This window comes from Actinophytocola sp. (assembly GCF_035762905.1).
Classification (GTDB): Bacteria; Actinomycetota; Actinomycetes; order Mycobacteriales; family Pseudonocardiaceae; genus DASYTH01.
The window spans coordinates 1-43530 of the sequence record NZ_DASUCC010000023.1; the positions used below are offsets into that span (position 1 = coordinate 1).

The 43530-nt window shown below is 70.4% G+C and carries 33 protein-coding genes and 1 pseudogene; 21 read left to right on the plus strand and 13 right to left on the minus strand.

The window, feature by feature from the left end:
• From VFV67_RS02675 to VFV67_RS02735, 13 genes and pseudogenes are all read left to right on the plus strand, one after another.
• A pseudogene (locus tag VFV67_RS02675) lies at window positions 1–270 on the plus strand (XRE family transcriptional regulator); the annotation flags it as partial.
• 2 nt (window positions 271–272) lie between these two features.
• On the plus strand, window positions 273–833 hold the full coding sequence (locus VFV67_RS02680; RefSeq protein ID WP_326466920.1) for a class IV adenylate cyclase: 561 nt from the start codon (window positions 273–275) through the stop codon (window positions 831–833).
• 262 nt (window positions 834–1095) lie between these two features.
• Entirely contained in the window at window positions 1096–1998 is a 903-nt protein-coding gene (locus VFV67_RS02685) for an ABC transporter ATP-binding protein (protein WP_326466921.1), read from the plus strand.
• Window positions 1995–2834, plus strand: coding sequence for an ABC transporter permease (locus tag VFV67_RS02690; protein WP_326466922.1), 840 nt, complete (start codon window positions 1995–1997; stop codon window positions 2832–2834). Before VFV67_RS02685 ends, VFV67_RS02690 begins: the two co-directional genes overlap by 4 nt.
• The gene (locus VFV67_RS02695; RefSeq protein ID WP_326466923.1) at window positions 2831–3070 is read left to right on the plus strand and encodes a helix-turn-helix transcriptional regulator; all 240 of its coding nucleotides are present in this window, start codon (window positions 2831–2833) and stop codon (window positions 3068–3070) included. Before VFV67_RS02690 ends, VFV67_RS02695 begins: the two co-directional genes overlap by 4 nt.
• A gap of 103 nt (window positions 3071–3173) precedes the next feature.
• Window positions 3174–4097 (plus strand): sugar ABC transporter permease, encoded by a 924-nt coding sequence (locus tag VFV67_RS02700; RefSeq protein WP_326466924.1) that lies wholly within the window; start codon window positions 3174–3176, stop codon window positions 4095–4097.
• Entirely contained in the window at window positions 4094–4981 is an 888-nt protein-coding gene (locus tag VFV67_RS02705; protein ID WP_326466925.1) for a carbohydrate ABC transporter permease, read from the plus strand. The genes VFV67_RS02700 and VFV67_RS02705 overlap by 4 nt, the downstream gene beginning before the upstream one ends.
• The gene (locus VFV67_RS02710) at window positions 4978–6951 is read left to right on the plus strand and encodes a DUF6807 family protein (RefSeq protein WP_326466926.1); all 1974 of its coding nucleotides are present in this window, start codon (window positions 4978–4980) and stop codon (window positions 6949–6951) included. The genes VFV67_RS02705 and VFV67_RS02710 overlap by 4 nt, the downstream gene beginning before the upstream one ends.
• Window positions 6945–8267 (plus strand): sugar ABC transporter substrate-binding protein, encoded by a 1323-nt coding sequence (locus tag VFV67_RS02715; protein ID WP_326466927.1) that lies wholly within the window; start codon window positions 6945–6947, stop codon window positions 8265–8267. Before VFV67_RS02710 ends, VFV67_RS02715 begins: the two co-directional genes overlap by 7 nt.
• A gap of 19 nt (window positions 8268–8286) precedes the next feature.
• The gene (locus tag VFV67_RS02720) at window positions 8287–9579 is read left to right on the plus strand and encodes a pectate lyase (protein ID WP_326466928.1); all 1293 of its coding nucleotides are present in this window, start codon (window positions 8287–8289) and stop codon (window positions 9577–9579) included.
• Between the two features lie 99 nt (window positions 9580–9678).
• A complete protein-coding gene (locus tag VFV67_RS02725) occupies window positions 9679–11493 on the plus strand; it encodes a rhamnogalacturonan lyase (RefSeq protein WP_326466929.1) in 1815 nt (604 codons plus the stop codon).
• Window positions 11494–11603: 110 nt separating this feature from the next.
• A complete protein-coding gene (locus VFV67_RS02730; protein WP_326466930.1) occupies window positions 11604–12560 on the plus strand; it encodes a right-handed parallel beta-helix repeat-containing protein in 957 nt (318 codons plus the stop codon).
• A gap of 121 nt (window positions 12561–12681) precedes the next feature.
• Window positions 12682–15870 carry a substrate-binding domain-containing protein gene (locus VFV67_RS02735; protein ID WP_326466931.1) on the plus strand — a complete coding sequence of 1063 codons (3189 nt, stop codon included), beginning with the start codon at window positions 12682–12684 and terminating at the stop codon, window positions 15868–15870.
• Between the two features lie 124 nt (window positions 15871–15994).
• Here the strand turns inward: VFV67_RS02735 and VFV67_RS02740 are convergent, their stop codons facing one another.
• Window positions 15995–16909, minus strand: a complete 915-nt coding sequence (locus VFV67_RS02740) for an alpha/beta hydrolase family protein (RefSeq protein WP_414636157.1) — start codon at window positions 16907–16909, stop codon at window positions 15995–15997.
• A 360-nt stretch (window positions 16910–17269) separates the two neighbouring features.
• Here VFV67_RS02740 and VFV67_RS02745 point away from each other — a divergent pair, with 360 nt between their 5' ends.
• Window positions 17270–17602, plus strand: coding sequence for a hypothetical protein (locus tag VFV67_RS02745; protein ID WP_326466932.1), 333 nt, complete (start codon window positions 17270–17272; stop codon window positions 17600–17602).
• A gap of 75 nt (window positions 17603–17677) precedes the next feature.
• Window positions 17678–18829, plus strand: coding sequence for a GDSL-type esterase/lipase family protein (locus VFV67_RS02750; protein WP_326466933.1), 1152 nt, complete (start codon window positions 17678–17680; stop codon window positions 18827–18829).
• Between the two features lie 2 nt (window positions 18830–18831).
• Here VFV67_RS02750 and VFV67_RS02755 read toward each other — a convergent pair whose 3' ends face one another.
• Together VFV67_RS02755 and VFV67_RS02760 are read right to left on the minus strand one after the other, a co-directional pair.
• Window positions 18832–19968: an NAD(P)/FAD-dependent oxidoreductase gene (locus VFV67_RS02755; RefSeq protein WP_326466934.1), complete on the minus strand. Its 1137-nt coding sequence runs from the start codon at window positions 19966–19968 to the stop codon at window positions 18832–18834.
• Complete coding sequence (locus tag VFV67_RS02760; RefSeq protein WP_326466935.1) at window positions 19868–22456, minus strand: AMP-binding protein; 2589 nt, start codon at window positions 22454–22456, stop codon at window positions 19868–19870. The genes VFV67_RS02755 and VFV67_RS02760 overlap by 101 nt, the downstream gene beginning before the upstream one ends.
• 115 nt (window positions 22457–22571) lie before the next feature.
• Here VFV67_RS02760 and VFV67_RS02765 point away from each other — a divergent pair, with 115 nt between their 5' ends.
• From VFV67_RS02765 to VFV67_RS02785, 5 genes are all read left to right on the plus strand, one after another.
• Window positions 22572–23588 (plus strand): iron ABC transporter substrate-binding protein, encoded by a 1017-nt coding sequence (locus tag VFV67_RS02765; protein ID WP_326466936.1) that lies wholly within the window; start codon window positions 22572–22574, stop codon window positions 23586–23588.
• A gap of 62 nt (window positions 23589–23650) precedes the next feature.
• On the plus strand, window positions 23651–25162 hold the full coding sequence (locus VFV67_RS02770; RefSeq protein ID WP_326466937.1) for an iron ABC transporter permease: 1512 nt from the start codon (window positions 23651–23653) through the stop codon (window positions 25160–25162).
• Window positions 25159–26193, plus strand: a complete 1035-nt coding sequence (locus tag VFV67_RS02775; RefSeq protein WP_326466938.1) for an ABC transporter ATP-binding protein — start codon at window positions 25159–25161, stop codon at window positions 26191–26193. The genes VFV67_RS02770 and VFV67_RS02775 overlap by 4 nt, the downstream gene beginning before the upstream one ends.
• 80 nt (window positions 26194–26273) lie before the next feature.
• The gene (locus VFV67_RS02780; protein WP_326466939.1) at window positions 26274–27665 is read left to right on the plus strand and encodes a hypothetical protein; all 1392 of its coding nucleotides are present in this window, start codon (window positions 26274–26276) and stop codon (window positions 27663–27665) included.
• A gap of 4 nt (window positions 27666–27669) precedes the next feature.
• Complete coding sequence (locus tag VFV67_RS02785; protein ID WP_326466940.1) at window positions 27670–28014, plus strand: hypothetical protein; 345 nt, start codon at window positions 27670–27672, stop codon at window positions 28012–28014.
• 79 nt (window positions 28015–28093) lie between these two features.
• On the opposite strand, the gene VFV67_RS02790 is transcribed toward VFV67_RS02785, so the two are convergent.
• A complete protein-coding gene (locus VFV67_RS02790; RefSeq protein WP_326466941.1) occupies window positions 28094–31204 on the minus strand; it encodes an endo-1,4-beta-xylanase in 3111 nt (1036 codons plus the stop codon).
• Between the two features lie 524 nt (window positions 31205–31728).
• On the opposite strand from VFV67_RS02790, the gene VFV67_RS02795 reads away from it, so the two are divergent.
• A complete protein-coding gene (locus tag VFV67_RS02795) occupies window positions 31729–32481 on the plus strand; it encodes a hypothetical protein (RefSeq protein ID WP_326466942.1) in 753 nt (250 codons plus the stop codon).
• A gap of 13 nt (window positions 32482–32494) precedes the next feature.
• Here the strand turns inward: VFV67_RS02795 and VFV67_RS02800 are convergent, their stop codons facing one another.
• The 9 genes from VFV67_RS02800 to VFV67_RS02840 all read right to left on the minus strand — a co-directional run.
• On the minus strand, window positions 32495–33439 hold the full coding sequence (locus VFV67_RS02800) for an SCO2521 family protein (protein WP_326466943.1): 945 nt from the start codon (window positions 33437–33439) through the stop codon (window positions 32495–32497).
• Window positions 33423–34457, minus strand: a complete 1035-nt coding sequence (locus VFV67_RS02805) for an SCO2522 family protein (protein ID WP_326466944.1) — start codon at window positions 34455–34457, stop codon at window positions 33423–33425. The genes VFV67_RS02800 and VFV67_RS02805 overlap by 17 nt, the downstream gene beginning before the upstream one ends.
• Window positions 34454–35362, minus strand: coding sequence for an SCO2523 family variant P-loop protein (locus VFV67_RS02810; RefSeq protein ID WP_326466946.1), 909 nt, complete (start codon window positions 35360–35362; stop codon window positions 34454–34456). Before VFV67_RS02810 ends, VFV67_RS02805 begins: the two co-directional genes overlap by 4 nt.
• Window positions 35363–35365: 3 nt before the next feature.
• A complete protein-coding gene (locus tag VFV67_RS02815; RefSeq protein WP_326466947.1) occupies window positions 35366–37258 on the minus strand; it encodes an SCO2524 family protein in 1893 nt (630 codons plus the stop codon).
• A gap of 88 nt (window positions 37259–37346) precedes the next feature.
• Window positions 37347–38153, minus strand: coding sequence for an SCO2525 family SAM-dependent methyltransferase (locus tag VFV67_RS02820; RefSeq protein WP_326466948.1), 807 nt, complete (start codon window positions 38151–38153; stop codon window positions 37347–37349).
• A gap of 84 nt (window positions 38154–38237) precedes the next feature.
• Window positions 38238–39389 (minus strand): FAD-binding oxidoreductase, encoded by a 1152-nt coding sequence (locus VFV67_RS02825; protein ID WP_326466949.1) that lies wholly within the window; start codon window positions 39387–39389, stop codon window positions 38238–38240.
• 3 nt (window positions 39390–39392) lie between these two features.
• Window positions 39393–39602 (minus strand): MbtH family protein, encoded by a 210-nt coding sequence (locus VFV67_RS02830; protein ID WP_326466951.1) that lies wholly within the window; start codon window positions 39600–39602, stop codon window positions 39393–39395.
• Window positions 39599–40846, minus strand: a complete 1248-nt coding sequence (locus VFV67_RS02835; RefSeq protein WP_326466952.1) for an MFS transporter — start codon at window positions 40844–40846, stop codon at window positions 39599–39601. The genes VFV67_RS02830 and VFV67_RS02835 overlap by 4 nt, the downstream gene beginning before the upstream one ends.
• 124 nt (window positions 40847–40970) lie before the next feature.
• A partial coding sequence (locus VFV67_RS02840; protein ID WP_326466954.1) for a condensation domain-containing protein occupies window positions 40971–43530 on the minus strand: 2560 nt, incomplete at its 5' end.

Consider the following 43530-nt stretch of genomic DNA (forward strand, 5'->3'; position numbering starts at 1 on the left):
AGCTTCAGTACCGGAATCCGGCTCTCCCTGGAACGGCTGGCCGAGTTGGCCACGCAGGGCGCCAAGGTGGAAGTCCATGTCTACGACATGCTGCCGACCTGGCGGGTGATCGGGCTGGACACCACGTTGTTCGTGTCCGCGTTCGGCGAACGACACGAGGGCCACAACTCACCGATGTACCAGATCACGGGCTCCCCCCACGGCGCGCTGCACCGGGGCTTTCACCGCTTCCTCGGCGAACTGCGGCGGACCTCTCGGCAGGTGATCTGACGATGCCGGTCGAAGCCGAACTCACCGCAGTCCTGCGCAACCCCGCACAAGTGCGCGCCGCCCTGGCCGGGCGCGCGGATCCCGAGATCACGGCCTATGCCGACACCTATTACGACCGCCCCGACCACAGCCTCGACGCCGCAGGCTACGAGTTGCGGGTGCGCACCATCACCATGGGCAAAACCGCCCACACGGTTCTGACTTACAAGCAACCGTCGGTCACCGACTGGGGCGCGAAACCCGAGCACGAGACCACCATCGCCGACGCCGAGGTCCTGCGCACGATCTTCACCGGCCTCGGCCTGGTCGAGCTGATCGCTTTCCGCAAGGATTGCGAGAACTACCGGTTCACCGCGCATGGCCTGTCCCTGGTCGCCACCGTCGTGCAGATTCCTGAACTGGACGGCCAGACCTTTCTCGAACTGGAAACGATGGCCGAGCCCGACGACCTGCCAGCAGCGCACCGGGTTCTGCAGACGGTGCTGGACGAACTGGGCGTCGGCGCACAGGACCTCACCACCGAGTCCTACACCGACCGGGTAGCCGCAAGCCGTCGAGCCTGACCGCCCAGCCAACCGGCGATCTCCGTCCCGCGAGTTCCCGATTCCGGTTCGGCGAGTTCCCGGCTCCGGTTCGGCGAGTTGCCAGTGCAGTTCGCGAATTCTTGATTTCAGTGATGACCGGGCGCAGCCCGGCCCCGCCGGGCACAGCCCGGCCCCGCCGGGCGCGATCGTCGCGGTCAGCTACCCGTGGGCATGTCGCAAGGATCTGGACGAATGTAGTAGATCTGCTATAAGTTGCCCGATGACAGGTACGGGAGGCCAGATGAATGCGGTCATCGAGGTGCGCGGGTTACGCATGCGGTACGGGGACGTGGACGTGCTGAAGGGGGTGGAGTTCACGGCCCGGCGGGGCGAGGTGGTGACGCTGCTCGGGCCGAACGGCGCGGGGAAGACCACGACGATCGAGATTCTGGAGGGGTTCCGGCTGCGCTCGGCGGGCGAGGTCACCGTGCTCGGGGTGGACCCGGCAAGGGGCGACGAGGCGTGGCGGGCGCGGGTGGGGGTGGTGCTGCAGTCGTGGCGGGATCACGGTAAGTGGCGGGTGCGGGACCTGCTGCGCGAGTTGGGGCGGTACTACGTGCCGTACCGCAAGCCGTTCGGGGCGGACGAGTTGGTGGCGGCGGTGGGCCTTGCGGACAGCGCGGACAAGAAGATCATGCAGCTGTCCGGCGGGCAGCGGCGTCGGCTGGATGTGGCGATCGGGATCGTGGGACGGCCGGACGTGCTGTTCCTGGACGAGCCGACGGCCGGGTTCGACCCGCAGGCGCGGCGGGAGTTCCACGACTTCGTGCACCGGCTGACCGACCTGGAGGAGACCACGATCCTGCTGACCACGCACGACCTGGACGAGGCGGAGAAGCTGGCCGACCGGATCCTGATCCTGGCCGGCGGCCGGATCATCGCCGACGGCAGCGCGGACGCGCTGGCCCGGCTGGTGGCGGGGCAGGCCGAAGTGCGGTGGCGGCAACACGGTGAGCTGTTCGTGCACGCCACCGACGACGGCACCGAGTTCGTGCGCAAGCTGCTCGCCCAGCACGGCGAGGAGGTGGGCGACCTGGAGGTGCACCGGGCCTCGCTGGAGGACACGTACATGACCATGGTGCGGCGCTACGAGTCGGGCGAGACCGACGCGGCGGTCACCGAGTTCGAGGGAGCGGGCCGGTGAACGCGATCCACAACGGGCTGCGCCGCGGCTGGATCGAGTACACCGCGGCGATCCGCACGCTGACCGAGTCGGCCAACTACGTCATCGTGGCGGGCTTCTTCATGGTCGTGCTCTACCTCAACCGGAACCGGACCGTGGACGGCACGTCACTGCACTTCCCGGCGCTGGCGCTGCCCGGTCTGCTCGGCATGCTCGCGGTGTACACCGGCATCGTTGGCGCGGCCTACGCGCTGGCCTCCGAGCGCGAGGACGGCACCCTGCTGCGCGCCAAGGCGGTGCCGAACGGGATGACCGGCTACGTGACCGGGCACATCCTGCGCGGCGCACTGGAGATTCTGACCATGTTGGTGGTCATGCTGGTGCCCGCGCTGATCCTGATCGACGGGCTGTTCGCCACCGGCCTGGCCGGCGGGCTGCACCTGCTGTGGCTGTTCCCGCTCGGCCTGCTCGCCACGCTGCCGTTCGGGATGGTGATCGGCTCGCTGGCGACCAGCCCGCGGGCGATCGCCGGCTGGGGCCTGATGGTGGTCGGCGCGCTGACCTTCATCTCCGGCGTGTTCTCCCCGGTGACCGGCCAGGCGGCCTGGGTGCAGGGGATCGCCCAGGTGTTCCCGATCTACTGGCTGGGCCTGGGAATGCGCTCGGCCCTGCTGCCCGACGAGGTCGTGCTGGTGGAGATCGGCCAATCCTGGCGCACCCTGGAGACCATCGGCGTGCTCGGCATTTGGGCGGTCGCCGGCCTGCTGCTCGCCCCGGTCGTGTTGCGCCGGATGGCCCGCCGGGAGTCCGGCGCCGTCCTCGACGAGCGCCGCCGGAAGGTGTTGCAGCGCCTATGACCGAGGTGATTCACAACCGGATCGCGATGCTGCGCGTCGAGCGCGGCATCTCCCGCCGCCAACTGGCCGACGCGCTGGGTGTGCATTACCAGACCGTGGGTTATCTTGAAAGGGGTGAGTACAGCCCCAGCCTCTATCTCGCTCTGCGCATAGCGGAGTACTTTGAGGTACCGGTGGAGGTCGTCTTCTCCACCAAGCCCTTCCCGCGGATCGGGGGCGGCGAGCGGTCCGCGTGATCAACTGCGGCGCGACGCCATAGTCCACACGCTGTGCGCGATTGTCCACGCGTTCCTCCATATCCTCTGTGGACGATCCGCGACAGAACGGAGTTCGTCGGCTATGGCAGTCGCCGAGGTTGTTCCGCGGCGACCCACACACCGCCGCAGCCGTGGCCGGGGGTTCTGGGCGCCGTACCTCCTCATCTCGCCTGCCGTGCTGGCCATGCTGGCGTTCCTGGTCTACCCCATGGCCAGCGTCTTCTACTACAGCCTGCAGCACCATTTCGTCAGCAAGCCGTGGGAGAACGGGTTCGCCGGACTTGACAACTTCCGGCAGATGCTCTTCCACGACGCGCTGTTCTGGCAGAGTCTGGGGTTCACCGCCAAATGGGTGGTGGTCGAGGTCGTGCTGCAACTGCTGCTCGGCCTGGCGCTGGCGCTGATCGTCAACGAGACGTTCATCGGCCGCGCGCTCTCCAGGGCCATGGTGTTCTCCCCGTGGGCCGTCTCCGGCGTACTCACCACCGGCATCTTCGTGCTGCTCTACAACCCGACCACCGGCGTGTCCCGGTACCTGGCCGACCTCGGCCTGATGAACTACGGCGCCGCGCCGCTGGCCAACCCCGACACCGTGTTCGCCGCGGCGGTGCTTGCCGAGCTGTGGCGCGGGGTGCCGTTCTTCGCCATCCTGCTGCTCGCCGACCTGCAGACCATCCCCCGCGACCTGTACGAGGCGGCGTCGGTGGACGGGGCCAGCCGGGTGCGCCGCTTCTACCACGTCACGCTGCCGCACCTCAAGGACGCGATCATCCTGTCCACGCTGCTGCGCGCGGTGTGGGAGTTCAACAACGTGGACCTGCTCTACACGCTGACCGGCGGCGGGCCCGCGCATCAAACCACCACCCTGCCGCTGTACGTGGCGCAGACCGCGGCCCAGTCGCACAACTTCGGCTACGGGGCCGCGCTGACCACCGCCGGTTTCCTGATCCTGACCTTCTTCTCCGTGCTCTACCTCCGGTTGAGCAAGTTCGGGGCTCGCTCATGACCCTCACCGCCACCCGTCCGGCCGAGCCCCGGACGCCCAAACCGCCGCCACCGGGGCGCCGCACCGGCGGCGACGCCAACCGGGTCAGCCGCTGGCAGATCTACGTGCCGCTCACCCTCTACCTGCTGTTCACGCTGGTGCCGTTCTACTGGATGGTGGTCTTCGCGGTCCGCCCGCGCGGCTCGTCCTCGCTGCTGCCCTGGCCGATCACGTTCGAGAACTTCGTGACGGTGTGGGACGGGCTCGGCTTCGGCGTGTTCTTCGAGAACAGCCTGAAGGTCGGGGTCGCGTCGCTGGTCGCCACCACGCTGATCGCGCTGGCCGGCGGGTACGCGCTCGCGCGCTACAACTTCCGCGGCAAGACCGTGTTCCTGGTGGCGATGCTGTGCACCCAGTTCATACCCGGCGCGATGATGCTGATCCCGCTGTTCCAGACGTTCCGTAGCCTCGAGCTGGTCAACTCGCTGTGGAGCCTGGTCATCGCGGAGACCGTGTTCCAGCTGCCGCTGTCACTGATCCTGCTTTCCGGATTCATCCGCAACGTTCCGGTGGAGCTTGAGGAGGCCGCGTGGGTGGACGGCTGCTCGCGGATGCGCGGTTTCCTGGTCGTGGTGCTGCCACTGCTTCGCCCGGCGCTGGTCGCGGTCGGCTCGTTCGCGTTCATCCACAGCTGGAACAACTTCCTGTTCGCGCTGATGTTCGTCAGTTCGCAGGACAAGTACACGATCCCGGTCGGGCTGGCCTTCACCCTCGGTGAGTTCAGTGTGGACTTCGGCGCGCTTGCGGCGGGCGGCGTGGTGGCCGCGGTGCCGGTCGTGCTGGTGTTCGCGGTGATTCAGCGCTACCTGGTCCAGGGACTCTCGGCCGGGGCGGTGAAGGGATGAACGGTCCACTTGAGCCGGTGCGGGTCGTGCTCGCCGGAGCGCATGGGCATGGCCGCTGGCATCTGGACAACCTCAGACGGCTGCGCGCCGCCGGGTTGGTCGAGCTGGCCGGCGTGTGCGACGTCCGGCCGGTGCCGGCCGAACAGCTCGACGGCCTCGGTGCGCCGGACCAGTCCCCCGACCTCGGGCGGTTGATCCGGCGCACCGGCGCGGAGATCACCATTCTGGTCACCCCGATCCACACGCACGCCGAGCTGGCCGACACGGCGCTGGCGGCCGGGTCGCACCTGCTGCTGGAGAAGCCGCCGGCCGGCTCGCTTGCCGAGTTCGACCGGATCTCCGATGCGGTCCGGGCCTCCGGCCTGGCCTGCCAGGTGGGCTTCCAGAGCCTGGGCTCGGACGCGATCCCGTTCCTGCGCAAGGTGATCGCCGACGGACGGATCGGCAGGGTGCGGGGCATCGGAGTGGCAGGCGCCTGGCCGCGCCCGGTCGAGTACTTCGCCCGTGCGGAATGGGCCGGGCGGCGCCGGATGGACGGCATGGCCGTGACCGACGGCGCGCTGACCAACCCGTTCGGGCACGCCGTCGCCACGGCGCTGGCCGTGGCCGAGGCCGAGCAGATCGGCGCGGTGGTCGAGATCGACGTCGAGCTGTACCGGGCCAACCAGATCGAGGCGGACGACACCTCGTGCGTGCGGCTGCGGCTGGCCACCGGCACCGAGATCACCGTCGCGGTCTCGCTCTGCGCGCCCGAGCGCACCGAGCCGTACCTGTTGGTGCACGGGCAGACCGGGACGGCCCGGTTCACCTACACCACCGACGAGATCCACATCGGACAGACGGTGACCAAGCATGCCCGGACCGACCTGCTGGAGAACCTGATCGCGCACGTGCGCACCGGCGCCCAACTGCTCGTACCGCTGAGCCGGGCCGGCGCGTTCATGCAGGTGGTCGAGGCGATCCGGCTGGCCCCGGAGCCGACCCCGATTCCGTTGTCCCGGCTGCAGGTCGACCCGGACACCGCCCGCCGGGTGCTGCCCGGGATCGTCAACCTGACCGCACGCAGCGCCCGCCGGCTCGCGCTCTTCTCCGAGCTGGACGTGGCCTGGGCCCCGCCCGAGCAGGTGATCCGGCTGGGCGAGCGGGAGGTGGCCCGGTACCGCTGGCGCCCGGACCTGCCGGTGACCGTGTCGCCCCGGCCATACCTGCACCCGGTGTGCACCCAGGCCGGGTTGTCGGTCACCGAGGAGGCGCCGGCCGACCATCTGCACCACCTCGGGGTGGGCGTGGCGATCGCCGACGTCGGCGCGGTCAACTTCTGGGGCGGCCGAACCTACCAGCCCGGGCACGGCCCGGCCTGGCTCGGCGACCACGGCAGCCAGCGGCACCTGCGGTTCGCCCGGCGCTGCGAGCACGGCTTCACCGAGCACCTGGAATGGCTGGACCAGGCCGGGATGCCGGTGCTGCGCGAGGAGCGCACGGTGCTCGCGAGCCACGCCGAGCGGCCGGACTGCTGGATCTTGGACTTCGCGTTCACGCTCACCAACCTCACCGCCGGCCCGCTGGCGATCCGCAGTTCGGCCACCAAGGGCCGGACCGGCGCCGGCTACGGCGGGTTCTTCTGGCGAGCGCCCGGATCAGCGAAGTGCCGCACGGTGTTCACAGTGGACGCCGACGGCGAAGGGGGCATCAACGGCAACCCCGCGCCCTGGGTCGCGATGTCCGGCACGGCTCCGGACGGACGGGACTGGACGCTCGTGTTCGCCCAACGCGGGTCGAACGACCCGTGGTTCGTCCGGGTCGAGGAGTACCCGGGCGTCGGCTCCTCCCTTGCCTGGCACGAGCCGCTTGTGCTCACCGACTCGCTGACCCGGCAGGTGGTCACGGTCGTCGCCGACGGGAGGCTGAGTCGTGCGGAAGCGGCTGCACTGACCGGCAGTGGCAACGGAAAGGTAGGCGGAACATGGTGAACTCACGTTGGTCGCGGACTGCCGCGGCGCTCGTGACGGTAGCCTGCCTGGCATTGGCCGGGTGTGGCGACGACGGCTCCGATTCGGGCGCGAGCGGCGGCACGACGAATATCACGTTCTGGGACGACAACGGCGGCCCGGCCCGAACTCCGGTGTGGCAGCACATCATCGAGGAGTTCCACAAGGCGAACCCGAACATCAAGGTGGAGTACGTCGGGGTCCCGATCGCCCAGGTCCAGCAGAAGTACGACACGGCGATCGCCGGTGGCGGGCTGCCCGACGTCGGCGGAGTGAGCACCGCGATGCTCGCCAACCTGGTCCCCCAGCAGGCGCTGGACGCGGTGGACGACCGGATCAACAACAGCTCGCTGAACGGCAAGCTGAACAACCAGGTGGTCGACACGGTCAAGTCGGCGATCCCGGACGGCAAGCTGTACATGGTTCCGATATCCACCAACACGGGCATGTACTGGTACCGGACCGACTGGTTCAGCGCGGCCGGGCTCAAGGCCCCGGAGACCTGGAACGACTTCTTCGGCGCGGTGGACAAGCTCACCGACAAGAGCAAGAACCAGTACGGCTTCACCATCCGCGGCGGGGCCGGCTCGATCGCCCAGATGCTCGAGGTGATCTACGGTCAGACCGGGATCACCACGATATTCGACGGCTCCGGCAAATCGACGGTGAACGACTCGCGCAACGTCGCGGCGCTGGAGAAGCTGGTCGCGCTGTACAAGAACAAGACCCCCGAGGCGGACGTCACCAACGACTTCCCCAAGATGGTGGCGCAGTTCGACGGCGGCAGCATCGCGATCATGCAGCACAACCTGGGTTCCTACAACGACCACATCAAGGCGCTCGGCGCGGAGAAGGTGGCCGCGTTCCCGGTGCCCAAGTCGGACAACGGATCCCGGACCGTGGTGTCCAACCCGGTGACCGGCATCGGCGTGTTCGCCAGCGGTAAGAACAAGGACGCGGCGTTCAAGTTCGCCGAGTTCGCCGCCAGCAAGGCGATGAACAGCTACTGGGCCGAGAAGACCGGCGTGCTGCCGGCCAACGTCGAGGTCCGGGACGAGCCGTGGCTTGGCAAACTGCAGCACATCGCCGAGGCCACCAAGGTGCTGACCGACTCCAGCACCAAGGTCGTGCAGCTGCCCTACTACCTGCCCGAGTTCAACTCGATCACCAAGACCGAGACCGAGCCGATGTTCCAGAAGGTCCTGCTCGGCGAGATGTCCGCCAAGGACTTCCTGGACCAGTTCGCGGCGAAGTTCACCGACGCGCAGGCCAAGCACAAGCAGCGCACCGGCGGCTGACGGAGAGGGTGCCCCCACCATGAAACGCACTGCCCTGCTCACCGTCGCGGCGGCGGTGGCGGCCCTCGCGGTCGCTCCGCCGGCGGCGGCGACCCATCCCGCGCTCGGCCGGCAGGTGCTGCCGGCCGGCGACGGGTGGGCGGCCGAGGGCGCCGGCACCACCGGCGGCTCCGCGGCCCCCGCCGAGAACGTGCACGTCGTGACCACCCGGGCCGAGCTGGTCGCCGCGTTCGCGGCGCCGGCTCCGCGGATCATCCACGTGCGCGGCTCGATCGACGGCAACGAGGCCGCCGACGGCAGCCTGCTGGACTGCGCGGACTACGCCACCGGCGGCTACACCCTGGAGGCCTACCTGGCCGCATACGACCCGGCCGTCTGGGGCCGGGACCGGGAGCCGGAGGGCCCGCTCGAGGACGCCCGGGTGGCCTCGGCCGCGGCCCAGACCAGGCAGATCAAGATCAAGGTGCCGGGCGGGACGACGCTGGTCGGGCTCGGCGACCGGGCCGTCGTCAAGGGACTGAACCTGCACGTCGACCGGGTGGACAACGTGATCATCCGCAACATCACGTTCGTCGACGCGGCCGACTGCTTCCCGCAGTGGGATCCGACGGACGGTGCGCTCGGCGCGTGGAACTCGTTGTATGACAACGTGTCCCTCACCGGCGCCACGCACGTGTGGATGGACCACAACACGTTCACCGACGGCGACAACCCGGATTCGGCCCAGCCGAGGTACTTCGGCCAGCCGTTCCAGGTGCACGACGGACAGCTGGACATCACCAACGCGTCGAACTTCGTCACCGTGTCCTGGAACCGGTTCACCGACCACGACAAGACCATGCTGATCGGGTCGTCGAACACCTCGACCACCGACCCGGGCAAGCTCAACGTGACGGTGCACCACAACCTGTTCAACAACAACCTGCAGCGCCTGCCCCGGGTCCGGTTCGGGCAGGTACACGTCTACAACAACTTCTACGTGGTGCCCGAGCCCGGCACGTTCGTCTACGCCCTCGGCGTCGGCGTCCAGTCGAAGATCTTCGCCGAGAGCAACGCGTTCGCGCTCGGGCCGGACGTGGATCCCGGTCTGCTGCTGTTCGACTGGGGCGGCACCACGCTGACCGCCCGTGACAACGTCCAGCTGGCGCGCTTCCGGCTGGAGCCGATCGACCTGATCGCGGTGTACAACGCCACCCACGATCCGGACTTCGGCACCGACGCGGGGTGGACCCCCACCCTGCACACCCGGATCGACAACCCCCGGATCGTGCCCCTGCTGGTGTCCCTGAAGGCCGGAGCCGGCCGAGCATAGGGGCGCCGCCCAGGATCGTCTACACCCTGTGCGTGATTGTCCACCCTCCGCGTCCTAACTTCGAAGTGGGGACATCTCGCACAGGGAACGGGGCACTTCATGGGCGCAATGACGGCCAGGCGCGCTCTGGCGCTGGCTGCGGCAGCTGTCACGTTGGTCGGGCTCGTGTCCGGCCCGGCCACGGCGGGTGCCGCGCCGGCGCCGGCGCGGTTCGAACAGCTCGACCGCGGTCTGGTCAGCCTCCAGACCGCCGACGGTGCGTTTCTGAGCTGGCGGCTGCTCGCCGGCGACGCGCCGGGGACCACCTTCAACGTCTACCGGGACGGCGTGCGGATCAACCCGGCGCCGCTGACCGTGACCAACTTCCAGGACAAGGGCGCACCGGCCGGTGCCGGCTACACGGTGCGCCCGGTCTCCGGCGGGGTCGAGGCGGCCGCGGCCGACGAGCCGGTCGGCATCGCCGCCACCACCAGGGATGTGCCGATCCAGCTCCCGGCCGGCGGCACCACGCCGGACGGGGTGAGCTACACCTACAGCGCCAACGACGCCAGCGTCGGCGACCTGGACGGCGACGGGCAGTTCGAGATCGTGCTGAAGTGGGATCCCAGCAACGCCAAGGACAACTCCCAGTCCGGCTACACCGGCAACGTGTTCGTCGACGCCTACCGGCTGGACGGCACCCGGCTGTGGCGCATCGATCTGGGCCGCAACATCCGGGCCGGCGCGCACTACACCCAGTTCCAGGTGTTCGACTACGACGGCGACGGACGCGCCGAGGTGGCCATGAAGACCGCCGACGGCAGCCGGTCCGGCACCGGCCAGGTGATCGGCCACGCGAACGCCGACCACCGCAACTCCTCCGGGTACATCCTGGCCGGACCGGAGTTCCTCAGCGTCTTCCGTGGCACCGACGGCGCGGTCCTGGCCACCCAGGACTTCGTGCCGTCGCGCGGAACCGTGTCGAGCTGGGGCGACAACTACGGCAACCGGGTGGACCGGTTCCTGGCCGGCACCGCCTACGTGGACGGCTCCCGGCCGAGCATCATCATGGCCCGCGGCTACTACACCCGCAGCGTGATCTCGGCCTGGGACTTCCGAAACGGCGCGCTGACCCGGCGCTGGACGTTCGACTCGAACTCGTCCACCAACGGCTCGGCCTGGACCGGCAAGGGCAACCACCAGCTCTCCGTGGCCGACGTGGACTCCGACGGCCGGGACGAGATCCTGTACGGCTCCATGGCGGTCGACGACAACGGCAACGGGTTGTGGCAGAACAACACCCTGCACGGCGACGCCTACCACGTCTCCGACCTGGTCCCGTCCCGGGCCGGCCTCGAGGTGTTCAAACCGTCGGAGACCGGCAGCAACCCGGCGCACTGGCTGGCCGACGCCCGCACCGGGCAGATCCTGTGGAGCGCGCCGTCCTGCGGCTGCGACAACGGCCGGGGCGTGGCCGCGGACATCTGGTCCGGCAACCCGGGCGCCGAGGTCTGGTCATCGGCCGTGGCCGGGCTGCGCAGCGCCACCAACGGATCCCAGGTGTCCAGCCGCAAGCCCGGCTCGACCAACTTCGTGATCTGGTGGGACGGCGACGCGCAGCGCGAGCTGCTGGACGGCACGAACATCTCCAAGTACGGAACCGGCGGCGACACCCGGCTGCTGACCGCGTCCGGCGTGCATTCCAACAACGGCACCAAGTCGACCCCGTCGCTGTCCGCCGACATTCTCGGCGACTGGCGCGAGGAGGTCATCTGGCCGACCACGGACAATCGCGCCCTGCGCATCTACCAAACCACGGATCCGACCGGCATCTCGCGGGTCTCGCTGATGCAGGACCGGCAGTACCGCCTGGCCGTGGCCTGGCAGAACACCGGCTACAACCAGCCGCCGCACCCGAGTTTCGCGATGGGATAACGCACCGGTCCGCAATAGTCCACCAGTCGGGCGCGATTCTCCAAGAATTCGTCCCTAACGTGGCTGTCGAGGGGTCAACGATGATTCCACGGGAGAAAGAGAGAATGTCCATGCGCAAATCGATTGCGAGGCGAGCGCTGGCCGGTGGACTGACCGTCGCGGCCGCGGCTGCCATCACCGTGTGGGCGGCCGGCACCGCGTCGGCGGTCGGCTCCCCGACCGGGTTCGGCGCCGGCACGACCGGCGGCGGCAGCGCCAGCCCGGTCACGGTGTCCAGCGGCTCGGCGCTGATCAGCGCCATGCAGTCCAGCAACGCCGCGGTCATCCGGATCAACGGCATGCTGTCCATCAGCGGCATGCAGGACGTGGGATCCAACAAGACGCTCATCGGCGTCGGTTCGGGGTCCGGCATCACCGGCGGCGGCCTCGACGTCGACGGCGCCACCAACGTGATCATCCAGAACCTGAACTTCCGCAACTGGTCCGACGACGCCATCAACGTCCAGGACGCCTCCACCCGGATCTGGATCGACCACAACGACTTCAACTTCAACGGTGCCGACGGAGCCCTGGACATCAAGCGGGCCTCGGACAACATCACCGTGTCGTGGAACAAGTTCTCCAACCACGACAAGACGGCGCTGCTCGGACACAGTGACGGCAACGGCAGCCAGGACCGCGGGCACCTGCGGGTGAGCTACCACCACAACTGGTTCAACGGCACCACCCAGCGCCACCCCCGGGTCCGGTTCGGCAACCCGGTGCACGTCTACAACAACTTCTACGGCGGGGTGCGGAGCTACGGTGTCGCCTCCACCGTGGAGGGCGGCGTTCTGGTCGAGGGCAACTACTTCGAGAACACCAGCGACGCGTACCACTGCGGCGAGGGCAGCTCGCCGGCCGGCGCTTTGGTTGCCAGGAACAACACCCTGGCGAGCTCGGCGGGTTCGACCTCGGGCTGCACCGGTACCGTGCGGGGGATCCCGTACGGCTACTCGCTGGACCCGCCGGCCAACGTCAAGTCGATCGTCACCGGCGGTGCCGGTGTGGGACGGCTCGGCGTCTGACCGGCACGGATATCGGCAATTTGGCCCCCGTCGGATCACGACGGGGGCCGCGTCCTTGCTTTGCTTCGCCGATTCCGTAAACACTGTGTTGCGGTGAGTCAACGGGGACTGCGAGGCGACCATGACGGACCGGCTGACGATCGGCCTGGTCACTGCCAGGATTCACCTGGGGGTGGGCGCGACCCTGTGGAGCGGGGTGCTCGAGTCGGCGCGCCGCCACGACATCAACCTGATCTGCTTTCCCGGCGGTGAGGTGCGCACCACCGGGGGGCCGGCCAACTCGATCTACGACCTGGTCGCGCCGGACCTGCTGGACGGCCTGATCTGCTGGACCTCCACGCTCGGGTTGACGGCCGGGCACGAGCGGACCACCCGGCTGGCCAGGCGGTTCGGCCGGCTGCCGATGGTCAGCGTGAACGGCACGATCGGCGAGGACGACCATCCGCTGACCCTGGACAGCTATCACGGCACGGCCAACGCGATCGGGCATCTCATCGAGGTGCACGGCCGGCGCAGGCTGGCCTTCATCCGCGGCCCGGTGGCCAACCCGGTGAGTGTCGAGCGCTACCGGGCCTACGTCGACACCCTGGCCCGGCACCGGATTCCGTTGGACCGCAAGCTGGTCTCGGCGCCGGTCGACTTCGTCCGGGAGGCCGGCGCGACGGCCATGCGGGTGCTGCTGGACGCCCGCGGGCTGCGGCCCGGCACCGACTTCGACGCCGTGGTGGCGTCCAGCGACTTCCTCGCCGTCGACGCGCTGCGGGTTCTCGCCGAGCGCGGCATCGGCGTGCCGCACGACGTCTCGGTGATCGGGGTCAACGACTCCCCCGAGGCCCGGCTGTCCGATCCGCCGCTGACCTCGGTGTCCATGCCGTTCGCCGAACTCGGCGCGCTGGCCGTGGAAAGCCTGCTGTGCCGGATGGGTCGGCTGTCCGGTGTGCGCCGCCCGGCGCCGGCGTCGTCCCTGGTCATCCGGCGGTCCTGCGGCTGCCCGGACGCGCTCACCGCGGATCGCGACGACGTGGCGCCTGCGCGCGTCGCCGGGCCGCCCTTGGAGGAGTTGTGCACGGCGTTGCGTCGCTCGATCGCCGGGGACGGCACCGAGTTCCTCGGCGAGATCGACCGCATGGTCCGGGCCGCGGTGCTGGGCAGCCACGAGACCGACGCCTGGGACGCGGCACTGCTCGACCTGCGCCGGCAGTTCCTCCCGGAACTCACCGGGGCACCGCGGGCCCGGGCCGAGCGCATGCTCGGCACGGCCCGGCTGATCGTCGCGGACGCCGGGCGACGGCGGCTCGAATACGAGCGGTGGCACGCCGAACAGACCGCCCGGCGGCTGCGCGAACTCGGGAACGCGCTTTCCTCGGTGGTGGACGTGCCGGCGCTGACCGAGGTGCTCGACCGGCAGCTGCCCGGGCTGGGCATCACCCACTGGCACCTGGCGCTGGGCTCCCCCGCCACGCTGGACGGGGCGCTGCCGGCCGGCCGGCGGTTCGCCATGGTGGCCGAGCCGTTCTCGGTCAACGACGAGCTGTTCGGGCTGGGCCTGTTCGAGGTGGGCCCGCAGGACGGCGCGGTCCACCGGGCCGTCGCGGACCAGATCAGCGCCGCGCTCAAGGAGATCAAGCTGTTCGGCGCGGTCCGGGACGCCCGGGACGCCGCCGAGAAGGCCAACCGGATCAAAACCACGCTGCTGTCCAGCGTGAGCGACGAACTGCGCACGCCGGTCGAGGGCATCCTCCGGCAGGTCGCGATGGCGCTGGAGTCGGTGGAGTCGCTGTCGTCGGCACCGGCCGGGCTGACCGACCGGCTCAAGGAGATCAACGTCAGCGCCGAGCACCAGCTCGGGGTGATCTCCGACCTGCTCGACCTGACCCGGGCCGAACTGGACACCCTGGACCTGTCGGCCGAGCTGGTGGATCCGCGGGCGCTGATCGAGGATGTGTTCCGCACCCGGCTGCCGCACCGGCTGCCGCTGATCCTGGCCGACCGCAGGCGGTTGCGGCAGGCGCTGGTCACTCTGCTCGGCAGCGCCGACCGGCTGGCCGCGGACACCGGGCGGGTCAGCGTCGCCGCCGACGTGCAGCTGCCGAACCTGCGGATCCGGGTGAGCTGCACCGACGGGGAGTCGCCGCAGGAGGAACCCGAGGCGGACGGCCGCGGGCTGGGCCTGCCGATCACCCGCCGGCTGCTCACGCTGCACAACGGCGCGCTGCGGTTCGAGCCTCGGCCGGACGGCGGCACGTTCCAGGTGTCCCTGCCGCTACCGACGCCGGACGGCCAGCCCGGCACCGGTCGGCCGGTCGACCCGCTGCTGCTGGCCGGCGGCGCGCGGGCGGCGCACGAGGCCGCCGTCCTCGGCCGCCGGCTCGGCCTGCCGGTGCGCCAGCTGCACGCCGGCACCGACGGCATCCTCGAGGAGCACCGGCCGGCCGCCGTCGTCTGGGATCTCGCCGACACCAGCCCCGAGGACTGGTCGGTGGTCCGCCACCTGCACGAGCACCCCCGGCTGCGCCGCACCCCGTTCCTGGTCTTCGGCACCAGCCGCGCCCGCGACCTCGCCGAAGCGATCCGCTGGGCCCGCCCGGCCGAGTCCGCCGGCCCGATCGTGATCGCCGACCCCGACCCGGAGATCCAGTCCTGGTACCGCCGCCTGGCCACCCAGGCCCGCCCCGGTCACCTGGTCCTCGCCGCCGGCGACGGCACCACCGCGCTTTCCCTGCTGGGCCAGGAAGTTCCCAGCCTGCTCGTGGTCGCCCACGAACTGCCCGACATGGACGGTCTGGACGTGCTGGACCGCCTGCACGGCGGCCCGGACGTCCCCGCCCTCGTGCTCAGCTCGGGCGCACTGTCCACTCACGACGTCGCCCGCGCCGAACCGCACCCGCGGGCGGTGTTGCTGGGCAAGGGAATCCTGTCCGAGGCCGAGACCGTCGAGCTGTTCGGCCGGCTGCTCAACCCCGGCAACCCGGTCCCGCACCGCGGCAGCCTGCTCATCCGGCACGCCCTGGCGTACCTGCACCAGCACTACCACCACCAGATCACCCGCCGCCAGGTCGCCAAGGCCGCCGGCATGAGCGAGGACTACCTGAGCCGCCTGTTCCACCGCGAACTCGGCCTGTCCCCCTGGGACTACCTCAACCGCCTGCGCATCGAGCAGGCCAAAGAACGCCTGCGAGACTCCGACGAGAGCATCCAGGTGGTCGCCCGCCGCGTCGGCTTCCACGACCGCGCCTACTTCAGCCGCATCTTCCGCAAACTCACCGGCGTCCCACCCCAAGCATTCCGCGAGCACGCACACGGCCAGTAGACCCGCCAGACGAACTGAGCCCGGCACCCACCTGGCCGGGCTCAGTCCGCTGTGGAGATCGATTGTGGGCCCTGAGCGGCGCTGACGGCCCGCACCGCTCAGGGCGTCGACACCCCCGGAGTACCTACACGGTCAGTGGGCAGGTGTTCCGGTATTCCTGGGTGTCGCTCCCGGACGGGCCGGGGCACAGGAACTGGAGATAGCGGGTGTCGTTGTCGACGAACGCCTTCAACCAGCTGATCATCAACCGCGCCTGGAGCGAGTTGGCGGACTGCGGGAAGAAGTGGCTCGCGCTGTTGATTTCCTCGTAGGCCTTCTCGGTGCCGGTGATGCTGTTGTAGAAGGGCTCCGAGTGGCTGCTCACCGGCGCGACGGTGTCGGACTCGCCGCCGATGATCAGGGTGGGTACCCGGACGGTGGACCAGCTCTTCGTGGTGTGCCACGGGGCGAGCGGGATGGCCGCCTGCAGCGACGAGCGCGACCGGGCCGCGGACAGTGTGCCGCCGCCGCCCATGGAATGGCCGGAAACGGCGAGCCGGTTGCGGTCGATCCGGCTGGCCGCCGGACTGCTGTTCACCGCCCAGTCGAGGGCGGCGAGCAGTTGGGAGCCGCGGGAGTCGGGCTGGTCGAATCGCGAGTTGGTCTCGATGCCGACCACCACGAAGCCGAACGAGGCCAGGCGCGGGCCGAGCCAGCTGATGCTCGACCAGGCCGCGGTGAAGCCCGGCGAGATCGCCACGGCGCCGAAGGTGCCCTGGCTGGTGTCGGTCGGGTAGTAGATCACCCCGCCACCGAAACCGGAGACGAGCGAGGAGATGTTGGACTGGGTCGTGGCGAACGTGCCCCGGGACGCGTTGACGCTGGTGAGCGTCGGGTCCGGGCCTCGCTGGAAGGGGTTCTGCTGGGCGGCGGCGGTGCCGACGCCACCGCTGACCACAGCGGCGGCGATGGTCAGCGCGGCGGCCGCCCGGGTGGCGCGGTACCGCCACGTCTTGGCGCTGGTTGATGGACGCACGTCGTTGTACTCCCTACGTGTCACGGATGCCCACAACTGGGACAATCCGTGATTGTTCGGCCTTCCAACACGCTCCGCATCGGCGTAATTACCGGTGATAGCCGCCCTGACGTGGTGACACCGGTCACGCGTCCTCCTTGACTACCGCTGGGTTCTGGTCGCCAGCCCGGTCCACCGGGGATAAGATGTCGATCACCGGGCTCACCCCGACCGCCGGATCTGGTAACTCGCCTTTCACCTTTAGTCGCGACCGGTCAACGCACTCGATGGTGTGAACAACACTTGCACTGGCGTTTGCCCCGGTGAGCGCGGCGGAACCACACCACGGAATTTTCTGGCTGGTCAAAGGAGATCGGCGTCATGGGGCTTCATGGGGAACGAACGATGCCGGGTAGACCCCGGCCGGTCCGGCCGTGGGTACCGCGGCCGCGTTCCGACACACTGCCCGACCTGTTGCCTCGAGCCGGCCACGATCTGATCACCGGGATCGACAGCGTGCTCGACCGGCTCGGCTCGGTGCCGGATCGCCAACTCGCCGACGACCTGAAGGCGGCCCTGGCGCGCACGGCGGCCTGCGGCGACACCTGCCGGGTGCGGACCGCGGCGGACGCCGTCCGGGCCGCGGCCGACCTGCTGGTCGCCGGCTCGGTGGACCGGGCCCGCCTGGTCCTGATCGAGGCAAGGGCCGGGCTATCCGGCCCCGGGCACAACGCATAACCGAACCCGTGGCTCGCGGAACCGCCCGGCCATAGTCTGCCGGCGCAGATTCCCTACGCCACGGAAGAATGGTCGATGTCGACAAGTCGAGTTCTGGTCCGGACAGCGGCGGTTCTGGTCACCATGCTGGGCCTGGGGGTGGCCGCCGGACCGGTCACGCAGGCCCAGCCCGAGCCGCAGACGCACCAGCCCCGGCCGGCGGTGGTCAGCCTCGGTGACTCCTACATCTCCGGCGAGGCGGGCCGCTGGCGCGGCAACTCGGCCGACCCGGCCGGCGACCGCAGGGGCACCGACCGCGCGTTCGTGGCCGCCCCGGAGGGCCCGCGCTACGACCCGGCCATCGTCTACGGGCCGACCGCGGCCAACGGCTGCCACCGGTCCGACGTCGCCGAGATCACCCACGTGCGCCGGCTGATCCGGCCGGCCACGGTCAACCTGGCCTGCTCCGGCGCCACCACCGCCAACGTGCTGCGGGCCGGCGCCGGCGGCGTGCCGTTCAAGGGCGAGGCGCCGCAGAACGACCAGCTCGCCCTGGTGGCCCGGCAGCACCGGGTGACCGCGATCGTGCTCTCCATCGGCGGCAACGACGTGGGTTTCTCCGACATCGTCACCGCGTGCGTGCTCGCTTTCCTGACCAACGGTGCGCCGTGCCGGGTGACCCAGCAGCCGGTCGTCGATCAGCGGCTGCCGGTCATGCGCGAGGCGGTCGGCCGTACGATCGACGACCTTCGCGCCACCATGGCCGACGCCGGCTACCGGGACGGCTCGTTCCGGCTGGTGCTGCAGTCCTACCCGACCCCGCTGGCGACGGCCGCCCAGATGCGCTACCCGCAGGGGCCGCAGCGGCAGACCGTGGGTGGCTGCCCGGTGCTGGACACCGACGCCGACTGGGACCTGGCCGCGCAGATCTCCGCCGCGCTGCGCACCGTCGCCGCGGACAAGGGTGTCCAGTTCCTCGACCTGACCGGTGCGTTCGCCGGCCACGAGCTGTGCAGCGCCCGCGCCCAGCAGTCCGACGGCACCCCCGCCGACGCCACCGACGAGTGGCTGCGCTGGATCGACCTGGCCGGCCAGGGCGACCTCAACGAGTCCCTGCACCCCAACGCCTTCGGCCAGCGCGCCCTCGGCCGCTGCCTGTCCCTGACCCTGCTGGTGCGCCGGGACGTCAGCTGCCACCCGGTGCCGAACCGCCCGGCCAGCTGGATGTACCTGCGCACGCTGCGCTGAGCTCAGCGGGAACCGGTCGGCGAGCGCAGGCCGGCGGCGATGCGCAGGATCGGGAAGACGTGGTCGCGCAGGTCGGACTCGTAGCCGGCGATGGCGGTGGTCGGGTCGGTTTCGCCGCGGGCGGCGCGGCGCAGGGCCTCGGCCAGGCGGGCGGCGCCCCACAGCGCGATGTTGGCGCCTGCGCCGAAGCACGGCGGGGTGGCGTGGATGGCGTCGCCGAGCAGGGTGACGCGGCCGGCCGGCCAGGGCGGCGGGACCGGCAGGCGGCGGCCGCGGTGGACGAAGAACGAGGCGGGGTCGATCCGGTCGACCAGTTCGCGGACGACCGGGTGCCAGTCCCGCACGGCCTCGGCGATCGCCGGTTCGCTCGGCGGGTCGTCCCCGGCGAGCGAGCCGGTGATCGTCAGGTAGTCGGCGGTCGGGTCGATCCGGGCGTGCGGGGCCAGTTCGGCGCACGCCGCCGCGACCGGCTGTTCCGGCCGCCAGGCACCGATCGTGAGCAGGGTGCCGGTGCCGTCGGCGATCGCCGCGATGCCGTCGAAGACGGCGTCCGGCAGGCGGGCGGCCAGCTCCGCCGGGAGCGGGACGCGGCCGTAGCCGACCCAGGTACCGGTGTCCACCGGGGTCAGGTTCGGCAGCCGGGCGACCCGCACCGCCGAGTCGATCCCGTCCGCCCCGACCAGCACGTCGCCGCTGACCGCGCGGCCGCCGGCCAGCTCCAGCACCACCAGGCTGTGGTCGGCCCGGTAGCCGGCGACCGGCGCGTCGAAGCGGATGGCGTCCTCGATGCCGGTGCGCAGGATCTGGCGCAGGCTGGCGTTGTCGGCGGCGGCATGCGGGCGCGGTCCGCCGTTGGGCGGCCCGAGATGCGGCCGGGCGACCTCGGTCAGGTCGGGCCCGAGCGCCAGGGTGAACTGGCGCCGGGCGGTCGGCCGGGAGGTGCGCAGGTGCAGCCGGTGCAGCTGCTCGGGCAGGCAGCGGCGCAGCGCCTCGCCGCCGTCCGCGTTGAGGTGCAGTCGGTAGTTGGCCCGGTCGAGGTCACCGGCGCGCTCGTACACCGCGCAGCTGATGCCCGCCCCGCGCAGGCCCTGGGCGAGGCAGAGACCGCCGAGACCGGCGCCCGCGATCAGCACGTGCACGCGTCACTCCAACATCCGGGATATACCCTGTCAAGATCAAGTTCGGCCGGCGCGGCCGCAGGAACGTGATGTTGCGGTCCACCACGGCCCAGACCAGCAGGCCGACCGCGAGGCCGAGGCCGACCACCGCGATCGGCGGCATCCGGTGCAGCGTCAGGTCGAGCACCGCGTAGTGGGTCAGGTAGATGGCCAGCGACGCGCTCGCCACCGGCGCCAGCACCAGGACCAGCACCCTTGGCAGCCGCAGCTGCGGCACGAACACCAGGATCACCAGGCCGAGCAGGACCACCGCGTCCCGGATCGGTTCACCGAAGTAGCCGGGCACCAGCAGCGCGGCGATCCCGGCCACGATCAGCTTGCGGACCGGGCCCTCCGCGCGGTACGCGAGCCAGCCGAGCACGAAGAACCAGAGCACGCCATGGGTGGCCATGGCCCGCTCGGGATACGCCGGGGTGTCGTGCGCGGTCAGGTTGACCAGCAGCGCGGCGCCGAGGCACAGCAGGGCGAACCCGAAACCGTGCCGGCGCTCCCAGCGCCGCACCGGCGGGATCGCGAACAGCACCGCGAACAGCAGCAGCGTCTGCACGAGTGCCTCGACGAACCAGTAGCCGCCCGCCCCGGTGCGCGCGTAGGTGTTGACCAGCAACACGTTCGCCCAGGTGACGTCGGTGGTCTCGAACACCCGCCAGCCCAGCCACACCATGGACGGGATGGCGATCCGCACCGCGCTACGCAGGATCCCGCGCGCGGTGCCGGTGTCGCGGGACAGGCAGAACCGGGCGAAGCTCCAGCCGGCCACCATCAGCAGCAGGTGCGCGCCGCCGAGCACCTCGAACAGATACGCGTGCGTGCCGACCACCAGCACGATGGCGACCGCCCGCAACACGATGTTGGTCTCCACGGTCGCGGTGCGCACCGGCCGGGACCGGGCCCTCGGCGCCAGCCGGTCCAACTCGCCGACCGGGGTGAGGTGCCAGTTCCGCGGCACGTAGCCGAGCGCCCGTTCGATCTCGATCGACATCTGCACGTAGCACAGCGAGTCGCCGCCCAGGCTGACGAACGTGGCGTCGTCGTCGATGGCTGCCCGGCCGAGCACGGCGGCGAACCGCTCGTGCACGGACCGGCCCCGCTCGGACTCGGCCGGCGGGTCGGCGGCCAGCCGCCGGATCGCCGGGTAGTCGACCTTTCCGTTGGGCAGCCGGGGAATCGTGTCGACCGGCAGCACCCGGACGTGGCTGGCCGGTAACCCGAGCCGGCGGCGCGCCGCCGCCCGCACCTCGACAACGCCGGCCCGCTGCACCGCGACCACCAGCGCGTCGTCGGTCCCGGTGCAGGCCACCTCGGCGCCGGCACCGGCCAGCACCCGCTCGGCCTGCCGTAGGTCGATCCGCAGCCCGAACAGCTTGACGAACCGCGAGGTGCGGCCGACCACCTCGTAGAGGCCGTCGGGGGTGCGCCGGGCGATGTCGCCGGTGCGCAGCGCGTCCACGGTGCGGCCGAGGGCGAGGTCCGCGGGACTCTCGGCGTAGCCGAGCATCACGTTGGGACCGCGGTAGAGCAGCTCACCCTGATCGGGCACGTCGGACGGCAGGATCTCGAACGAGCCGCCGGAGATCGGCACCCCGATCGCGGCCGGGTGCGCCGCGGCCAGCTCCGGCGGAAGGTAGGCCATCCGGGCGGTAGCCTCGGTCTGGCCGTACATCACGAAGAACCGCCAGCCACGCCGCCGGCCCAGCTCGGCGTACTGCCGCACCCGCTGCGCCCCGAGGGCGCCGCCGGCCTGGGTCACGTACCGCAGGGTGGGCAGCTCCAGCCCGGCGAACCCGACGCGCTCCAGCAGGTCGAAGGTGTACGGCACGCCGTGCAGGCTGGTGCCGCCGTTCTCGCGGAACATCGCCCAGAACCGCTCCTCGAGCACCGAGTCGCCGGAAAGCAGCAGCGCGGCGCCGCGGAGCAGGTTGCTGTTGATCACCGAAAGGCCGTAGCAGTAGTGCATCGGCAGCGTCGCGGCGGCCCGGTCGGTGTCCCGGATGTCCAGGTAATCGGCGATGGCCTCGGCGTTGGACCACAGGTTCGGTGCGGAGAGCCGGACCAGCTTGGGTGAGCCGGTTGAGCCCGAGGTGGACAGCAGTACGGCCAGGTCCGGGTGCAGCTGGTGCGCCGAGCCGGGCCGCCGGTCCGCCAGCCGCCATTCCCCGCCGGAGTCCCGGTCGAGCACGACGTCCGGATCGTAGGTCCGGATCAGGGTGTCCCAGTGCGTCGAGCTGTCCGGCGCGGCGAGCAGCACCGGGTGCCCGGCCGCGAGCGCGGCCAGATAGGTGATCAGCGGGTCCAGCTCGTTCGCCGCCGCGACCTGTACCAACCGCCGGCCAGGCCCCAGCCGGGCGGCCACCTCGGCCACCCGGTCGGCCAGCCGCGCATGGGTCAACGCGGCGCCGTCCGGGGTCACGACGGCCAGTCGGTCACCGTGCCGGCGCAGGCCGGTCACGATTGGGAGGCTCCACAAGTCAGGCATAGCTAACTAAGCTTAGGCTAACGACGCCATGGCCAGGCATACCTAATTAGGCATCGCTTGCCTAACGAGACTGGAGATGTGATCAACGATGCGGGTCAGCCGAATCGCCGCGCTCACCATCGGTGCCGCACTCGTGGCGGTGGTGCCGGCCTGCGGAGAGTCGGTCGGCCAGAACGGCACGATCACCCTTTACGCCGCGCAGCACCAGGAATTGATCAAGCCGATGGTGGAGGCCTTCGAGAAGGAGACCGACATCAAGGTCAACATTCGGATGGGCGGCGACTCCCAGTTAGCGAACCAGATCGTTCAGGAGGGCGGGTCCTCCCCCGGCGACGTCTTCGTGACCGAGAACTCACCGGCCATGACGCTGGTCGACCGCGCGGGCGGGTTCGCCAAGGTCGACGAGGCCACCCTGAACCAGGTGCCCAGCCAGTACGTCCCGTCCAGCCGCACCTGGGTCGGGTTCGCCACCCGGTCCACCGTCCTGGTCTACAACAAGCAGAAGCTCACCGAGGACGCGCTGCCCGCCTCGCTGATGGACCTGCAGCAGCCGCAGTGGCAGGGCCGCTACGGTGTGGCCGCCGGCGGCGCGGACTTCCAGGCCATCGTCAGCGCCGTGCTGGCCACCAAGGGTGAGGAAGCGGCGGCGCAGTGGATCGCCGGGCTGAAGAGCAATGCCAAGGTCTACCAGAACAACCGGGCGATCCTGAAGGCGGTCAACAACGGCGAGGTCGACGCCGGCGTGATCTACCACTACTACTGGTACCAGGACCAGGCCGAGTCCGGCGCCGACAGCAACAACACCGCGCTAAAGTTCTTCGGCGCCAAGGATCCCGGCGCGTTCCTGAGCGTATCCGGGGCCGGCGTGCTGAGCGCGAGCAAGCAGCAGGACAAGGCGCAACAACTGGTGAAGTACCTCACCGGCAAACCGGGCCAGGAGGTTCTGGCCAAGAACGAGGAGGCGCTCGAGTACCCGGTGGCCGCGGATGTGCCGCCCAACGCCAAGCTCAAGCCACTGTCCGAACTGGATCCGCCGGTGATCGACGTGGCCACCCTGAACGGCCCCAAGGTGGTCGAGCTGATGCGGAACGCCGGTCTGCTCTAGTGTCCACCGGCACGCTTCTGCCCACGCGGGACCGGCCGACCCGTCGGCCGGGACGCGAGCGGTTGCCGCTGCCGATGCTGACCGCGGCGCTGGCGGTGACGCTGGTGATGCTGGTGCCGCTGCTGTTCGTGGCGGTGGTGACGGTGGAGACCGGGGCCGCCGAGGCGGTGCGGCTGATCGTGCGGCCGCGGGTCGGCGAGCTGCTGTGGAACACCGCGCGGCTGGCCGTCGGATGCATGCTGTGCTGCGCGGTACTCGGCACCGTCGCCGCTTGGCTGGTCGAACGCTCGAACCTGCCGGGGCGCAAGGTGTTCAACGTGCTTCTGGTCGCGCCGCTGGCCATCCCGGCATTCGTGAACAGCTACGGCTGGGTGTCGCTGCTGCCGTCCGCGGCCGGGTTCCTCGGTGCGCTGGTGATCGTCACGCTGTCCTACTTCCCGTTCGTGTACCTGCCGGTGGCGGCCAGCCTGCGCGGCCTGGATCCGGCGCACGAGGAGGCCGCCCGCTCGCTCGGCCACGGTGCGCTGCGCACGTTCCTGCGCACCGTGCTTCCGCAGCTGCGGCCGGCCATCCTGGGCGGCGCGCTGCTGGTCGGGTTGCACCTGCTCGCCGAGTTCGGCGCACTGCAGATGCTGCGCTACCCCACGTTCACCACCGCGATCTACGACCAGTACCAGTCCACGTTCAACGGCGCGGCCGCCAACATGCTGGCCGGCGTGCTGGTGCTGTGCTGCCTGGTGCTGCTGATGGCCGAGCTGCGGCTGCGCGGCAAGGCCCGGTACGCCCGCACCGGTTCCGGCTCGGCCCGGCCGATCGACCGGATCCGGCTGGGCCGGCTGACCGGGCCGGCGGTCGCCGGGCTGGTGGCGCTTTCCATGCTGGCGCTCGGGGTTCCGCTGTTCAGCCTGGGCTACTGGCTGGCCGTCGGCAGCTCGTCCACAGTGGACACCGAGCTGATCCTGACCAGCACCGGCACCTCGCTCACGCTCGGCGCGCTCGGTGCCCTGGTGACCACCGCCGCGGCGCTTCCGGTGGCCTGGCTGTACGTGCGGCGCCGTGGCCGGGTGTCCACCCTGCTCGAGCGCATCACCTACACCGGCAGCGCGCTGCCCGGCATCGTGATCGCCCTGGCCCTGGTGACCATCGCGGTCCGGGTGACCCCGGGGCTTTACCAGACGACCAGCGTGGTGATCGTCGCCTACCTGATCCTGTTCCTGCCAAGGGCCGTGGTGAACGTGCGGGCCACCCTGGCCCAGACCCCGCCGGTGCTCGAGGACGTCGCCCATTCGCTCGGCGCCGGCCGGTCCGCGACGCTGCGCCGGGTCACCCTGCCGCTGATCGCACCGGGCCTCGGAGCCGGTGCGGCGCTGGTGTTCCTCGGCGTGGTCACCGAGCTGACCGCGACCCTGCTGCTGGCCCCGACCGGCACGCAGACGCTGGCCACCCAGTTCTGGAACTACAGTGACAGTGTCGACTACGGTGCGGCGGCGCCCTACGCGGCGCTCATGGTGCTGATCTCCGCGCCCGCCACCTATCTGCTGACCCGGGCCGTGCGAAGGGAGTCCGCGTCGTGACCGCGCTCACCATCGCGGGGGTCACCAAGTCCTATGTGGACACACCGGTGCTCTCCGGCGTGGACCTGCACGTGCCGCACGGCAGCCTGACCGCGGTGCTCGGGCCGTCCGGGTGCGGCAAGACCACGCTGCTGCGGCTGATCGCCGGGTTCGCCGACCCGGACGCCGGCACCATCGCCTTCGGCGAGACGGTGGTGTTCCGGCCCGGGCACTCGACCAAGCCGCAGCACCGCAGGGCCGGCTACGTGCCGCAGGAGGGGGCGCTGTTCCCGCACCTGACCGTGGCCGCCAACATCACCTTCGGCCTGTCCCGCGCCGATCGCCGGGACGGCTGCCGGGTGAGCGAGCTGCTCGATCTGGTCGGCCTGGCGTCCGCGCTGTCCGGCCGCTACCCGCACGAGCTGTCCGGCGGCCAGCAGCAACGGGTCGCGCTGGCCCGTGCGCTGGCCCCGCGGCCCGAGGTCGTACTGCTCGACGAGCCGTTCTCCGCGCTGGACGCCGCCCTGCGCGAAGGCACCCGGCGGGCCGTCGCCGCCGCCCTGCGCTCCGCGGGCGCGACCGCGGTGCTGGTCACCCACGACCAGGCCGAGGCGCTGTCCCTGGCCGACCAGGTCGGCGTGATGCGGGCCGGCCGGCTGGTGCAGCTGGACTCCCCCGCCGCCGTCTACACCCGCCCGTTCGACACCGGCGTGGCCAGCTTCGTCGGCGAGGCGGTGCTGATGCCGGCCACGGTGTCCGCCGGCCAGGCCGTGTGCGCCCTCGGCCGCATCCCGGTCACCGGGCCCGACGAGGGCGACCTGCACGTGATGATCAGACCCGAGCAACTCGTCATCCACACCAACGGCGACCGCCGCGGCGTCCCCGCCCGGGTCCGCGAGATCAGCTACTTCGGCCACGACGCCTCGGTCCGCCTCGACCTGCTCCCCGACGGACCCTCCGTCGTCGCCCGGATCACCGGCACCAGCCTCCCCGCGCTCGACAGCGACGTCCACCTGACCCTGTCCGGCAGCGCGGTCACCTACCCGGGCTGACCGCCCCAGGCCACACCCGGGAACCAGCACCCGAACCAGGACGTCGCAACATCAACCGTTCCCAGGGAGGTGGAGGTCCGATGCCCGAGGGGGACAATCCGCTGGTCGCCGCGCCACAGGAGACGACGAACGCGGTGACCGGGATCGGTATCGCCGAGTCGTCGGTCGATCTGGCGAACGGGATCAGCAGCGGCGACTGGGTGGAGGCCGGGCTCGGCGCGTTCGGCGTCGGGCTGGAAGTCCTGTCGATGGTGATCGATCCGCTGGGCACCCTGGCCTCCTACGGGGTGTCGTGGTTGATCGAGCATGTGCGCCCACTGAAGGAGGCGCTGGACTGGTTCGCCGGTGATCCGCCGGTGATCCGCTCCTTCTCGGAGACCTGGGCCAACGTCGCCAACGAGGTCAACACCGTGTCACAGGACTTTCTGCGGGAGGCCGGCACCGGCACCGCGGGTTGGCACGGGCAGGCCGGGGATACCTATCGCGGCCACGCCACCGAGGCGGCGGACGCGCTGGCGGGGGCCGGGGCACTGGCGGACGGGATCTCGGCCGGTGTGATGATCATGGGCGAGGTGGTCGCGTTCGTCCGGGAGTTCATCCGGGACCTGGTGGGTGAACTTGTCGGACGGCTGATCGCCTGGGCGCTGGAGGTGGCCGCGACGCTGGGCGTGGCCACACCGGTGGTGGTGGCGCAGGCGACCGCGGCGATCTCCAGGGTGGTCAAGAAGGTCGCCGACCTGGTGCGCAAGCTGGTGAAAACGATCAGCAACGTCGCTCCGCGCATCCGCAAGGTCATCAGCAAGCTCGACGAGATCCTGGCCAAGCTGGCCAAGCTCATGCGCAGGGGGGACGGCTCGACATCACCGTCGGCCGCGGGTTCCCCCGGCCGACAGGCCGGCGACGCGCCGACCGTGCGCGGATCGGAGGGTGCCACGTCGCCGTCCGGCACCACGACGCCGGACACCCCGAGCGGTGCGCCGCACGCCAACGGCTCCGGGACGACCACGCCCGAACAGGCCGCGCCCCAAGGTTTGTACAGCCGCGGGCCGGAAGGAGACCGGCCGCAGCCGTGGCCGCCGGAGCGGCGCGACCCGCGCCTGGAGTACTGGGACGGCCCCGGTGAAAGCGGCCGGCTCCGGGCGTCGGCGCACAATCTGCGACAGATTCAGCAGATCTACGGAATTCGAATACATCCGAATGCGCGGGTCGGTATCAACCGAGGACTTCGCTCGGCATACGGGGAAACCGTGCCCACCGGGCGCGGGGCCCGGATCGACATCGCTCCTGAAGCATTCGTCAACGAAGAACAGCTGGCCCGCACCCTTTACCATGAAAGTGTCCATGCCGATCAGTTGGCCGGAAACGGCTGGCGATACCCTTCCACCCAGGCCGGGCATGACGCCTGGGAGAACGCCGCGCACGCGGCTGACGAGCAGTGGTGGAACGACCATCCGCTCAACCGGGGCAGGTGAACCAATGGCAGTGGTCCAGCACGCGTCGTATGACGACTGGCGGCGGGTGTACGGCGATGTCTACGAGGCCCTGCCCGAGCGGCCGGACGCCGCGTGCCCGAACTGTGGCCACCGGGCATTGCGACTGGAATTCGTGGCCCGGGGAACGGATCGCATCGGCTACGCGATGTTCTGGTGCGATTTCTGCCGGTTCGGCATCCGCATCTCCCGCACCTGGGTGCCCACCGGCGTCACCTTCCACGCCATGGACATCCCACCCGAGGAGCTCCGCAAAATCGTACCCGAATACACCACCGTCTACCCCCCACCCGACACCGACCCGGAAGACTTCGAAGAAGTGACCTTCTGACCGTCTTCGCGCCAGAAGGCGCTGTCATGGCTGAGTGCCAGCCACCGGCTTCTCCGGCGGCAACTCGCGGGGAACGGGGTCACCGGAGGGTGAGCACGCCCCACCGGGACGTGTCCACAAAGGACCGACCGGTCGGGTCGTGCCAGGTTCGGGCGGCGGTGCGGGCGCCGGCGGTGGCATCGTTGACCTGGAGGTCGAAGCCGAGCAGAGAGCCGGGGCGGGCGGCGATGCCGTCCAGTTCGATGGCCGCCTCGACCACGTAGCCGCCCGGGATGATCCGGGTGGCGCTGGTCAGGTTGTCGGCGATGCGGAAGCCGCCGAAGTTGCCGGTGACGGTCTGCCGGTTGGTGAAGCTGATCCGGTACTGGCCGTCCTCGTCGCGGTAACCGGTGTCCTTGGTGTTGGCGGGGTTGAGGAAGATCTCCACCGAGTCCTGTTCCCAGGTGTTGGGGCTGGACTCGTCCAGGGTGGGGTCGGAGACGGCGGCGAGGACGTAGAGGTGGGTGGCGTCCCACAGCAGCTTCGCGCCGGCCCGGGCGCCGCCGGTGCCGATCACCTGGACGTCGGTGGAGATCACCCGGGCGGTGGACCAGGCGCGGTCGGCGACCCCGTCGATGGTCGGGGTGCCGCGGTGCACGGCGGCCTGACCGACCGGGGCGATCAGCGTGACCGTGCCCCAGCGGGACGTGTCGGTGTCCTGCCCGCTGCTGTTGTCGTTCCACGACACCGGAGTGGACCCGTCGCGCAGCCGCAGGTCGAACCCGATCGCGCGGTCCACCGCGCCGGCCGCGCGCAGCGGGATGGCGGCCTCGAGCCGGTAGCCGGTCGGGGTCGGGCGGGTCTCTGCCCGGAACCCGGGTGCGTGCGAACCGTCCCGGGCCACCCGGTAGCGGGCGTCGTCCGGCTCGTACGCCGGGGTCTTGCCGTTGTTCTGGTCGACGAACAGGTCGACCCGGTCACCACGGTCCCGGGTGCGGTCGGTGATCTCGGCGAGCACGTACAGCGTGCGGTCGTCCCAGCGCAGCTGGAAGTTCGCGGCGGCACCGCCACGCGAGTTGACATCGGTGCCGGGCAACAGGTTCCACTCGTCGTCGCGCTGGCCGTCGACCTGCACGCGGCCACCCGGTGCGGTGTGCCCTCGGGTGATCTGCGGCAGCCGGGCGGGATCGACCAGACCCCAGTACGCGGGCTTGGACTGCAACTGCTCGTCGAACAGCAGCGGCAGATCCAGCCGGGGGAACGGGAAGTCCTTGAGCCAGGTGCCGTCGTCGGCCACGCCCCACACGGTCACCGAGTCGATCTTGTCTCGGTGCCGGCGGAACAGGTCGAACAGATCCCGGTAGCGATAGCCCTGCAGCGCCATGGTCTGCGCCGGGATGGCCGGCAACGACTCGACGAAGTTGGTGTAGGTGCTCACATCCAGCTCGGTCACCTGCTGCTCGACGCCGAGCGTGGCGAACTGGGTGATCGATTTCTCGATCTCGCCGATCCGCTGCCGTTCGATGTTGACGTGCAGCTGGTGGCCGATGCCGTCCACCGGAACGCCTTCGGCGCGCAGCATCCGGACCAGATCGAAGATCTTGGCTCGCTTCTCCGGATACTCGGAGTTGAAGTCGTTGAGGTACAGCCTGGCGTTCGGTGCCACCTCGCGGGCGACGCGGAACGCGGTGCGGATGTAGTCCAGCCCGGCGATCTCGTAGAACCTGCTGCGCCGCAGGCCGTCCGGCTGCACCTCGTCGACGACCTCGTTCACCACGTCCCAGGCGTAGATCTGGTCGGCGTAGCGCCCGGCCAGCGCGCGGATGTGGTTCTCGATCCGGCGCAGCAGCAACGCCTTGTCCTCGGGGCTGCTGGTCAGGTCCACCCCGTCGCGCTGGAACACCCAGGCCGGGATCTGACTGTGCCACACCAGGGTGTGACCGCGCAGCCCGATGCCGTGCTGGGCGGCGAAGCTCGCCAGGGTGTCCGCGTCGGCGAAGGTGAACCGGCCCTCCTCCGGCTCGGTGGCGTCCCACTTCATCGCGTTGCCGGCGGTGATCGAGTTGAAGTGCTTGCCGACCAGTTCGGCGTGCACGCCGAGGGTGTTGCTCGGCACCATCGCGGCGCCGATCTTGAAGTCGTCGGCGAACACGTCCTTGAGCGACGGGATGTCCGGCTCGATCGGCAGCGGCCGCACGAAGGTGCGCTCGAAGTCGTCGAGGTAGAACGACGCGGTGCCACTCGCGGTCTCCACGTAGCCGGTCAGGAAGTCCACGTCGCTGCCAAGGGTGTACGAGCCGGCCAGCCGCACCCACGCGTCCGCGGTCACCCCGGCGGCGCTGGCCACCGTCTCGAACGACTGGCTGCCCGCCAACCGGCGCTCGACGGACAGCCGCAGGTCCGAGGCCGGTTCGCCGGGCGCGAGTTTGACCCAGACCGAGAAGTCGTACCGCTTGCCCTTGGTGACCCGGCCGAGCAGGTTGCGCGCCGGACCGTAGAACGCGCTGGCGCGCCCGGTGGTGAGCAGGCTGTGCGTGCCGCTGTGCGCGTCGGCGGTGGTCGCGGTGAGCACCTCCGGCCCGATCCGCGGCACCCAGCCCTGCGCGGTGCCGTCCTCGAAGTCGTCGGCGAGCGGGGCCTCGTCCGGCGGTCCGCCGGGCGGCGCCGCGGTCTGGGTGACCGTGACGTCGTCGATGTCGAACGCGGCGGTGGCGTCGGAGGTCTCGACGTAGAGCTGGAGCTGGGCCGATTCGGTCGGCACCGTGTAGGCGCCGCGCAGCTCGACGAAGCCGGCGTCGGTCACCGCGCCGTTGGCGATGAAGTCGAACGCGGTCGAGCCGCCGACCGGCTGGCGCTGCATGGTCAGCTGCAGCGTCGCGGGCGCGGTGCCGGCGACGAGCCGGGCCCGCAGGGAGATCACGTATCCGGCGCCGGTGACCAGCACCGGGGCCAGCTCCACGCTCGGGCCGTTCCAGCTCTCGGTGCGCCCTGTGGTGCGCAGGCCGTGCGTTCCGGAGTTGGCGGCATCGGGGGTGGCCGCGACGATGGCGCTGCCGCGGCCGAACCACCCTTGGCTGGTGCCGTCCTCGAAGTCGTAGCCGGCGACGACGACGGGGTCGTCGGCCTGTGCGGTGGGCGCGAGCGGGGCGGCGGGCAGCAACAGCCCAAGCACAGCCAGGCCAGCGATCCGCGCGCGGGTCGGGGTCCGCATCGGATGTGTCCTTCGAAAGTTTCGGGCACCTAACGGTATCTCCGGCCGAGAACTCTAGGTGTACCGGGACACATCGGGCAAGAAGCGATTACCACACCGGATCATGCGACACGACGGCTCCGAAATTTGCGAGAATCCCCCTGGGTCGCCGCCACCAAGATCAGCCGGTACCGCTCGATCCACTCGGCAACCCGGGTCTCGCGTCGATGCTGCCCCGCACGTCGCCGGCCTCATGCCGTTCCTTATCGCTGACGAACAGCCGGGTGGCCGCATTAGCATTCGAATACGATCTCCTGCCGATCCGGCATGCCTTCCGTTACTCACCAATGGTTCATTGCATGACAATCCGCCATTGTCAAGTATGGCCGGCAGTGGAAATTTCCTTGAGTCGACTGGTTCAAATGGCACAATGCCGATCCGGCCGAACAGGTATCGTCGGGGGCACCATGAGTGCCCTACCAGCGGAACCTCCGCTCTTCGACAGTTCGGTCGTCACGGCGATCAAACGCCGGGTGGACACTTACATGGAACTGTTGGATCCGGTCCGCAGGGACGACGCGATCCGCACGAAGGAAGCCGGGCTGCTTGAGCAGTTCGAGCGGTACACGGCCGACATCCTGGACCGGTACGTGCCGCCGAGCCGGCGCAACCGGGAAAGCCTGCTGTTCGCGAAGATCTACAAGGACTGGGATCCCGAACTGCCCGACGACGAGCGACGCCGCGCGTTGATGACCGCGCTGATGGCCGCCGACGTCGAGTCCCGTGGCCCGCTGCGACTGACCAGGGCACAGAACAAGCGGCTGGCCAAGGTATTCGAGAACATCGGCGCGGAATGCCGTTCCGAGGGTTTGCCGCTGCACGCCGAGATGGCCTACGACCACGCCGCCGGGATCCACCTGATGCTCGGCGACAACATGGCAAGGGACCGGTGCCTGTACGCGCGATCCCGGTCGCGCCAGATCGCGATGAAACCGAGCTGGGGCAAGCTCCGGCTCGGGGCGGCCTGGTTGCTCTGCGGCTACGGCTACAAGCCCTTCCTGCTGCTGTTCTGGGTGGTCGTGCAGCTCATCCTGTTCACGGTCTGCGTCGCCGTCGCCCTGCCGCACGGCGACTTCGTCGGCAACCTGTATCTCTGCCTGATCAACTATCTCGACCCGCACGACGCCGACGGCCTGCCCGGTGCCGCGCAGGTCCTCCTGGTCGTCGAGAGCTACTTCAGCCTGGTGTTCGGCAGCATCTTCTTCGCGCTGCTGGTGCACCGGTGGTTCCGGATCTGAGCCTGCGGCACGGTCACCAGTTCGCTTCGTGCTGCCGGACGTGGTCGACGACGTCGAGGGTGCGCAGGGCGATCTGGTCACGGACCCAGGCCACCTGCGCGTTCCACTGGCGGCTGAAGCCGGGGCGGTTCTCCAGGGCTTCCCACAGCGGGCTCATCGCGGGATCGACGTGGGCGCCCGGCATCCAGAGGTGGACGAGGCGCTTCACCGCGGCGTTGAGCAGGTCGTTCGAGTCGGGGGCGACCATGGTGCCGTGGTCGTCCTGAGCGATCACGTTGTCCAGCGCGGTGATCAGCCAGTCGTGCAGGGCGAGATCCTCGCAGAACCGCTCGGCGAAGGAGAGCAGGTCGGGCGGCAGGATCAGCTCGACGGTACGCAGGACATCGCTGTTCACATGGAGGTTGACCGCAGGCGTCCGGTCCGGCTCGGCGATCGCGGTCCAGCGCATCCGGGTGGGCCGGGACCGCATGCCGGTGCGGTGGTCGAGTTGGGGACGCCGCTGGATGACGCTGACCAGGTACTCGCTGATCGCGCCGAGGTCGAGGGTGCGGTTGTCCGGGGTGGGGGTGTTCCGGTAACCGCGGGCGATCTGGGCCAACTCGGCCTTCGAGATCACCTCGACGGTGCCGCGGCGGTCGGCGTAGTGCGACCATGCCTGGCGGTCCTTGCCGGGCGCGCGGACCACCCGGGCCCTTGCCGAGGACTGCAGCACCAGACCGTCGGTGACCACGGCGTGCGACCGGACCGTGCCGATGGCCTGGGTCTTGGTCAGCGGCTCGGTGGGAATCTTGCAGTCGACGCAGACCAGGCGGTCCGGGGACACCGAGCGGTTCACCGGGCGGTTGGTGACCCGCACCCGCCGGCCCGGGATGATCTCCAACAGCGCGACCACGCCCGACCGGGGCAGCCGGCCGGAGTTGTGCAGCAGCCCGGTGCGGATCTCACCCACGATCAGCATCGGGCACCGGGCTCGGGTCGGTGGTGTCGGTGAAGACGTGCGAGATCCGCTGGGTGACCCGGCGCGGGATCGCGATGTTCTCGGTCCGGCCGCGCTCGATCACCTGGTCGATCACCGCCTGATCCAGGTCGATGTGATTGAGGATCACGTCCACCGCGTGCTCGATGCCCAGGTATGAGCGCGGCATCACGGACAGGGTGCGGTACGCGGCGAACGGTGCGGCGTCCGGGTTGAGCCGCATCACCGCCGGCAGCTGCGGCCACGTGTCCGGCCACTCCCCGTCCGGCGGCGGCGGTTGCGGCACGGCGACCGGATCGGCGTAGTAGCGCAGCATCCCCAGCCGGAGCAGGTGCCAGATCGACGCGAGCAGCGGGCAGGACCACACCCGGCGCCGGATCAGCCGGCCGTCCACCTGCTCGGCGAGGTCCTTCCACAGCTCCACGTCCAGGAAGATCGAGTGGTTGCGGCCGCCGAACTCCATCGGCGGCTGCCACGGCTTGACCTGCATGGCCTGGCCGGACTGGGTGTCCGAGGCCGGCGAGCGCTCGCCGTTGCACAGCCAGCCGGACTCGTGCAACGGCGGCCGCGAGCCGTTGGTTCCGGCCGGCGGCTCGGGCAGCAGCATCGCCACGACCATCTCGGCCAGCTGCACCGGATCCCGGTCCGGCCGGTCGGTCACGGCGCAGCCCGCCTCCCGGGCCAGGTAGTCGATCTCGACCCCGCACTCCGCCGCGATCCGGGTCAGCTTGTCCACGATCTTGCCCGGGCTGGTGTCGTCCCGGAAGTAGTCGTCGACCAGGAAGCACGTGCTCACCCGCGGCCGCGCCTGACCGGTCGCGGCCATTGCCGCCTGCACCCACGGCGCCACCTGACGGAACTGGGCCCGGATCCGGTCCTCGCCGTTGAGCAGGTCCTCCATGTAGAAGTGGCCGACCTCGATGGACAGATGCGACAGCGGCAGGTTGCTCGGCCGATCCTGTTCGGTCGCCTCGCTATAACCGGAGTTCGGTGTACTCACAGCCCTTCCCACTCCGCATCATCGGTGAGCTTGCGGGCCAGTTCCCGGTACGCCTTGACCGTAGCGCTGTTGGCGATCTTCTGCGCCACGTTGGCATCGGAGATCACCTGTTCACGCCACTGCAGCACCGGCTCCATCGGGGTGCTGCCGAGCGTGCGGCTGCGGCCGAGCTTGAAGTCGAGGGCCAGCTTCTTCAGCTGGTCGTCGCAGCTGCGCAGCCAGGTCGCCTGCGCCGCGCGGTCGGTGGCCAGCGGCGTGTTGAGCGTCGGCACGGCGGTACGCACGAACCTGATCGAGTTCTGCAGCTCGTCCTTGTCGTGCCCGGCGTCCACCCCGACGTCCAGGATCCCGCGCGGGTCGTAGACCAGACCCGACGCCGCGACGATGTGCTGCCGGGTCCACCGGTGGTACACCAGCCAGCGTGCGGTGATCGAGTCGAGTGCCGGGTCCGCGGTGGCCCACAGCGCCATGTTCACCGCGTGCGAACGCCCGGCGCTGAGATCCACCAGGCAGATGTCGAACTCCCGGTCCAGCCGGCTGAACAGCTCGACGCACCGGGCGATGCAGCCCGGCGTGCTGTTGAACTCGGCGCCGCCACGGTCACCGGGGAACATCACCAGCCGGCCGGCCCTGGTGTTGGCGGTGCGCAGGTCGGTCCGGGTGGAGTTCTGCCAGACGTCGATCGCGAACGGGTCGGTGGTGGTGCCCTCGATGAACGAGTGCAGGCCGTCCCGGTCGATCCCGCGCTCCACCTTGGGAATCTCGAAGATGGCCCCGGCGGTCGGCGAACCAAAGTCGAAGTCCAGGTACGCGACGTTGCAGTGCTGTGCCAGGTGATAGGCCAGATTGCAGCTGGTCACCGAACGGCCGGTGCCCCCCTTGTCCGACGCGGCGAAGACCAGCATGGCTCAGATCCCCCTGGTGGCGTCGAGGTGCGCGACGGCCATCTCGTCCAGCCGGCGCAACGCATCCATGGCCAGCGCGTTGGCCGTGCCCGGTTGCTGGATCAGGATCCGGCGGGCCCGCGCGAGGGTCGCCTCGATGCTGGTCAGCTCGTCCCGCCTGGCCGAGCCGTCGTCCACGTCGGCGTCCTGCAGCATCTCCCGGTTGAGCAGGTGATCCGCCTCGTGCAGCAACTCCTGCGCCCGGTTGATCACCGCCGTGCTGCGCACCGGGGCCTCGTCGAACGTGCGGGCCGCGGCGACCAGGCCCTCCACCACCCGCTCGGTGAGGTACCAGGACGGCAGGTCCATCGGCTTGCGATCCTCGTTGGGGAACAGCACCTCGCCCGGGTCGTCCCACAGCCCCTCGCCGTCGCCGTAGCTGATCCGCCGCCGGGACAGGTGATCCATGGTCGCCTCGGCCAGGCGCATCAGCTCCTCGCGGGCGCCGACGTTGCCGGACAGCCGGGCCGCCTGCAGGGTGCGCTTGAGCAGCAGCGGGGCGAAGTCGGCCACCCGCCAGAACAACTGCGGGCCCAGGTCGGCGGTGCCGCCGAGGCGCATCTGCACGCCGGGCACGTGCAGGTTCACCGCGACGTCGTTGACCATCACCCGGCGGGTGATCCGGCCGCGCTGGGCCAGCGACTCGAAGACGGCCACCGCGCGGTTCAGGTCGTCGTCGGTCGCCTCCCGGTTCTCCATGTCCTGCACCAGAACCGAGGACACCAGCAGGCTGTAGTAGTCGGACTCCTCGCCGTCCGACGTCTGCCACGGGATGTCCTCGAGCGGCCAGGTGGAGTCGCCGAACCGGGCGATGATGGACCAGTAGCGCTGGGTCATGTCCCAGCGCAGCTGCAGGGCCTCGCTCAGCCGGCGCTGGTCGTCGTTGAGCAGGCCCAGTTCGCGGGTTCGGGTGGACCGCAGGTCGTTGATGCCGTCCAGCGCGACCACCGTCGAGTACAGGTACGGCCGCGGGTCGGCCACGCCCGCCTCGAAACAGATCTTGGGCTGGGTGGAGAACCCGGTCTGCTCGAGGTCGATGGTCAGCTGGGCGGAGTTGCGCACGATGCCCCAGCCCCAGCCGCACTCGAACAGCCGCTCCTCCTCGGCAAGACCGACCTCGACGTCGATCCCCAGCCGGACGTCGTCGCGCAGCCTGGCCCGGACCCGGGTCAGCCGGGTGCGCAGGTTGGCCAGCACCACCTGCTCGGGGGCCCGGGTCTGGTTCACCATCCGCAGCATCACGGCCCGCTCCGGGTCGCTCGGCAGCACGGTGTTCACCACGAAGCTGCGCAGCAGGCCGACCATGGCCGCGGTCAGCCGGTCGTTGACCGCCTGCTCGAGCTGCTCGATCTTCTGCACCAGCGCCGGCCGGCGGGCCAGCGGCCGGAACACGCTCAGGAAGCCCAGCGTGGCCAGGCACAGCGTCACCGACATCGAGTAGGAGTCGACCACGCCGAGCCGGCGCTGCTCCTCGGTGACCCGCACCGAGCCGGCCGCGTCCGGTCCGTCGTTCTCACCCAGCCGCAGATAGCTGCCGCCGGCGAAGGTCGGCTCGCCCTGGTCGTCGGTGTACCGCTCGATGTACTCGGTGAGAACGTCGATCACGCGCTGCGGGACCGTCGCCGGGCCGCCGAGCGGCTCGAGCGCCGCGGCCACGTCATCGGCCATCGCGTCCGGCCGGTCGAGAGCGAGATTGGCCAGCTCGGTCGCCGGATAGAGCAGGCAGAGCACCTGCTCGGCGTCGCTGATGGAGTTCGGCTCGTCCCGGCCGCCCCATATCCACTTGCCGTCCTTGAAAGACGCGCGAATGACCGAACGCCAGATGTCAAGGATTTGTCGCCTCGGTTGAATTCTCACGCTGCCGTCCTGGAGGGGAATGTCGGCCTATGGGAGTAAAGCTGTTGGACAAGCCACGTCCGGTGCGATGCTCGGCGCCGGCGGTACGCTAGCACTCACTGGTGACCTCCGGCGGCACAGGTGGTCCGGTCCGGCCGCAGGCGACGATCGTGCCGCTATAACCGGCGCGCAAGGGCTCGTCCCCGACGTCGACCCGTTCGACGGTCACATCGTAGGCCCTTGACCTGAGGCATCGCCAGACCTCTGCGCAGCTCACAGGGGTGGACGGGTAGCTCCGTCCGGCGACTTCATATCCTCGCGAATCCTCCATGAATGCGACCGCGAAAGGCGAGTCCGGTCGCAAGGCGTTGATAAAGTGGTTCACCGCCGCGGTGAACTCCTCGCGCCGTTGGGTGATCGACTCGGCGACAAAGAACATGGTGCCCACGTCCCACCGCTGGCCGTTCGAGTCAAGATCGAAAACACTGCCCCGGATGACGTCGACACACCGGGCCAGCTCGGCCCTCGCGTGCCCGTCGAGGTGGGCATAGCTCGGCCGTTCGGACAGAATTCGCCAGAACCTGGACCAGACCCCGGTCCACGACGGCCAGTGCGCCGCACGCTGCCTGGCCAGCCACGCGATGTTCGCCGGCGAGTAGTCGTAAAGGGTCAGGCGGTCCACGAACGGCAGCATGGCAAGCGCCGGATAGAGATTCGTCCCGGTGCCGACGTCGATCCCCCGGCGCCCGGTTCGTGCCGGGTTGTCGGCAAACTGCTGCGCGAAGAAGTCCCGGACGAGCTCGACCATTTGCCGATCTTCGTCGCGCAGTACCGCGTAGTTGTCCGCCAGGTATGTTTCCGGGTCAAACTCGTGCCATGGGTAGTCTTCATTACGTCGTTCAGTCGATGCCACCATGCCCCTCATGGTCCTCGAGTTCATATTGCATACCCCGAGCAACCAGTCAATTTAGCACGCGGCAGGACGCGCCCATTGGCAAATTCACCTCAAAGGAGGAGTTCGAAATTTCGGGCCGGCACCGCCCGGCACCAGGGCATCCGGGGCGAGCGGGATGTCCTCGGGAACCGCGGCGCCGGTGAGGACCGCGGCGGCGAACGCGGCCAGGGCCGGTGCCATTTGGATGCCGTAGCCGCCCTGACCGGCCAGAAAGGCGAACCCCGGATGGTCCGAATGGACGCCGACGACCGGGTCGCCGGTGGGCGAGAACGTTCGCAGCCCGGCCCAGGAACGGCGCACCGTGCGCAGGTCAAGCCGGGTCACGGCATTGATCGACTCGATGGCCCTTGCGATCTCCGGTTCGTGCGGCCGGGCGTCGCCGGGCCCGCACGGTTCGGCGTCCGCCGGTGAGGCGAGCACGGTCCGGCCCTCCGGCTTGAAGTAGAACCGTTCGGTGGTCTCGGCGACCAGCGCACCGCGCGGATCCCAGGGCAGCTCGGCCGGCACCGGCGAGACGAACAGCGTGCGGCGGCGCGGTTGCAGGCCGAGCGGCGGGACGCCGGCCAACCCGGCCACCGCGTCCGCCCAGGCGCCGGCCGCGTCCACCACCAGACCGCAGTCCAGGACCAGGTCCCCGGCGTTCACCCGCCAGCCGTCGCCGCACCGGGCCAGCGCGATGGCCGGGGTGCCGGCCAGCACGATGCCGCCCCGGGCGCGCAGACCCCGCACGTACCCGTGGTGCAGCGACATCGCGTCGACGTCCCGGCTGGCCGGGTCCAGCGCGGCCGCCGTCAGGGCGCCGACCCGCAGCGCCGGGCAGACGTCAACCGCCTCAGCCTGGGTCAACGCGCGCAACGCACCCGGCCCACCGGCTCGCTCGGCGACCATCGCGACGACCTCGGCCGCGCCGGGTTCGTCGAAACCGACCCACAGCACCGGCCGGCGGGTCAGCAGCGGCGACACCTCGAACCGGCGGCCCAACTCGGCGAACCGCGGCCCGCTCGCCCCGGTGAGCGCGCGCACCGTGGGCGTGCCGTAGCTGGGCAGGTACACCGCCGCCGAACGCCCGGTGGCGTGCGTGGCCAGCATGCGCTCCGCCTCCACCAGCACCACCCGGTGCGTGGCGGCCAGCTCGTAGCCGACCGAGACCCCGGCGATTCCGCCACCCACGACCACCACGTCACAGGTCGCGGGCACCCGCTACTGCCCGGACATCTGCTCACGCAGGCTGCGCGGGCGCATGTCCGTCCACACCTCGTCGACGTGCGCCGAGCACTCCTCCTTCGTGCCGGTCATCCCGTCCGGCCGCCAGCCGGCCGGCACCTCGTGGTTCGCCGGCCACAGCGAGTACTGCTCCTCGTCGTTGACCAGGACCTGGTAGGTGGCCTCGTCGTTGGCGCTGTTCGTCATGTCGCTGCTACTTCCTCTCTCGGGGGCTGATCTTCCTGGGGCACATGGCGGGGGTACCGGCGCAGGGTCGGGTTGACGGTAACCAGGATGGTCACCACCGTCATTCCGGCCGCGCAGAGCAACACCGCCTGGGTCGGCGGGACCAGCGCGGCGAGCACGCCGCCCAGCGCGGGTCCGAGCGCCGCGGCCGTGCCGGCCACGACGCTCATCACCCCGGACAGCCGCCCGCGCAGCTCGTCCGGGGTGAGCAGGAGCTGATGGGTCAGGATCGTGGTGTTGGCGGTCGGCGCCAGCAGAGCCATGCCGGCGAACAGCGCGCCGAGCAGGTAGCCGCTGTCGATCAGCGCCGCCAGCGGGGTGAGCGCGGTCAGCGCCCAGAACACCCCGATGATCGACACGTATGGGCTGAGCACCTTGAGCAGCACGGGCGCCAGCAACGCCCCGAGGATCCCGCCGACGCCGAGCATCGCGGCCATCACGCCGATCTCGCCGGACGGCACGCCCCGGCTCTGCGCCAGCACGATCACCACAAGGTAGAACGCGTTGAAGAACAGGTTCAGCGCGATCGCGCACAACGCGGTCACCCGGATCTCGCGGCGCCGCAACACCCAGCGCAGCCCGGCGCCGATCTCCCGCCCGAGGTCGCGGATCGGCCGCGGCACCACCGCACGCGGCGGAACCTTGAGGAACAGCAACGCCACGAACGCCACCGCGTGCGTGATCACGTCCAGGGCGAACGGCACCCAGCGCCCGACCGCGAACAGGAACCCGCCGGCCGCGGTGCCCGACATCTGCCCGATCGCCGCCCGGCCGGTGTTCAGCGCCACCGCCGTCGACAGCTGCTGCTCCGGCACCACGCTGGGCAGGCAGGCGTCCTCGGCCGGCTCGAACAGCGCCCGGCACACCCCCATCACGATGGCGACGACCACCATGTGCGAAACGGTGGTCATGTCCCACCACACCGCCGCCACCAGGCTGGCCAGCGTGAGCGACTGCACCGCCTCGCACCCGAGCATGATCTTCCGGCGATCCCACCGGTCCACCAGCGCCCCCGCCGGCAACCCGGCCAGCAGCTGCGCCAGCGCGTCGGCGGCGAGCACCAGCCCGGACGCCGCCGCCGACCCGGTGATCGCCAGCACCAGCAACGGAAACGCGATCAGCGAGGCATTGAACCCGATCTCGGACAGTACCTGCGAACCCCACAGGATCGTGTAGTTCCGGTTGCGCGACAGGGGAACGGTCACCGCGCCCTCCGAATGCCGGCGGTACAGCGGACAACCCCCGGCGAGTCGCCGGTGCGGCGGGTGGGTGGCGCCGGCGCGCCGCCTGCACGGCCGGCGCCACCCGGGGAGGACGCGGTGCGGATGATCACCGGGCCTCCCGGCATTCCTGCGCGATGCCGCGCAGAGCGGCGGCGAAGTCGGCCGCGGCTTGTTCGACCTGCGCCGCGGGGAGCAGATCCGCCTGGTAGTACCAGGTGAACGCCATCCGGCCGTCGCCGGTCTCGCCGACCACGTCGATCAGATGGTCGGGGCGGTCGGCCGGATCGTGATCCTGGCCGACGGAGGTGTGCACCGCGTGGTAGAGGGTCTGGCCCTCGTCCTGGGCGCGGGTGTCGAACTGGCCCAGATAGTTGAACGCCACCTGCGGGTCGGGTCCGGACGGGGTGAGGCCGCCGAGGTAGCGCAGCGCGCCGTAGCCGAAGCCGTTGCCGGGCACGGCGCGCAGTTGCCGGCGCACGGACTTGACCAGGGTGCGCCAGTCGCCGTCCGGGACGTCCAGCGCGATCGGGTACAGGGTGGTGAACCAGCCGACGGTGCGGGACAGGTCGACCGCCTCCTCGCCGTCGAACACGTCCTCCCGGCCGTGCCCCTCCAGGTCGAGCACGATCCGGGAACCGCCGGTCCACCGGGACAGCGACCACGCCAGCGCCGCCAGCAGCACGTCGTTGATCCGGGTCCGGTACACCGCGGGGGCGCCGCGCAGCAGCGCCTCGGTGTCCTCCCTGGACAGCTCCACCGGCACCGAGCCGACCGGTGCGTCCGACGACCCGGAACCGGTCACCGGAAGCACCGCACCGTCCACAGTGGACGACCAGTGCTCCAGCTCGTGGTCCAGCCGGCCGGCGGCCACGTGGTCGCGCAGCCGGACCGCCCAGTCCCGGAACGAGGTGGTCTTCGGGCCCAGGTCGATCTCCTCGCCGCGCAGCGCCGCATGGTAGGCGGTGTCCAGGTCGTCGAGCAGGATCCGCCAGGACACCCCGTCCACCACCGCATGATGTCCCACCAGCAGCAGCAACGGGTTGACCTCCGCGCCCCGGTCGAACAGCGCCGCCTTGAGCAGCGGCCCGGTGCCGAGGTCGAATCCGGCATGGAGCTCGTCGGCCAGCCGCTCCAGCTCCGCGTCGGGCGCGGACACACCGGACAGATCGTGGCACTCCAGCACGGACACCGGCTCGATCCCGGCGTTGTGCTGGTGCCACTGGCCGCTGTGCGCCTCGAACCGCATCCGCAGCGCGTCGTGCTGAACCAGCAGCGCCTCCAGCGCCCGGCGCAGCGCCGCCACGTCCGGCCGGCCGGCCAGCTCGGTCAGGTGCGACTGGTTGAAGTGGTGCGGATTGGCCCGGCCGGACCGGAAGAACCACTCCTGGATCGGGGTCAGCGGCACCGGTCCGACCACCGGGGCACGTTCCCCCGGCGTGTCGTCCACTGTGGACACGACGGTCGCAAGGGACGCGACGGTCTGGTTGGCGAACAGGTCCTTGGTGGTCAGCCGCAGCGCCCGCTGCCGGGCCCTGGCCACCACCTGGATGCTCAGGATCGAGTCCCCGCCGAGCGCGAAGAAGTTGTCGGTCCGGCCGACCGTGGGCACGCCGAGCACGTCGGCCCAGATCTCGCACAGCGCGGTCTCCACCGGACCCTCGGGCGGCACGTGCACCGCGCCGGTGCCGGTGCTCGCCGGGTCCGGCACGGGCAGCGCGTCCCGGTTCACCTTTCCGTTGGGGCTCAACGGGATCTTGTCCAGGACCACGAACGCCGACGGGATCATGTGGCCGGGCAGGTGCTCGCCGAGGTAATCCCGCAGCTCGGCCGGCGAACCACCCACCACGTAGGCAACCAGCCGCTTGTGCCCGCCGTCGGCCTGCCGGACCGCGGCGACCGCCTCGGTCACCGCCGGATGGCGCAGCAGCACCGTCTCGATCTCGCCCAGCTCGATCCGGAAGCCGCGGATCTTGACCTGGTCGTCGATCCGGCCGGCGAACTCCAGCACCCCGTCCCGGCTCCAGCGGACCAGGTCGCCGGTGCGGTACATCCGCGACCCGGGCGGGCCGTACGGGTTGGCCACGAACCGTTCGGCGGTCAGGCCGGGCCGGTCCAGGTACCCGCGGGCCAGTCCGGCACCGGTCACGTACAGCTCGCCGGGCACGCCGACCGGAACCGGGCGCAGGTTCGCGTCCAGCACATGCACCACGGTGTTCCAGATCGGCCGGCCGATCGGCGGCGCCGAGGTGCCGGCGGCAAGCGGTTCGCTCCACGTGGTGACCACGGTGGACTCGGTCGGCCCGTAGGCGTTGATCATCCGCCGGCCGGCCGACCACCGGTTCACCAGATCCGCCGAGCACGCCTCGCCGCCGACGATCAGCGTGCGGAACGACTCCAGCGGCACGTCCGGCACGGTGGCCATGGCCACCGGCGGGATCAGGGCGTGCGTCACACCGCGCGTGGTGATCACCTCGGCCAGTTGCTCACCGAGCAGCGGACCGGGCGGCGGCACCACGAGTGCGGCACCGGCCGGCAGCGACATGCACAGCTCCAGCACCGAGGCGTCGAAGCTGGGCGAGGAGAACTCCAGCACGCGGTCCCCCGGCCGCACCTGGAAGTGCGCCACCTCCGCGGCGGAGAAGCTGGCCAGCCCGGCGTGCGTGACC

Coding starts and splice junctions, on each gene's coding strand:
- VFV67_RS02745 (WP_326466932.1), top strand. CDS start 17,270: ATGCCGGGTAGACCCCGGCCGGTCCGGCCGTGGGTACCGCGGCCGCGT.
- VFV67_RS02780 (WP_326466939.1), top strand. CDS start 26,274: ATGCCCGAGGGGGACAATCCGCTGGTCGCCGCGCCACAGGAGACGACG.
- VFV67_RS02720 (WP_326466928.1), top strand. CDS start 8,287: ATGAAACGCACTGCCCTGCTCACCGTCGCGGCGGCGGTGGCGGCCCTC.
- VFV67_RS02710 (WP_326466926.1), top strand. CDS start 4,978: ATGAACGGTCCACTTGAGCCGGTGCGGGTCGTGCTCGCCGGAGCGCAT.
- VFV67_RS02715 (WP_326466927.1), top strand. CDS start 6,945: ATGGTGAACTCACGTTGGTCGCGGACTGCCGCGGCGCTCGTGACGGTA.
- VFV67_RS02680 (WP_326466920.1), top strand. CDS start 273: ATGCCGGTCGAAGCCGAACTCACCGCAGTCCTGCGCAACCCCGCACAA.
- VFV67_RS02830 (WP_326466951.1), bottom strand. CDS start 39,602: ATGACGAACAGCGCCAACGACGAGGCCACCTACCAGGTCCTGGTCAAC.
- VFV67_RS02735 (WP_326466931.1), top strand. CDS start 12,682: ATGACGGACCGGCTGACGATCGGCCTGGTCACTGCCAGGATTCACCTG.
- VFV67_RS02700 (WP_326466924.1), top strand. CDS start 3,174: ATGGCAGTCGCCGAGGTTGTTCCGCGGCGACCCACACACCGCCGCAGC.
- VFV67_RS02725 (WP_326466929.1), top strand. CDS start 9,679: ATGGGCGCAATGACGGCCAGGCGCGCTCTGGCGCTGGCTGCGGCAGCT.
- VFV67_RS02790 (WP_326466941.1), bottom strand. CDS start 31,204: ATGCGGACCCCGACCCGCGCGCGGATCGCTGGCCTGGCTGTGCTTGGG.
- VFV67_RS02785 (WP_326466940.1), top strand. CDS start 27,670: ATGGCAGTGGTCCAGCACGCGTCGTATGACGACTGGCGGCGGGTGTAC.
- VFV67_RS02820 (WP_326466948.1), bottom strand. CDS start 38,153: ATGGTGGCATCGACTGAACGACGTAATGAAGACTACCCATGGCACGAG.
- VFV67_RS02810 (WP_326466946.1), bottom strand. CDS start 35,362: ATGCTGGTCTTCGCCGCGTCGGACAAGGGGGGCACCGGCCGTTCGGTG.
- VFV67_RS02685 (WP_326466921.1), top strand. CDS start 1,096: ATGAATGCGGTCATCGAGGTGCGCGGGTTACGCATGCGGTACGGGGAC.
- VFV67_RS02800 (WP_326466943.1), bottom strand. CDS start 33,439: ATGCTGATCGTGGGTGAGATCCGCACCGGGCTGCTGCACAACTCCGGC.
- VFV67_RS02730 (WP_326466930.1), top strand. CDS start 11,604: ATGCGCAAATCGATTGCGAGGCGAGCGCTGGCCGGTGGACTGACCGTC.
- VFV67_RS02765 (WP_326466936.1), top strand. CDS start 22,572: ATGCGGGTCAGCCGAATCGCCGCGCTCACCATCGGTGCCGCACTCGTG.
- VFV67_RS02705 (WP_326466925.1), top strand. CDS start 4,094: ATGACCCTCACCGCCACCCGTCCGGCCGAGCCCCGGACGCCCAAACCG.
- VFV67_RS02695 (WP_326466923.1), top strand. CDS start 2,831: ATGACCGAGGTGATTCACAACCGGATCGCGATGCTGCGCGTCGAGCGC.
- VFV67_RS02750 (WP_326466933.1), top strand. CDS start 17,678: ATGTCGACAAGTCGAGTTCTGGTCCGGACAGCGGCGGTTCTGGTCACC.
- VFV67_RS02795 (WP_326466942.1), top strand. CDS start 31,729: ATGGAACTGTTGGATCCGGTCCGCAGGGACGACGCGATCCGCACGAAG.